Source organism: Streptomyces sp. NPDC005408, assembly GCF_040606445.1.
In the GTDB taxonomy this organism is placed as follows: Bacteria; Actinomycetota; Actinomycetes; order Streptomycetales; family Streptomycetaceae; genus Streptomyces.
Map to the genome: position 1 here is coordinate 1 of NZ_JBEXEX010000016.1, position 56,184 is coordinate 56,184.

The following is a 56,184-nucleotide window of genomic DNA, read 5'->3' on the forward strand; positions in this document are numbered from 1 at the left end:
CGCCGAGACCCGCGAGGTGCTGATCGCATCCCTCGCCATGCTCCGCACCAAGCACGCCGACCTGCCCTCCCGCAAACACGGCAACCCCCCGCAGTAACCCTGCGAAGACTGGAGTCTGAACGCCCATGAGTACTTCCGCCGAGATTCCCTCGTCCTCGTCTCTGCTGCGTGTCGAGAAGGGTCACGCCGACCCCGAGGAGCTTGCCGCGATCACCGCGGTGCTGCTCGCGCGCGCGGCCGCCCAGCCCGAGGCCCCGGCCCACCGCGGCCGCACCACGGCCGGCTGGCGCCGCCTGGAGCGTCAGCGCGGCTTCCAGCCCTCCCACAGCTGGCAGGGCTGACCCCCGGCCCTCTGAGCCCCAACCAGGGCCCCACGCACCCCATCCGGTGTGCGGGGCCCTTCGTTGTGCGCGGTGCACACGACGAAGCTGTGCACACGACGAGCACACGACGAAGCCCTCGCGCTCCCGTAGGAGTGCGAGGGCTTCGGCACAGGGACAGGCGGCCGCGGTAACCGGCTTACCGCAGGCGGGCCATCAGGGCGTGCTCGACCAGGGTGATGAGCGCGCTCTTCGCGTCCGCGCGGTGGCGCGCGTCCGTCGTGATGATCGGGGTGTCGGGGCCGATCTGCAGGGCCTCCCGCACCTCTTCCGGGTTGTACGGCTGGTGTCCGTCGAAGCCGTTGAGGGCGATGACGAACGGCAGGCCGCTGTTCTCGAAGTAGTCGACCGCGGGGAAGCAGTCCGCGAGACGACGTGTGTCGACCAGGACGACGGCGCCGATGGCGCCGCGGACCAGGTCGTCCCACATGAACCAGAAACGGTCCTGTCCGGGCGTACCGAACAGGTACAGGATCAGGTCCTGGTCCAGGGTGATACGGCCGAAGTCCATGGCCACCGTCGTGGTGGTCTTGTCGCCGGTGTGGGTGAGGTCGTCGATGCCCGCGGACGCAGAGGTCATGACGGCTTCGGTACGCAGCGGGTTGATCTCCGAGACGGCGCCGACGAACGTGGTCTTGCCCACGCCGAAGCCGCCCGCCACCACGATTTTCGCGCTGGTGGTTGAGCGGGCTGCACCGCCGCTAGAGCTTGCGAAGTCCACTGAGCACCCTTTCGAGCAGTGTCACGGCTGGCTGGCCGCCGGCGGCCTCGTCGCCGCCGGGCTGGTGAATGGCGACAAGTCCGGCCTCCGCCAAGTCGGCGACGAGGATCCGGGCAACGCCGAGGGGGATGGTGAGAAGTGCCGAGATCTCCGCGACCGACTTGATCTCGATGCACAGCCGGCAGATCCGCTGGTGCTCGGGCAACTGCCCTTGCAGCCTGGACGGATCGGCCGTGGTGCTGACCAGTGCCTCGATGGCGAGCTGGTAGCGCGGCCGGGTCCGGCCGCCTGTCATGGCGTACGGGCGCACCAACGGGTTGTGAGCCGCGGGTGCGGCCTCCGGTGCCCGCCGAGGCTGCACGGGCTGAATGCGCGGCTGCTGCGGCTGGTTGTACGAGGGGTCGTACGGCGACTGCGGCGGCTGGTAGGGCTGCTGGGCGCCCTGTCTGCTCGGCGTAGAAGGAAAGTTGAAACGGTTCTGAGAGTGATCACCCGGCGTTTGGTGAGCACCGTCATAGGGGCGTCCGCCCGGGGGTGTTGCCACGTTTCCTCCTCCGACTGCCGGTCGCCGGTCCATGTCCCTGTGGAGCCGCGCCACCGCACCCTATGGTGCAGTGGCGTGAAACGCACTGTCTGTCTGTTAGTTGAGAAGACTTCCCTGGAGCTCCGCACGGAGGTCCGGGGTCAACACGCTGCCCGCACGGTCCACCAGCAGAGCCATCTCGTAGCCTACGAGACCGATGTCGGCCTCCGGGTGTGCGAGAACGGCCAGTGAGGAACCGTCGGAGACGGACATGAGGAACAGGAAGCCCCGATCCATCTCCACCACCGTCTGGTTGACCGCGCCGCCTTCGAAGATCCTGGACGCTCCCGCGGTCAGCGAGGTCAGACCGGAGGCAACCGCCGCCAGCTGATCGGCGCGGTCCCTCGGGAAACCCTCGGACATCGCCAGCAGGAGTCCGTCGGCGGAGACCACCACCGTGTGGGACACCCCAGGGGTGTTGTCCACGAAGTTGGTGATCAACCAGTTCAGATTCTGCGCCGCCTGGCTCATCGGGCTCACACTAACGCTCCTGGTTGTAGGTACTGCCCGGGCCGAAGCCCGGTCCGTTCGTGTCCGTTCCCGCGCTGCGTCCCTGCTGGACACCGCGCCGCAGGTTGCTCAACCTGCCACGCACGTCCTCCGGGAGGCGGGAGACCTGGGGGCCGCCCTGCGGAGTCTGCTCCGCGGTGCCCTCGACGAGGTTGGCCTTGGGCACCCGCCGCGGAAGGCCGGAGGAGGTGACCCCGCCCGCCTTCGGATCGCGGAGCTTCTCTGCCCGTTGCCAGCGCTCGTCGTTGGTCGAGCGCCAGTCCTCGGAGCCGGTGCCGTTGCTGCTGCCGGCTGCCTCGGACTGACCGCTCTGCGGAGCTTGTCGGTCCTGCTCGGCGGGCTGCAGCCACTGCTGCTGCTGGGGCTGCTGCTGGGACGGCGGCTGCTGGGTGCTGCCGCGCCGCGGCAGACCGGCGTTGGTCGTCGCATGGCTGCTGCTCGGAGAGGGCCCGGGACGGTCGAAGCCTACGCGCTCGGGGGCGTTCGCGGGAGCGCCGGGGGCAGATTCCGATTCCGTCCGGTACTCCGGCTCGTACGCACCTTGGTACGTACCTTGATCCGACCACTCTGCCTGGTGGGACTGGGTGTCGTACTGGCCGTCGTACTGCGGCTCGGGAGCCTGCGAAGCCTGGTAATTGGCTTCCGCATATGCGCCTGAGGGCTCTCCCTGGTGCTCCTGGTACTCCTGGTGCTGGGGGTAGCCACCGGGCGCCTGGTAGCCGTCGTACGCCTGCTGATCCTGGGCGTAACCCTGCTCCTGGTACTCCTGGCCGTACTCGGAGGCGTACTGCTGCTGCTCCTGCGCGTAGTCGGCCTCGTCGCGGTAGAGCGGGCGCTCACCGCCCTGAGCCTGCGCCTCCAGCGCCGCACGGCGCTCCTCGCGCATCAGCGAGCGGCCCACCGGGTCGAGCGAGGCCTCGGACTGCTCCTCGTACCGCGAGTCGTCGAAACCGAGCTCCGCTGCCGTGCGCATCGGCGCACTCTGCAGCGGGGGGTGCTCGTACTGCTGCTGCTGCTCCGGAATGATCTGGGAGACCGTGAAGTCGTCCTCGGGGAGCGCCTCGCCACCGCCACCGTGGGTGATGGCGTCGGGGAGCATGACCAGCGAGGTGGTGCCCGCCTGCTCGCCGGAGGGGCGCAGCTGGACGCGGACGCCGTGCCGGTCGGCGAGGCGGCCGACCACGAACAGGCCCATGCGCTGCGAGACGGCGGCGTCCACCGTCGGCGGGTTGGCCAGCTTGTGGTTGATGTCGGCGAAGTCCTCGGCGGTCAGGCCGATGCCCTTGTCGTGGATCTCGATCATGACACGACCGTCGGGGAGACGGGTTGCCGTCACCCGGACCTTGGTCTGCGGAGAGGAGAACGTCGTGGCGTTCTCCAGCAGCTCGGCCAGCAGGTGCACAAGGTCGGTCACGGCCTGGCCGTGGATGTCCGTCTCCGGGACGCCGGTGAGCTCGATGCGCTCGTACGACTCCACCTCGGAGGAGGCGGCACGCAGCACGTCGACCAGCGGCACCGGCTGGTTCCAGCGGCGGCCCGGCTCCTCGCCGGCGAGGACCAGGAGGTTCTCGCCGTTCCGGCGCATACGGGTCGCGAGGTGGTCCAGCCGGAAGAGGTTCTCCAGCTGGTCCGGGTCGGCCTCGTTGTTCTCCAGGTCGGTGATCAGGGTCAGCTGGCCCTCGATCAGCGACTGGTTGCGGCGCGAGAGGTTGGTGAAGATCGCGTTGACGTTGCCACGGAGCATGGCCTGCTCGGCGGCGAGCCGCACGGCCTCGCGGTGGACCTGGTCGAAGGCGCGGGCGACCTCGCCGATCTCGTCCTGGCTGTCGATCGGGATCGGCTGCACCCGGGTGTCGACGCGGCCCGGCTCCGTACGCGAGAGCTGGTCGACCAGCATCGGCAGGCGCTGCTCGGCGATGCCGAAGGCGGCGGTGCGCAGCTGGCGCATCGAGCGGCTCATCTGGCGGGCCATGAGACCGGCCAGGATGAAGGCGGTGAGCAGGGCGATCACGACGATGGCGCCGTTGGTGATGGCGGTGGCCTTGGCGTCGTCGGAGATCTGGGCGGCCTCGGTCACTGCCTTGTCGACGAGGTCGTTCTCGATCTCCGTGTAGCCGTCGAACTTGGCGGTGGCCGCGCCCATCCAGGTCAGGGGCGTGGTGTCGAGCTTCTTCAGCTCCTTGGGGGTGAGACCCTGACCGATCTTGGCCGACATACCGGCAAGGACCGAGCCCTTGTCGTCCACCGGCGGATTGAGGCCGGCGGCCTTCAGCTGCTTCGCGCCCGCGGTGGCCTTGGCCGTCATGATCTGCTGGAGCTTGTCGGTGTCTTCCTGCGTACCGCCGGAGACGTACTCGGCAAGCGCGATCTGCTCCAGGTAGTTGTACGAGTTGAACGCGATGGTCTGCTTGGCGCGGATCGTGTCGTCCTCGCTGGGACGGATCAGCAGGTGCAGACCGATGGAGCGCTGCAGCGACTCGGCGGCCTTGGCCAGCTGGATCGCGTAGACCGTACGGCCGTAGCTGGTGATGTTGCCGGTGCCGAGGCCGAGCTCGTTGGAGAACTCCATCAGCGAGTGCTGGACCTTGACGTAGCCCTCTTCGGTGCCGACCGCGAACTTGGGCTCGATGGCCTTGGCGTACGCGGTCTTGCGCAGGTCGGCGAGGGTGGGCTCCTCGGCCCGGAAGAGGCTCAGACGGCGCTCCAGGCCCTGCTTCTTGGGCAGGTCCTGGACGGCCAGGTCGAACTTCTTCTTCGCGTCGTCCGTGACCTCGTACGCCTGGGTGACCTTCGGATTCTGGCGGGCCTGCTCACTGGTGGCGACGAGCAGCGACGGCGCCGTGAGGTCACGCTCGTTGAGCAGTGCCTGGCCGTACTCCGAGGCGGCGCGCACGATCAGCGCCGTCTTCTCGGCGTCCTGCGCCTCGTTCCAGGTGTCGATCGAGCCCTTGACCTGGAAGCCGCCCATCACCAGGCCGACGAGCACGGGTATGAGCAGGATCGCGTTCAGACGGGTGGGCACCCGCCAGTTGCGTGGGGACAGCCGGCTGGAGCTTCCGGTGGCCGGGGACGGACCGGGCACATCCGCAGGCGACGCCGCTGTGCGCGGCGGCGGGGTGAAGTTGCCCCTCGCCTGCTGCTCTGCGGAGCTCGTCATGCTTCGCCTCACTCGACCAACAACCTCTCGGCGTCGGCACCTACGCTGTGCCGTGTTTCGTTCAGAGCTCTACTACTCGGGAGTTCGTCGAATTCCAGCATGCGGAGGGGCCCCCTCCAAACACCTGGAATCAGCCATTCCATGTGTGCAGGCTCGAGATAAAACGGGCATAAAGAGCGAGCCGCATCAAATCGCGGGGCAAATATGAGCGCAGTGACACCGGCCGGATGCACCGGGTGGCCGAGCCACGTTAATTCTCTGTCGAAACGTTATGAACACGGGGGCGGACCGTGTCAAAGGACACAGTCCGCCCCCGCACAACTACGACAACTGCCGTATGTCGGCGTCTACTTGAGGCGGGCCATCAGGGCGTGCTCCACCAGCGTGATCAGCGCAGACTTGGCATCTGCACGATGCCGGGCGTCCGTCGTGATGATCGGCGCGTCCGGTCCGATCTGCAGCGCTTCACGTACTTCCTCGGGGTTGTACGGCTGGTGTCCGTCGAAGCCGTTGAGGGCGATGACGAACGGCAGGCCGCTGTTCTCGAAGTAGTCGACCGCGGGGAAGCAGTCCGCGAGACGACGTGTGTCGACCAGGACGACGGCGCCGATGGCGCCGCGGACCAGGTCGTCCCACATGAACCAGAAGCGGTCCTGTCCGGGCGTACCGAACAGGTACAGGATCAGGTCCTGGTCCAGGGTGATACGGCCGAAGTCCATGGCCACCGTCGTGGTGGTCTTGTCGCCGGTGTGGGTGAGGTCGTCGATGCCCGCGGACGCAGAGGTCATGACGGCTTCGGTACGCAGCGGGTTGATCTCCGAGACGGCGCCGACGAACGTGGTCTTGCCCACGCCGAAGCCGCCCGCCACCACGATTTTCGCGCTGGTGGTTGAGCGGGCTGCACCGCCGCTAGAGCTTGCGAAGTCCACTGAGCACCCTTTCGAGCAGTGTCACATCCGGCGTGCCGCCGGCCTCTCCGTTGCCCGGCTGATGAATCGCCACCATGCCGGCCTCCGCCAGGTCGGCGACGAGGATCCGGGCAACCCCGAGCGGCATCGACAGCAGCGCGGACACCTCGGCGACCGACTTGACCTCACGGCACAGGTGGCAGATCCGCTGGTGCTCCGGGAGCAGCCCGGCCAGGTGCGCCGGGTCGGCCGTGGTGCTGACCAGTGCCTCTATCGCGAGCTGGTAGCGCGGCCGGGTCCGTCCGCCGGTCATGGCGTACGGACGGACCAGCGGCTGGTCGCCCTCTCCGTACGACGCGTCGACTGAGGCTCCGTACGGATCGTGAGAGGCGGGTGGCGGGGTCATGAATCCTCCGGGCGTGACAGCAAGTGGTCTGCGAGCCGTCTGAGTGGAGCCGGTGGGGGGCCTGTGGGCGGCCTGACGGTAACTGTGCGGTGGCGTCTATCTGAATCACCTCGTGGGGGAGGCGGATGTCAGTGCAACAGGCTCCCCTGGAGTTCGGCGCGCAGGTCCGGAGTGAGGACGCTGCCCGCCCGGTCAACCAGAAGAGCCATCTCGTAGCCGACAAGGCCGATGTCGCACTCGGGGTGTGCGAGTACGGCCAGTGAGGAACCGTCGGAGACAGACATGAGGAACAGGAAACCGCGCTCCATCTCGACGACCGTCTGGCTGACCGGGCCGCCTTCGAAGATCCGGGACGCACCCGCCGTCAGCGAGGTCAGCCCTGATGCCACTGCCGCCAGCTGGTCGGCGCGGTCGCGGGGGAATCCTTCGGACATTGCCAGCAGAAGACCGTCGGCGGAGACCACGACTGTGTGGGACACCCCAGGGGTGTTGTCCACGAAGTTGGTGATCAACCAGTTCAGATTCTGCGCCGCCTGGCTCATCGGGCTCAACTAGTGCTCCTGCTGGTGAGTGGGGCCGAGGTTGAAGCTGCCGGTCGTCGAGTTCTGCTGACGGCCCTGCTGAATGCCACGACGGAGATTGGTCAGCCGGCCACGTACATCATCGGGTGCACGTGAAACCTGCGGTCCGGCCTGGTGGTTCTGCTCCTGGGCGGTGCCCGGCACGAGGTTGGCGCGCGGGACCCGACGGGGCAGACCGGAGGTGGTGACGCCGCCCGCCGCGGGCTTCCTGACCCGCTCGGCCTGGCGCACCAACTCGTCATTGGGCGAGGTGCGCCATGCGGCACCACTCGCGTTGGGCGCGTTGCCCGGGGTTGCCGGGGTCGGCGCGGGGGCGCGCTGCGGCATCGGCGGAACGGGACGCTCCGCCGGCTGCTGCGGGACGCCGGCCGACGGGCCCTGCGGCTGCTGACGGTCCGGCTGACCGCCCTGCGTGCCGTGGAACCAGTTCGTCTCCAGCGTGTCGTACAGCGGTGTACGGCCGTCGCCGGGACCGGCCGGCGGCAGCGCTTCGGGCTGCGGCTGCGGAGGCAGCGCGTTCGCCGGACGCGGGGCGCGGAATCCGGCGTTGTCCTGGCCGCCGCGCGGACGCGGGGCCTGCGTGGGAGCGGGCGGCTGCGGTGCATTGAAGTCCGGACGCGAGAACTGCGTGGTGGACGCCGGGTCCTGGGAACCGGCTCCCGAGCCGTTCACGTCCGGGCGGGCGTACTGACCCGTGGACGAGGAGTCCGGAGTGCCGAACACATCGGGCCGTACGAACTGCCCGGTGGAAGAGGCACTGCCGCGCGGCGGTGCGGCGTTGTAGTCGGGCGGTGCGAACTCCGCCGTCGAGCCGGGACCGCGGTCGCTGTCCTCGTGCCCGCGCGGAGTGTCCGCGGCGTGACGCTGCGGGGCGGCCGACTGCTCGTTGCCCCAACTGGTGGTCTGCGGACGCTGCGGGCGCTGCGGCTCGTCGCGGCGCGGGCTGCCACCGGGCAGCTCGGCGCGCGGGCCGCCGGGTGCGGGCAGCTGACGGGAGCGGTCGTCCGCGCCCGGAGCGCCCTGCGGGAAGCCGTTCTGGCGCTCGTTGCGGGCGGGAGCGTTCTGCGCGCCACGTCCCGCACCGGAACCGAAGGCCCCGGCGACACCGCGACCCTGACCGCCCTGCTGACCCTGGCCCGGAGCACCGTCACGAGCCGGAAGCGCGGCACGCGGGGCCGAGCTCGCACCGACCTGGCCGCGCGGCGCACCTGCACCGAGCCGCCCGCCCGCGGGCTGACCGCCGAGACCCGCACCGGAGCCGCCGCCGAGGCCGGGACGGCTGCCGCCGCCCGCACCGCCGGGACCGCTGCCGGGACGGCCACCGAGACCCGCGGGACCGCCCTGCGCCGGGGGAACGGCGCCCTGGCCGCCCGCGCCGGGCATGCCGGTCGGAGGCTTCTTGCCGCCGTGGGCGACATCGACGGGGAGCATGACCAGCGCGGTCGTACCGCCGGAGTCGGAGGGGCGCAGCTGGATACGGATGCCGTGCCGCAGGGACAGCCGGCCGACCACGAACAGACCCATGCGGCGCGAGACCGAGACATCCACGGTGGGCGGCGACGCCAGCCGCTCGTTGATCGCGGCGAGGTCCTCGGGGGAGAGGCCGATGCCGGTGTCGTGGATCTCGACCAGCACACGGCCGTCGGGCAGTGCGTGACCGGTGACGCGGACCTTGGTCTGCGGCGAGGAGAAGGAGGTCGCGTTCTCGAGCAGCTCGGCGAGGAGGTGCACAAGGTCGTTGACGACGCGTCCCGCGACCTCGGTCGTGGGCACGGAGGCCAGTTCGATGCGCTCGTACTGCTCCACCTCGGAGGCGGCGGCACGGAGCACGTCGACCAGCGGGACCGGCCGGGTCCACCGGCGGCCGGGCTCCTCGCCCGCGAGGACGAGGAGGTTTTCGCCGTTCCGGCGCATACGGGTCGCGAGGTGGTCCAGCTTGAAGAGGGAGGACAGCTGGTCCGGGTCGGCCTCGCGGGACTCCAGTTCGGAGATGAGCGAGAGCTGACGCTGGATAAGACCCTGGCTGCGGCGCGAGAGGTTGGTGAACATCGCGTTGACGTTGCCTCGCAGAAGGGCCTGCTCGGCGGCGAGACGGACGGCCTCGCGGTGAACGTCGTCGAACGCCGCGGCCACCTGGCCGATCTCGTCCCGGGAGTGCACACCGACCGATTCGACGGAGGTGTCGACGTCCTGCGGGTCCGACTCGGACAGCTGCTTGACCAGCTCGGGCAGGCGGTCCTGGGCGACCTTGGTCGCGGTGTCCTGGAGGCGGCGCAGCGAGCGGATCATGGAGCGGGCCACGACGAAGGCGCCCACGAGGGAGACGCCGAGGACGACGAGGATCAGCGCACCGTTGATGATCGCCTCGCGCTGCGAGGCCTCACGCAGCTCACGGGCCTTGCTCTCCATCTGGCCGAGCAGCGTGGCCTCGATGGTCTTCATGGCGTTGATGCGGACCGTGTAGTCGTCGGTCCAGTCCAGGTGCGAGCGAATCGGCTTTTGGGACTCCAGACCGTTCTTGGTGTCCAGCACGCGCTTGGCGTAGAGCTCGGACGCCTCGATGGTCGGGTTGCCGTCCTCCATCGGTTCGGTCAACTCGTCGGCGTTGCCGCCGGAGGACTCGTAGACCGCCTTGAACGCCTTGAGCTGGGTCTCACCGCTCTCGCGGGCGGCCTGGCCGTACTGCCGGTCGGACTCGGTCAGGCCGGGGACCGTGCCGTTGTCACCGACGGGAAGGGCAGCGGCGATAACCGCGCGCTGGATGGAGGCGTACTCCTTGGCGGACGAGAAGGCCGCCAGGGCGCGCGTCCGCTTGATCATCTCCGGGTTGTTCGTCGCCTGAGCCATGTCCTGGGACAGGCTCAGCAGGGAGTCGATCAGCCGGCTGTACTTGTCGATGGTGAGGGAGGTCGGCTGGCCCGGCTTGTACGCGTTGGCCCGGATGCCGTTGAGCTCGTGGACCTGGACGGCGATCTGGTTCGCGTTGGCCCGGATGCTCTCGAGCGCCTCGTCGGAATCCGTGTTGGGGATGTCACGGGTGGCCTCGAGGAAGGCGTTCCTGGCCCGGTCGGTCGCGGTGCGGGGACCGGTGACCTTGAAGTCGGTGACGGCAGACTGGTCGTTGCGAAGCGGCCCCGCAGACAGGTCGCGCTCCGTCTGGAGCTGCGTCGCCAGTTCGGTGGCCTGCTTGGTCATCTTGGTGAGCAGCTGCATGTGATCCAGCTGCTTCATGTCTGCCATGGACTCGTTGATGCGGAGTCCGCCCAGCGTGGTCGCCGCGACGACCGGCAGGGTCAGCAGTGAGACAAGGCGCGTGCTGATGCGCCAGTTGCGCAGCGCTATTCGCGACCCTGTGTCCCTCGGTCCCTTCGGCTTCAGCGGGGCCGTGGCCCTGTCGCCGCCGGGTGCCGCCACGCCGGGGCGCGCGGCACGTTCGCCGCTGTCGCCGGGCGCTGCCGGTCCCTGGTTCTGGGTGTGCTGGGGCGAGGAGCCGCGGTCGGTCCCGCCGCGCGGCTCCTGTTCCGCCGCAGCGCTGCCATCCCTCTTGAAACGTCCCTGCACTAGCGTCGCAACCTCTGGACCAGGCGTCCCTCCGCTCGCACGGCGGGACGGTGTCGGCGTCTTGGGGCACGGATCGCGCCCCATGGTGGTCTTTGAGTGACCGGCGCTGCTCCCCCTTCCCCGCCGCCACTCGGCGCTGCGTTGCGCCCCTTGCGCGCCGGCCTGAAACCGCGGCGGTTCGTGGAATTCCAGCACAGTGCCGGATCTCCAACAAGAGCCCCGTACCGGCCTGTGACCTGGGTGACACGGTGTGAGCGTTGTGTCACAAGGCGTAGAAACAGTTCGCGGATGAAACGGGCTATTCCGTACGAGTCGCTTAGGGGTGGGGGGTGTCCCAGTCGAGATGATCAGGAGCGGAATGATTGGTTCAGTGGCGCAATGTCCGTTTCATTGCCACTGACCCGCTGCCGGGAATGACCGAATTGACCGTCAACTCGTGAGGAAACTCACACGTAGATCGCCGTCTCTTCCGGGCTTTCCCGGGGAATTGGATGTTTAGCCTGTCGCTTTACAGGGATGGGAAATCCGTCAACCCGGCGTTAACCGCAGGGCCCGCACCAGGACAAGGTCTGAAGCAACCGATGAAGACGACGATGATGTTCCGCAACATAGCCAACCCCCGGCGCACCACGCTCGCGCACCTCGCGGACGCGGACGAACTGCAGACGCCGGTGCAGCCGGAGCATGCGCTCGATCTTCCCACGCAGACGGCCAACCCCCGCCGCACGGTCCTGATGGACGCCCCCGTCCAGTAATACGCGAGGCGGTGCCCTCAAAGGCCTTCCGAACGACAGGCCCTACCCGCGTTAGCCTGGAGCGTCAGACTCCAGCCAGCGTAAACAGAAGAGGGGCACCCGCATCCCGTGCGCATCGCCAGGTTCTCCATCGACGGCAATGTGGCCTTCGGCGCGGTCGAGGGCGAAGGCCCCGACGGCCTCGTCCTCGACATCATCAAGGGCATCCCGTTCGCGGACTTCGAGCTCTCCGGCACGAAGGTCCCGCTGACCCCCGGCTCCAAGGACAGGGTCAGGCTGCTGCCGCCCGTACTTCCGAGCAAGGTCGTGGCCTTCGGCCGCAACTACGCGGAACACGCGGCGGAGCTCGGCAACGAGGTCCCGGACGCGCCGTTCGCCTTCTTCAAGCCGTCCACCTCGGTGATCGGCCCCGGCGACCCCATCGCGTACCCCTCCTTCTCGCAGGAACTGCACCACGAGGCCGAACTGGCCGTGGTCATCGGCCGGATGTGCCGCGAAGTCCCGCGCGAGCGGGTCAAGGACGTCATCCTCGGCTACACCTGCGCCAACGACGTCACCGCGCGCGACGTCCAGAAGCGCGAGAAGCAGTGGGCCAGGGCCAAGGGCTTCGACAGCTCCTGCCCGCTCGGCCCCTGGGTGGAGACGGACCTCGACCCGAGCGACCTGGCCATCCAGTGCACGGTCAACGGCGAACAACGCCAGCTCGGCCGTACGAGCCAGATGATCCACTCCATCGAGGAGCTGATCGTCAATGTCTCCGAGGCGATGACACTGCTCCCCGGCGACGTCGTACTCACCGGCACACCGGCCGGGGTCGGCCCGCTCAACGTCGGCGACGAGGTCGCCGTCACCATTCAAGGCATCGGCACTCTCACCAACAAGGTGATCAAGCGTGGCTAACGCGAACGTCCGCGTACGTTTCTGTCCGTCCCCGACCGGCAACCCGCATGTGGGTCTGGTCCGCACCGCCCTGTTCAACTGGGCCTACGCCCGGCACACCGGCGGCACCATGGTCTTCCGTATCGAGGACACCGACGCGGCCCGCGACTCCGAGGAGTCGTACAACCAGCTGCTCGACTCGATGCGCTGGCTGGGCCTGGACTGGGACGAGGGCCCCGAGATGGGCGGCCCGCACGCCCCCTACCGCCAGTCGCAGCGGATGGACCTCTACAAGGACGTCGCCGAGAAGCTGATGGCCGGCGGCTATGCGTACGAGTGCTTCTGCACCGCCGTCGAGCTGGAGGCCCGCCGCGACGCCGCCCGCCTGGCTGGCAAGCCCTCGGGTTACGACGGCACCTGCCGCAACCTCTCCGCCGAGCGCATCGCGCGGTACAAGGACGAGGGCCGCCCGGCCATCGTCCGCTTCAAGATGCCCGACGAGCCGATCACCTTCACCGACCTGGTCCGCGGCGAGCTCACCTTCACCCCGGACAACGTCCCCGACTACGGCATCGTCCGCGCCAACGGCGCCCCGCTGTACACGCTGGTCAACCCGGTCGACGACGCGCTGATGGAGATCACGCACGTCCTGCGCGGCGAGGACCTGCTCTCCTCGACCCCGCGCCAGATCGCGCTCTACAAGGCGCTGATCGAGCTGGGCATCGCCAAGGAGATCCCGGCCTTCGGACACCTCCCGTACGTGATGGGCGAGGGCAACAAGAAGCTCTCCAAGCGCGACCCGCAGGCGTCCCTGAACGTCTACCGGGAGCGCGGCTTCCTCCCGGAGGGCCTCCTCAACTACCTCTCCCTGCTCGGCTGGTCCTTCTCGGCCGACCAGGACGTCTTCTCCATCGAGGAGATGGTCGCGAAGTTCGACGTCGCGGAAGTCAACGCCAACCCGGCCCGCTTCGACCTGAAGAAGGCCGAGGCGATCAACGCCGACCACATCCGCAGGCTCGATGTGAAGGCCTTCACCGAGGCGTGCGGCCCCTGGCTGCGGGCCCCGCACGCCAACTGGGCGCCGGAGCAGTTCGACCAGGCGGCCTGGGAGGCGATCGCCCCGCACGCCCAGACCCGGCTGACCGTCCTCTCGGACATCACCGCCAACGTCGACTTCCTCTTCCTGGACGCCCCGGTCGAGGACGAGGCGTCCTGGACGAAGGCGATGAAGGAGGGCTCCGACGCGCTGCTGCGCACGGCCCGCGAGAAGCTGGCCGACGCGGACTGGTCCAGCCCCGAGTCCCTGAAGAACGCGGTCCTGGCGGCGGGCGAGGAGCACGGCCTGAAGCTCGGCAAGGCCCAGGCCCCGGTCCGCGTCGCGGTCACGGGCCGCACGGTGGGCCTGCCGCTGTTCGAGTCGCTGGAAATCCTGGGCAAGGAGAAGACGCTGTCCCGCATTGACGCGGCGCTGGCGAAGCTGGCCGCATAGGCTCGGATCATGCCGATTCGCGCGGTCCTGTGGGACATCGACGCTGCATTCTTCGGGGGAGAACCCCCGAACCCCCAGCAGGGGGCGGCGCCGGAGGTACGGTCGGATCATGCCGATTCGCGCGGTCCTGTGGGACATCGACGACACGATCTTCGACTACGCACGCGCCGACCGCGCCGGTATGCAACGACACCTTGAAGCCGAGGGCCTGGTGGACGGATACGACTCCGTCGACCAGGCCCTCGGCCGTTGGCGCCAGATCACCGACCAGCACTGGGCGCGCTTCTCCGCCGGTGAGACCGACTGGGAGGGCCAGCGCCGTGACCGCGTGCGGTCCTTCACCGGCCGGCCCCTCGGCGATGGCGAGGCCGACGACTGGTTCGATCGCTACATAGTGCACTTCGAGGCCGCCTGGTCGCTCTTCCCCGATGCCGTCCCCGCCCTGGACCTGCTCGCGGACGACTACCGCCATGCCGTCCTGTCCAACTCCTCGCTCCGCAACCAGGACCGCAAGCTGCGAGTCTTGGGTGTACGCGACCGGTTCGAGGCCGTCGTGTGCGCGGCCGAGCTGGGCGTCTCCAAGCCCGCGGCCGAGGCGTTCCACGCCGCCTGCGACGCCCTCGCGCTGCCGCCCGGGGAGGTCGCGTACGTGGGTGATCAGCCGGACATCGACGCACAGGGGGCCGTGGCCGCCGGTCTCACCGGGATCTGGCTGGACCGCACCGGCCTCGGCGGGCGTCCCGAGCTCACCCGAATCACCGGTCTCGCCCAGCTCTCTGGCCTGCTGCGGCGCGATACCCGTTTTGGAGCGCCGGACACCTTCAGGTAATGTTCTTCCTGCGCCGCCCGAGAGGGCCGAGAGGTCCGGCCGGGAAGCGCAAACCAAACAAACCCCCTTCCGGGGGTTGAGTTTTGGTGGGCTATGGTGTAATTGGCAGCACGACGGTTTCTGGTTCCGTTAGTCTAGGTTCGAGTCCTGGTAGCCCAGCTCGCAGAGAACATCTTCTGCAACGCCCCCGTTGTGTAGCGGCCTAGCACGCTGCCCTCTCAAGGCAGTAGCGCCGGTTCGAATCCGGTCGGGGGTACAGATCCATCCTGCTGATCATCAGGGTCGCACCCGATGACCGCGCAGTGACATCACCCGGCTCCTCGCCGGGTGGGATCGCTAGGGCCCCCGTTGTGTAGCGGCCTAGCACGCCGCCCTCTCAAGGCGGTAGCGCCGGTTCGAATCCGGTCGGGGGTACTGGTCTAAACCACCATGGCCTATGGTGTAATTGGCAACACTACGGTTTCTGGTACCGTCATTCTAGGTTCGAGTCCTGGTAGGCCAGCTCGCGGAGCTTATCCGCAAGGCCCCCGTTGTGTAGCGGCCTAGCACGCCGCCCTCTCAAGGCGGTAGCGCCGGTTCGAATCCGGTCGGGGGTACGCATCGAAGAGGCCCTCCGCATTTCGCGGAGGGCCTCTTCGCGTTTGGTGTACCGGAGTTACGCATCGCGCGCACCCAGCTCGGCCTCTCCCGGCTGGAGTTCAGCGCACTCGGCTGGGAAGTCGCTGTCTCAACTGACCAAATCCCAGGCGGTTTTGTGCCGTCCGCGGACGAATCAGGCCCGGAGCCTCCGCCCCGACCGGGGCGGAGGGCCGAGCGCCGTCGTCAGCCGGAGCGGCGCAGCGCCTCGCTCAGTCGGGCCGCCGCGTCGATGACCGCCTGGGCATGCATACGCCCCGGGTGGCGCGTCAGGCGCTCGATCGGGCCCGAGACCGAGACCGCGGCCACGACCCGGTTCGACGGGCCCCGCACCGGCGCCGAGACGGAGGCCACGCCGGGCTCGCGCTCGCCGATCGACTGGGCCCAGCCCCGGCGCCGTACGCCGGACAGGGCCGTGGCCGTGAAACGGGCACCCTGGAGGCCCCGGTGCAGGCGCTCCGGCTCCTCCCAGGCCATCAGGATCTGGGCCGACGAGCCCGCCTTCATGGTGAGCGTGGAGCCGACCGGCACCGTGTCCCGCAGTCCGGACAGCCGTTCCGCCGCGGCCACGCAGATCCGCATGTCTCCCTGCCGGCGGTAGAGCTGCGCGCTCTCGCCCGTCACGTCGCGCAGGTGGGTGAGTACCGGTCCCGCCGTGGCCAGCAGCCGGTCCTCGCCCGCCGCGGCGGCGAGCTCGGCCAGCCGCGGGCCGAGGATGAACCGGCCCTGCATGTCCCTCGCCACCATCCGGTGGTGTTCCAGTGCCACGGCAAGGCGATGTGCCGTGGGTCGTGCGAGCCCTGTCGCCGCGACCAGCCCGGCGAGGGTGGCCGGACCGGACTCCAGAGCGCTCAATACCAGAGCTGCCTTGTCGAGAACGCCGACGCCGCTAGAGTTGTCCATGCAACGATATTCACGTCTCACACTGTGAAACGCAAGTTCAATTTTCCCGGGAACTTGCGAGGCTGTATGTGCAGCCCGCGGACCAACGGGTTCTGCACAAGATCTCTAGTTGTGTCGGCAGCACAGCCGGCCGGAGGGAAAGCGATGGGTAGGACACTCGCGGAGAAGGTCTGGGACGACCACGTCGTCCGGCGCGCCGAGGGCGAGCCCGACCTCCTCTTCATCGATCTGCATCTGCTACACGAGGTCACCAGCCCCCAGGCTTTCGACGGTCTGCGTCAGAACGCCCGGCCGGTGCGGCGCCTCGACCTCACCATCGCGACCGAGGACCACAACACCCCGACGATCGACATCGACAAGCCCATCGCGGACCCGGTCTCCCGCGCCCAGTTGGAGACGCTGCGCAAGAACTGCGCGGAGTTCGGCGTACGGCTGCACCCGCTGGGCGATGTCGAGCAGGGCGTCGTCCACGTCGTGGGCCCGCAGCTCGGTCTGACCCAGCCCGGCACCACCGTGGTCTGTGGCGACTCGCACACCTCCACGCACGGCGCGTTCGGCGCGCTGGCGTTCGGCATCGGCACCTCCCAGGTGGAGCATGTCCTGGCGACCCAGACGCTGCCGCTGGCCCGCCCCAAGACCATGGCCATCACGGTCGAGGGCGAACTGCCCGACGGCGTCACCGCCAAGGACCTGATCCTGGCCATCATCGCCCGGATCGGCACCGGCGGCGGCCAGGGCTACATCCTGGAGTACCGCGGCTCTGCCATCGAGAAGCTCTCGATGGAGGCCCGGATGACCATCTGCAACATGTCGATCGAGGCGGGCGCCCGCGCCGGAATGATCGCCCCGGACGAGACCACCTTCGACTATCTGCGGGGCCGTGACCACGCCCCCAAGGGCGAGGACTGGGACGCCGCCGTCGCGTACTGGAAGACGCTGCGCACCGACGACGACGCCGTTTTCGACGCCGAGGTGTTCATCGACGCCACGGAACTGTCGCCGTTCGTCACCTGGGGCACCAACCCGGGCCAGGGCGCGCCCCTGTCGGCGAACGTCCCCGACCCGGCTTCGTACGAGGACGCTTCGGAGCGCCACGCCGCCGAAAGGGCCCTGGAATACATGGGGTTGAGCGCCGGCCAGCCGCTGCGCGACATCGAGGTCGACACCGTCTTCGTAGGCTCCTGCACCAACGGCCGTATCGAAGACCTGCGCTCGGCCGCCTCGATCCTGGAGGGCCGTAAAGTCGCCGACGGCGTACGGATGCTGGTGGTCCCCGGCTCCGTGCGGGTCGCGCTGCAGGCCGTCGAAGAGGGTCTGAACACCGTCTTCACCGAGGCGGGCGCCGAATGGCGGCACGCGGGCTGCTCGATGTGCCTGGGCATGAACCCCGACCAACTGGCCCCCGGCGAGCGCTCCGCGTCCACCTCCAACCGCAACTTCGAGGGCAGGCAGGGCAAGGGTGGACGCACCCATCTGGTCTCGCCGCAGGTCGCCGCCGCCACAGCGGTACTGGGCCATCTGGCCTCGCCCGCCGACCTGTCCGAAGCCCCCGCGACCGCCGGAGTCTGAGCACCATGGAAGCTTTCACCGCACACACCGGCCGGGCCGTCCCGCTGCGCCGCAGCAACGTCGACACCGACCAGATCATCCCGGCCCACTGGCTGAAGAAGGTCACCCGCGACGGCTTCGAGGACGGACTCTTCGAGGCCTGGCGCAAGGACGCCTCCTTCGTCCTCAACCGGCCCGAGCGGCAGGGCGCCACGGTCCTGGTGGCGGGCCCCGACTTCGGCACCGGCTCCTCCCGCGAGCACGCCGTATGGGCCCTGCAGAACTACGGCTTCAAGACCGTCATCTCCTCCCGGTTCGCCGACATCTTCCGCGGCAACTCGCTCAAGAACGGTCTGCTGACCGTGGTTCTGGACCAGAAGGTCGTGGACGCGCTCTGGGAGCTGACCGAGGCCGACCCGACGGCCGAAGTCACCGTGGACTTGGAGAAGCGGCAGGTTCTGGCCGAAGGAATCACGGCCGACTTCGAGCTTGACGAGAACGCCCGATGGAGGCTGCTGAACGGTCTGGACGACATCAGCCTCACCCTTCAGAACGAAGCCGACATCGCGGCTTACGAGGGCTCCCGACCGGCCTTCAAGCCCCGCACAATTGAGGCCTGAGCAGCGCTTTTCCCGTACTGCGCCCCCCACCGTCCGGTGGGGGGCGCAGTCGCTTGTTGAGACGCCGTTGGGCGACAACTCGCCCCAGATGGCACAATCGGTGCATGGAACGCGACAGCCAACTCGAGCTCTACGAGGCAGTCGCAGCCCGGCTGAAGGAAGCGCACACAAGAGTGCGCGCACTGCAAGTCCCGGAGGGCGTAAGGATGGCGCTGTCCCGGAAGCTGCTGGTCGTCACGGCAGCGGCGAAGCACGATCTCCCGGATGCGGCAAGGCGTCTGGACCGCTTGATGAAGGACCTCGACGAGGGCCGATTCCCTGAAGGCGACTGACACCCGAAGTTCCGCGAAGGTCGACTTCGTTGCGGCACTAGGGTGATTAGCCCGTTTCGTGTTTGATTTGCGGTATATATCTGCCTAACGTGCGAAAAAGCCTGGACGCATTCGTTCCGGCCAATGTCTCCGAAGGGGAAGACGTGAACAAGGCGCAGCTCGTAGAAGCGATTGCCGACAAGGTCGGCGGCCGTCAGCAGGCCGCGGAGGCTGTCGACGCGGTACTTGACGCGATCGTCCGCGCAGTTGTCGGCGGAGACCGGGTTTCGGTCACCGGCTTCGGCTCGTTCGAGAAGGTCGACCGTCCTGCTCGTTACGCCCGCAACCCGCAGACGGGTGAGCGCGTGCGGGTCAAGAAGACCTCGGTGCCGCGCTTCCGCGCGGGTCAGGGCTTCAAGGACCTGGTGAGCGGCTCGAAGAAGCTCCCCAGGGGTGGCGAGGTCTCCGTCAAGAAGGCGCCCAAGGGCAGCCTCTCGGGCGGGACTGTCGCGCGTACGACCGTCAAGAAGGCCGCCGCCAAGAAGACGGTGGCGAAGAAGGCCGCGGCCAAGAAGACCGTGGCGAAGAAGGCCGCAGTCAAGAAGACCGCGGCGAAGAAGACGGTCGCGAAGAAGGCGACCGCGAAGAAGACCGTGGCCAAGAAGGCTACGGCCAAGAAGGCCACGGCCAAGAAGGCGACCACGAAGAAGGCCGCCGCCAAGAAGACCGCGCCGGCCAAGAAGGCGACGGCGAAGAAGGCGCCCGCCAGGAAGGCGACGGCGCGCAAGACCGCCGCCAAGAAGACCGCCGCCAGGAAGTAAGCGGCAACAGGTCACAGGGCCACTCACGCGCCGGGCCGGGCTCCCCTCGGGGAGCCCGGCCCGCGGCGTGTTCAGAGGGTTGCCAGTGTCACCAGCGTGATGCGCAGGGCCTCGCCGTCGCCCTCCGTCTCGATACGGACCCGCTGGCCCGGCCGCAGCAGCCGCAGACCGCCCGCGTCGAAGGCCGCGGCGTCGAACTCCACCGGGGTGCCGTCGTCGAGCAGCACACTCCCGCTGCGGGTATCAAAGTCGTAGGTGTACGAGGTCGCCTGCATACGCGCCAGCCTAGGCCCTGTGGCGGCTCAGGCGGTGTCTAGGTCCTGTCCGGCCGATCTTGCCGGGTTCGCGTGCCCTGGCACGCTCGCCGCGTTGTCGTCAGTCGCCGACGCTCCGCGTCGGCTCCTTCCTCCGCCCTTGCGATCGCACGCACCAGACCCCGCTCCCTGATCCGGCCTGATCCAAACGACACCCCCTAGCCGTCGAGAGCATGGGTGCCGGCCGCCCAGCGCTCCGCGGTCCGCGGGCCCACTCCAAGCGCCAGCGCGACGGCCAGATCGTCCCCGGTGTCCACGTCCTGCCGTACCGAATCCACGCCGTCCAGCAGTATTTCCGCGGCCCCCGACGCCAAATGTCGGCGGCGGGAGCGGCCGCCGAAAGCGGGGCGCAATTCCGTGCCCGGCGCCGCGGACAGGAAAGTCGTGCCGATTCCGGCCGCATCAGCCAGAAATGCCCGGGGAAATGCCGAAGCGCGTGCCAGTACCCGGGCCAATTCCGCGGGGCGCAATGCGGGCAGATCGGCGTTGAGTGCGGCGACGGCCCGGTCGGGCCGCAGCGCCCGCACCGCGTCCGCGCCGTGCGCCAGCGCCGCGTTGAGACCGGCCGCCGGGGTGTCCGGCACTATCCGCGCCCCGAGCGCGGCCAGCTCCGCGCCGGCCGCCGGATCGTCCGTGACGACCGCCACATCCCGTACAACTGTGCACGCCAGCGCCGCGGCCACGGTGTCCTGCGCAAAGGCGAGCGCGAGATGCGGCCGCAGAATGTCGTCCGCGGCTTCGGCGAGCCTGCTCTTGGCCAGTAGGAGGGGCTTCAGCGGGACCACCAGGGACCAGCCGTACGTCGAGTCGGTGTTCGTGGCGAGCTCTCCGTCCATGCGCATCGGGCCCCATTGTGGCGCGAGCCCGCGAAGGGGCGGAGGCCCGGGCCCGAAGCCGAGGCGTACGGTGTTCTCGACAGACCAGGGGCCTGGGGCGACACTTGACCCCCAGCAGCCGGGCACTGGCCCGGCAATAGAGGAAGGTGTCCGAGTGTCCCGCCGTAGAATCGGCTTCTGGTACCGCCTGGCGGCGGTCATCGCTAAACCGCCGCTTTTGGTTCTGTTCAACCGGGACTGGCGGGGAATGGAACACATTCCGGCGGACGGCGGATTCATCACCGCTATCAACCACAACTCGTATCTCGACATGTTCTCCTACGGGCACTTCCAGTACAACAGCGGACGTGTGCCCCGGTTCCTCGCCAAGGCCGCGCTCTTCAAGGCGCCCGTTGTCGGGACCCTGCTGCGAGGTACGGGCCAGATTCCGGTCTACCGCGAGTCCTCCAACGCCTTCGGCGCCTTCCGCGCAGCCGTCGAAGCCGTCGAGAGCGGTGAATGCGTCGCCTTCTACCCCGAGGGCACACTCACTCGTGACCCGGGCATGTGGCCGATGACCGCGAAGACCGGAGTCGCGCGTGCGGCACTGCTCACCAAGGCGCCGGTCATTCCGATCGCCCAGTGGGGCGCCAACTTGGCGATGCCGCCGTACGCCAAGGAGGAGAAGATCCGTCTCTTCCCGCGCAAGACGCTCATCGTGCAGGCGGGTCCGCCGGTCGACCTCGACCGCTTCTACGGCAAGGACCCGACGCCCGAGGTGCTGAAGGCCGCGACCGAAGCCATCATGGCCGCGATCACCGTCCAGCTGGAGGAGCTGCGCGGCGAGAAGTCGCCCGAGAAGCCGTACGATCTGCGCGAAGTACTCGCGCAGCAGCGCCGCAAGGCCGCCGAGGAGGGCACCAAGTGACGCGCGCCGCCACGAAGGCAGCAGTATTCGGAACCGGCTCCTGGGGCACGGCCTTCGCGATGGTTCTCGCCGACGCCGGCTGCGATGTGACCCTGTGGGGCCGTCGCGCCGAACTCGCCGAATCGGTCAACACCACCCGTACCAACCCGGACTATCTGCCGGGAATTGAGCTTCCCGAGGCGGTACGGGCCACCACCGACCCCGCCGAGGCAGCGGACGGTGCCGAGTTCACCGTCCTCGCCGTCCCGTCCCAGACCCTGCGCGGCAACCTCGCCGCATGGGTGCCGCTGCTCGCGCCGGACACCGTGCTCGTCTCCCTGATGAAGGGCATCGAACTCGGCACCGCCAAGCGCATGAGCGAGGTCATCGAAGAGGTCGCCAAGGTCTCAGCCGAACGCGTCGCCGTCGTCACGGGCCCCAACCTCGCCAAGGAGATCGCCCAGCGCCGGCCCGCCGCCGCGGTGGTCGCCAGCCGCGACGAAAGCGTCGCCCAGCGGCTCCAGTCCGCGTGCCACACCCCGTACTTCCGCCCGTACACCAACACCGACGTGGTCGGCTGCGAACTGGGCGGCGCCGTCAAGAACGTCATCGGCCTCGCCGTCGGCATCGCGGACGGGATGGGCCTCGGCGACAACGCCAAGGGCTCCCTGATCACCCGCGGCCTCGCCGAGACCACCCGCCTCGGCCTCGCGATGGGCGCGGACCCGCTGACCTTCTCCGGGCTCGCCGGACTCGGCGACCTGGTGGCCACGTGCTGCTCGCCGCTCTCGCGCAACCACACCTTCGGCACCAACCTCGGCCGCGGGATGACGCTCCAGGAGACCATCGCGGTCACCAAGCAGACCGCGGAGGGCGTCAAGTCCTGTGAATCGGTGCTCGATCTGGCCCGCAGGCACGGCGTCGACATGCCGATCACGGAGACGGTCGTCGGCATCGTCCACGAGGGCAAGCCGCCGGTCGTCGCGCTCAAGGAACTGATGTCACGCAGCGCCAAGCCCGAGCGGCACTGACTTGTCCGAAACCAACGGGTAGTCTCATCGCGATATGAGCAGCGAGAACCTCCCCCAGAGCCCTGAGCAGCAGCTCCGCAAGCCGCGCGTAGCCGTCGTCTTCGGCGGTCGCAGCTCCGAACACGGGATTTCCGTGGTCACCGCCGGCGCCGTGCTGCGCGCCATCGACCGTACGAAGTACGACGTGCTGCCCATCGGCATCACGACGGACGGCCGATGGGCGCTGACCGCCGACGAGCCGGAGCGGATGGCGATCACCGACCGCCGTACGCCCAGCGTCGAGCAGCTCGCCGACTCCACCGAGGGTGGCGTGGTCCTCTCCGTGGACCCCGCCAACCGCGAGGTCGTCTACAGCGAGCCCGGCGCCGTGCCCAAGGCACTCGGCGAGGTCGACGTCGTCTTCCCCATGCTGCACGGCCCGTACGGCGAGGACGGCACCCTCCAGGGCCTCCTGGAGCTCTCCGGAGTCCCGTACGTCGGCTCGGGCGTTCTTGCCTCCGCTGTCGGCCAGGACAAGGAGTACATGAAGCGCGTCTTCATCTCCTTCGGCCTGCCCGTCGGCCCGTACACGGTGATCCGCCCCCGCGAGTGGGAGCTCGACCCGTCCGCGGCCCGCAAGAAGATCATCGACTTCGCGGGCGAGCACGACTGGCCGCTCTTCATCAAGCCCGCGCGTGCCGGATCCTCCATCGGTATCACCAAGGTCGACGACCTCTCCGGCCTCGACGAGGCGATCGAGGAAGCGCAGCGCCACGACCCGAAGATCCTGGTCGAGTCGCTGCTGCGCGGCCGCGAGATCGAGTGCGGCGTGCTGGAGTTCGAGGACGGCCCGCGCGCCAGCGTCCCGGCCGAGATCCCGCCCGTCACGGCTCATGAGTTCTACGACTTCGAGGCCAAGTACATCGACTCGGCGGCCGGTCTGGTGCCCGCGCCGCTGACGAAGGAGCAGACCGCCGAGGTGCGTCGGCTCGCGGTCGAAGCCTTCGACGCCGCGTCCTGCGAGGGCCTGGTCCGCGCGGACTTCTTCCTCACCGAGGACGGCGAGTTCGTCATCAACGAGATCAACACGATGCCGGGCTTCACGCCGATCTCGATGTACCCGCGGATGTGGCAGGAGAGCGGCGTCGGCTACTCCGAGCTCGTCGACCGGCTGATCCAGGCGGCACTGCGCCGCTCGACCGGCCTGCGCTAGAGCCAGGCGCTAGGGGACCTCGAGTCTGGCCGGCACCGTCTTCTTGACGGCGTCGGCCAGTTCGGCGAGCGGCGTGATGTCGTGGGCGTACCGCTTGTCCATCGTGACCTCGACATAGGTCTTGCGGTACGTGGTGGTGAAGCGCGGCCCGTCGGGCTCCTGCTCGAGGAGCCAGTTGACGCCGTCCGCCTCCACGCCCTTGGACCGGGAGTCGTTCATCTTCTCGGGCCGGGGGACACCACAGCGCAGTACGATCGCGGCATCGCCCCAGCCGGCGGTCAGATCGGAAGCCGGTTCAGGGTCGTTGCGGTCCTCTCCGGCCACGGACTTCGGCAGCTCCTTGTGCAGTGCGTCGCACAGGGCGGCTTCCTCCGACGGCGGGCTGGGAACCGCGACCGACGCCGCTGCGTCCGTGGAGGAGCAGCCCGCGGCAGCCAGCAGCATCAGGGCGGCAGCGGACAGAAAGAAGGGCCGGCGGCGGGAAGAAGTCACCGGCCAAGCGTAGACGGGGGCTACAGGTGCACGACCGGGCAGGTCAGGGTGCGGGTGATGCCGTCCACTTGCTGGACCTTGGCGACCACCATGCGACCGAGATCGTCGACCGTCTCGGCCTGGGCGCGCACAATCACGTCATAGGGACCGGTTACGTCCTCGGCCTGGATCACTCCCGGAATCTTGCCGATGGTCTCGGCGACGGTCGACGCCTTGCCCACCTCGGTCTGAATGAGGATGTACGCCTGTACCACGGAACCTCCAGGGCGGCCACGAGGATCATGTGGGGGGAAGGGACGCCACGGTATCGCGTCGCCGAGGGCCGCGGGGAGACCCGCGCGCCGGGTGACGCCCGCAGCGTGGCGTACGGAAAGCAGAAGTTGACGTATCTCTTGACGGTACCCAGGGCGCAGACGGCTCGCGACCGCAAGCGAGCAGCACTGCCGGATCTCCCGGCAGGACGACGGAGAGGTGAGACTCGGTGAAGGGCACTGTGGGCGAGTTGGGGGAGTTCGGGCTCATCAGGGAGCTCACTTCACGGCTCACCTCCACCCCCGCGGTCCGGCTCGGACCCGGTGACGACGCCGCGGTCGTGGCCGCACCCGACCGCAGGGTCGTGGCGAGCACGGACGTCCTGCTGGAGGGACGGCACTTCCGCCGCGACTGGTCGACGGCGTACGACGTGGGCCGCAAGGCCGCCGCGCAGAACTTGGCCGATATCGCAGCGATGGGCGCGGTGCCGACCGCGCTGCTGCTCGGCCTGGTCGTCCCGGCCGAACTCCCGGTCACCTGGGCCACCGAGCTGATGGACGGCATCCGCGACGAGTGCCAGGTCGCCGGGGCGGCCGTGGTCGGCGGCGATGTCGTGCGCGGAGACCTCATCACCCTCGCCATCACCGCGCTCGGCGATCTGCGCAACCACGAACCGGTCACCCGGGCCGGCGCCCAGCCCGGCGATGTCGTCGCGTACACCGGCTGGTTGGGCTGGTCGGCCGCCGGGCACGCGGTGCTCTCGCGCGGCTTCCGCTCGCCGCGCGCCTTCGTCGAGGCACACCGGCGGCCCGAACCGCCGTACCACGCGGGCCCCGCGGCGGCTGGGCTCGGCGCCACCGCCATGACCGACGTCAGCGACGGACTCGTCGCCGACCTCGGGCACATCGCGGAGGCCAGCAAGGTCCGTATCGACCTGCGCTCGGGCTCCATCGACATCCCCTCGCAGATGAACGACATCGGTCAGGCCGTCGGCGTCGACCCGCTGCAGTGGGTGCTGACCGGTGGAGAGGACCACGCGATCGTCGCGACCTTCCCGCCGGACGCCAAGCTGCCGGCCCGCTGGAAGGTGATCGGCGAGGTGCTCAACCCGTCGGCTCTGCCGCAGGTGACGGTCGACGGTGCCCCGTGGACCAAGAAGAGCGGCTGGGACCACTTCGGGGACATCGAGGACGGCAAGTAGATTCTTGGGCATGGACATATCCCTGCCTCCTCGTGTGCTCACCGTCGCCGGGTCCGACTCCGGCGGCGGTGCGGGCATTCAGGCCGACCTGAAGACGATGCTGGCGCTCGGCGTGCACGGCATGAGCGTGCTCACCGCGGTCACCGCGCAGAACTCACTGGGCGTGCAGGGCGCGTGGGAACTGCCCGTCGATGCGGTACGGGCCCAGTACCGCAGCGTCGTCGACGACATCGGCGTACAGGCCGTGAAGACCGGCATGCTGGCGTCCGCGCCCCTGGTCGAGACGGTCGCCGAACTGCTGGCCGGGACGGACGCGCCGGTGGTCGTGGACCCGGTGGGGGTCTCCAAGCACGGGGATCCGCTGCTGGCCGCCTCCGCGCTCGACTCCGTACGCACCAAGCTGCTGCCGGTCGCGACCGTCGCCACGCCGAATCTGGACGAGGTGACCCAGCTGACCGGCCTGGTGGTCGACGACGAGCGCGGGATGCGGCGGGCCGCGGACGCCGTGCTCGGCTTCGGGCCGCGGTGGGCGCTCATCAAGGGCGGGCATCTCGCGGGCGACGCGGTGGACCTGCTGACGGACGGCGCGGAGGAGCACTGGCTGCGCGCGCCCCGGCACGACAACCGGCACACGCACGGGACGGGCTGCACGCTGGCGTCGGCGGTGGCCTCGGGGCTGGCGAAGGGGCTGGCAGTGCCGGAGGCCGTACGGGCCGCGAAGGAGTACGTCACGGGGGCGATCGCCGCGGGGTTCGCGCTGGGGGGCGGGATCGGCCCGGTGGATCACGGCTGGCGCTTGCGCTGATTCCTGTCCGGGTACGGCTGATTCCCGTCCGGGTACGGCGAAAAGCCGGCCCACCGAGGTGGACCGGCTTTCAAGGCAACCGCAGGGGCTGCGCTACGACGAAACGTCGCGGTTAGCGCGAGACCTTGCCGGCCTTGATGCACGAGGTGCAGACGTTGAGCCGCTTCGGCGTCCGACCGACCACGGCACGCACACGCTGGATGTTCGGGTTCCAGCGACGGGACGTACGGCGGTGCGAGTGCGAAATGTTGTTGCCGAAGCCCGGCCCCTTGCCGCAGACGTCGCAGTTGGCAGCCACGGGTCACTCCAAAGACTTCAGATGCACTTACAGTGAATTCCGGCGCGCCGGATCAGTGATCTGATTGGTGGCTTTGCCGGGGGAATTGGCCCGACTCTCATCGGGCAACCGGAGCAGCATACAACGACTGCGTCCGAGATACGAAACTACCATGGCTTCTCCCGCCCCCACCCCGGACCCTGCTCCCACCAGGGGTCTACCCTGCGGTGCAACCCGCTGCCCACGGCCCTTCCGGCCGATCGAGGAGGATCACCAGGTGCCGCAGACCCTCGACGCCGCAGCGGTACGCGCCTGGTGCTCACTGGCGCTGGAAGCGCTGGGCCGGGAGCGCGAGGAGATCGACGCGATCAATGTCTATCCGGTCGCTGACGGGGACACCGGCACGAATCTGTATCTGACCGTGGAGTCCGCGGCGGCCGCTGTGGAGGCCGTCTTCGCCGCGCACGAGACCGGCACCTCCGCGCCCGCGCCCGCCGATGTGGTCCGGGCGATGGCCCACGGGGCGCTGATCGGCGCGCGGGGCAACTCCGGGACGATCCTGGCGCAGCTGCTGCGGGGCATGTCCGAGCGGCTCGGTGCCGGAGATCATCTGGCCGATGCGCTGCGCCGGGCCTCCGGGCTTGCGCGCGAGGCAGTCGCTCATCCCGTCGAGGGCACGATCCTGACGGTGGCGGGGGCGGCGGCGGACGCGGCGGAGGCCTCACCGGACGATGCCGTGCGTGCCGCGTACGAGGGGGCGCGGGCCGCGCTGGACGCGACGCCCGGGCAGCTTGCGGTCCTGGACCGCGCCGGGGTCGTCGACGCGGGCGGCCGCGGGCTGCTTGCGGTGCTGGGGGCGCTGGTGGAGGCGGTGACGGGGGAGGCGCCGGGGCCGCCGGGGCCGACGCATGTGCACGCGGCTGTGGCGGTGGCCGCGGGTTCCGTCGCCGGTGGCGAGCCGTGCGCCGACGGGGGTCCCGCCTTCGAGGTGATCTACCTCTTGGAAGCCGATGACGCGGCCGTCGCCCGGCTGCGGACCCGGCTGGACGGGCTGGGCGACTCGCTCGTCGTCGTCGGCGGCGACGGGCTGTGGAACGTCCACGTGCACGTCGACGACGCGGGCGCGGCGGTGGAGGCGGGCGTCGAGGCCGGGCGGCCGTACCGGATTCGGATCACTCACTTCGACAGTGCTGCGGCGGTGTCGCGCGAGCAGGTGCAGCGGGCGGTCGTCGTGGTCGTGCCCGGGGAGGGCCTGGCGGGCCTGTGCGCGGAGGCCGGCGCGACGACGGTGCTCGCACGCCCGGGGGAACCGCCGGCCAGCGGTGAACTGGTCGACGCGATCCGGCGCGCGCATGCGCGGGAAGTGGTCCTGCTGCCGAACTCCGCGGATCTGCGGCACACGGCCGCGGCGGCCGCGGAACAGGCCCGTACGGAGGGCGTACGGGTCGCCCTCATCCCCACGCGCGCGGCGGTGCAGGGCATCGCGGCGCTCGCCGTCCACGAACCGGACCGCCGCTTCGACGAGGACGTCGTCGCGATGACAGCGGCGGCGGGCGCGACCCGCTACGCCGAACTGGCCGTCGCGGAACGGCAGTCGTGGACGACGGCGGGCGTGTGCCAGGCCGGTGACGTACTGGGCCTGATCGACGGCGACGTGGCGGTGATCGGCGCGGACCTGCCGGGGACGGCGGAGGCGGTCCTGGACAGAATGCTGGCGGCGGGCGGCGAGTTGGTGACGCTGATCCTGGGCGAGGACGTCCCTGAGGGCGACGCGGTGGCGGACCGCCTGGAAAGGCACGTACGGGAGGGCCACTTGGCGGTCGACACGGTGGTGTACCGGGGCGGCCGGGGGGCGTCGCCGCTGCTGATCGGGGTGGAGTAGGTGCGGTGCGGTGCGGGTCTTGGGGTTGCCCGGTGCGGGGGTGCCCGGCCGGCGGGGCGCGGGGTTGCCCGGCGGATCGCGATGCCGGCGCCTGGCTCGCGGCACCGGCGTGACCAGCGGTTATCCACAGGTGCGCGACGTCTGTCAGTGCGGTGGTGTGCAATGGATCGCGTGTCCGCGCTCGACGAACCCCTGAAGAAGACGCTCGGAGCCGCCACCGCGAAGGTGATGGCCGAGCATCTGGACCTGCACACCCTCGGTGATCTGCTGCACCACTACCCGCGCAGGTACGCGGAGCGTGGCGAGCTCACGCACCTGTCCGACCTGCCGCTGGACGAGCACGTCACGGTGGTCGCCCAGGTGGCGAGCGCGCGCGTGCTGACGTTCAGCGGCTCGAAGGGCAGGGGCCAGCGCCTGGAGGTCGTCATCACGGACGGCAGCGGTCAGCTCCAACTGGTCTTCTTCGGCAAGGGTGTTCACAAGCCCCACAAGGATCTGCTGCCGGGCACCCGCGCGATGTTCGCGGGCAAGGTGTCCGTCTTCAACCGCAAGCTGCAGCTCGCCCACCCCGCGTACGAACTGCTCCACGGAGAGAGCGACGAGGCCGTCGACTCCTGGGCCGGAGCCCTCATCCCGATCTATCCGGCCACCACGAAACTGGAGTCCTGGAAGATCGCCAAGGCGGTCGACGCGGCACTGCCCAGGGCCCGGGAGGCCGTCGATCCGCTGCCGGAGGCGCTGCGCGAAGGCCGCGACCTCGTCCCGCTTCCCGAGGCCCTGCTGAAGATCCACCGGCCACACACCAAGGCGGACATCGCCGACGCACGCGACCGGCTGAAGTGGGACGAGGCCTTCGTCCTCCAGGTCGCCCTCGCCCGCCGCCGGTATGCCGACACCCAACTGCCCGCGGTGGCCCGCAAACCGCGGCCCGGCGGGCTGCTCGACGCCTTCGACGCCAAGCTGCCCTTCACCCTGACCGAGGGCCAGCAGAAGGTCACCAAGGAGATCTTCGACGACCTGGCGACCGAGCACCCCATGCACCGGCTCCTCCAGGGCGAAGTGGGCTCCGGTAAGACGATGGTGGCCCTGCGGGCCATGCTCACCGTCGTCGACGCGGGCGGCCAGGCGGCCATGCTCGCGCCCACCGAAGTCCTCGCCCAGCAGCACCACCGCTCGATCACCGAGATGATGGGCGAGCTCGCGGAGGGCGGGATGCTCGGCGGAGCCGAGCACGCAACCAAGGTCGTGCTGCTGACCGGCTCCATGGGCGCGGCCGCGCGCAGACAGGCGCTGCTCGATCTGGTGACCGGTGAGGCCGGGATCGTGATCGGTACGCACGCGCTGATCGAGGACAAGGTGCAGTTCCACGATCTGGGCCTGGTCGTCGTCGACGAGCAGCACCGTTTCGGTGTGGAGCAGCGTGATGCCCTGCGCTCCAAGGGCAAGCAGCCGCCCCATCTGCTGGTCATGACGGCCACCCCCATTCCTCGTACGGTCGCGATGACGGTCTTCGGCGATCTGGAGACCTCGGTCCTGGACCAGCTGCCCGCGGGGCGCTCGCCGATCGCCAGCCATGTGGTCCCCGCCCAGGACAAGCCGCACTTCCTGGCGCGCGCCTGGGAGCGCGTGCGCGAGGAAGTGGAGAACGGCCATCAGGCGTATGTGGTGTGCCCCCGCATCGGAGACGGCGAGGACGAGCCGAAGAAGAAATCCGCCGAGGACGAGGCGGAGAAGCGCCCTCCGCTCGCCGTGGTCGAGATTGCCGGCCAGCTCGCGGCGGGCCCTCTCAAGGGCCTGCGGGTGGAGATCCTGCACGGGCGGATGCAACCCGACGACAAGGACGACGTCATGCGCGGCTTCGCCGCCGGCGATGTCGACGTCCTCGTCGCCACCACCGTCATCGAGGTCGGAGTCAATGTCCCCAACGCCACCGCGATGGTGATCATGGACGCGGACCGGTTCGGGGTGTCGCAGCTGCATCAGCTGCGCGGCCGCGTCGGCCGTGGCTCGGCCCCCGGGCTGTGCCTTCTGGTCACCGAGATGCCCGAGGCCGCCCCCGCCCGGGCCCGGCTGGGCGCGGTCGCCGCCACACTCGACGGCTTCGAGCTCTCCCGTATCGACCTCGAACAGCGCCGCGAGGGCGATGTGCTCGGCCAGGCCCAGTCCGGTGTGCGCTCCTCGCTGCGGATGCTCACGGTCATCGACGACGAGGAGATCATCGCGGCCGCCCGCGGGGAGGCCGTGGCGATCGTCGCCGCCGATCCGGATCTTGAGCAGCTGCCCGAGCTGCGTACGGCGCTGGACGCGTTGCTCGACACGGAGCGCGAGCAGTACCTCGACAAGGGCTGACGGAGACTTCACCGTCACGCATCGGTCCGCGCCATCTGAGGCACGGCATCGGCTTCGGCCGCGGCGGAGTCGGCGGCCTCGACCGGCTGCGGGCCCTGGTGCCGGGGTGCGAGCAGCGCCGAGACGGTACCGACCGCTGCCAGGCCCGCTCCGACCCAGAGGGCCGGTTTGAAGGCGTCGACGAAGGCGTCGGGTGACCCTAAGACGGCCGGGCCCGTGAAGACGGCCGCGAGGACGGCGACACCGAAGACACCGCCGAGTCCACGGATCGCGCTGTTCGTACCCGATGCGACTCCGGCCTCCTGCTGCGGTACGGAGCCCATGACCGCGTTGGCCACGGTCGGGAAGCACATCGACGTCCCGACGCCGGCCACAGTGAGGGCGGCGCTCGGACTGGCGGGAGGTGGTGGCGCTCTACGACCTGCTGGTCCAGATCTGGCCCTCGCCGGTGGTGGCTCTCAACCGGGCGGTGGCGGTGGGCTTTGCGGGCGGCCCGGCCGCCGGGCTCGCTGCGGTCGACGCGCTGGCCGCCGAGCCGCAGCTGGCGGGCTACGGCTATCTGGCAGCCGCCCGCGCCGACTTCCTGCGCAGGCTCGGCCGCACCGCGGAGGCACGATCGGCGTACGAGGAGGCGCTCCTGCTCACGGAGAATGCTGTGGAGAGCGACTTCCTGGAGGCCCGCCTGGGGCAGCTGGGCACCGGAGAATGATGCTGAGCCGACAGCACCTGAAACGGCCTATCGTTTAAGCACATCCGCTCGGCTCCTTTCAGCGGAACCGCTCAGCACATCCGCCCCCGTCTCGAAGGATCGGACTCAGATGACCCGCGTGATCGCCGGTGCGGCCGGCGGACGCCGTATCGCCGTCCCGCCCGGCACCGGCACCCGCCCCACGTCCGACCGCGCTCGCGAGGGGCTCTTCTCCAGCTGGGAGTCGCTCCTCGGCACGCTCAGCGGCATCCGCGTCGCCGATCTGTACGCGGGCTCCGGCGCCGTCGGCCTGGAGGCGCTGTCCCGCGGTGCGTCCCATGCCCTCCTCGTCGAGGCCGACAACCGCGCCGCCCGCATCGTCCGGGAGAACGTCCGCGCGCTCGGACTGCCCGGCGCCGAGGTGCGCACCGGCAAAGCGGAACAGATCGTGACAGGTCCGGCCCCCGCGGACCCGTACGACGTCGTCTTTCTCGACCCTCCGTACGCCGTCACCGATGACGATCTTCGGGAGATTCTGCTCACACTCCGGCGCCAGGGCTGGCTCGCGGACGATGCGCTCGCCACCGTGGAGCGCAGCACCAGAGGCGGCGAATTCGTCTGGCCGCAGGGCTTCGAACCTCTGCGGGCCCGTCGCTACGGCGAGGGCACGCTTTGGTACGGTCGCGCCGCCTCTACATGCGAAGACGCACGATGACCGGTTCGGAGAGCGAGGGACTTCAGTTGCGCCGCGCAGTCTGTCCGGGGTCATTCGACCCCATCACCAATGGGCACCTCGACATCATTGCCCGCGCCTCCAAGCTGTACGACGTCGTACATGTCGCGGTGATGATCAATCAGTCCAAGCAGGGGCTGTTCACGGTCGAAGAGCGGATGGAGATGATCCGCCAGGTCACCAGCGAGTACGGGAACGTCGTCGTGGAGTCCCACCACGGGCTCCTGGTCGACTTCTGCAAGCAGCGCGACATCCCCGCCATCGTCAAGGGGCTGCGGGCGGTCAGCGACTTCGACTACGAGCTGCAGATGGCCCAGATGAACAACGGCCTCTCGGGTGTCGAGACCCTCTTCGTCCCGACGAACCCCACCTACAGCTTCCTCTCCTCCAGCCTCGTCAAGGAGGTCGCCGCCTGGGGCGGTGACGTCTCCCACCTGCTGCCTCCTGTCGTTCACGAGGCCCTGACCCGGCGCCTCGCCCAGAAGTGACGAACTGACAGTCCGTCACCCGGTGTCGGGCGGGCGCCGACTGCCCGTACAGTCGTCCCGTCCGGCTCATATCAGGCAGAGAGTGGCGAACCACGGTGGACGTCCAGAAGAAGCTCGACGAGATCGTCGAGGCGGTCGGCAGCGCACGGTCCATGCCCATGTCTGCTTCCTGCGTGGTGAACCGCGCCGACCTGCTCGCCATGCTCGAAGAGGTCCGCCAGGCCCTGCCGGGCTCCCTGGCCCAGGCCCAGGAGCTGATCGGCGGCCGTGAGCAGCTGGTCGAGCAGGCCCGCCAGGAGGCCGGGCGGATCATCGAGACCGCCCACGCCGAGCGCGGTTCGCTGATCTCGGACACCCAGGTCGCCCGCCAGTCCCAGGAGGAGGCCGACCGCATCCTCGCGGAGGCCCGCCGGGACGCCGAGGAGATCCGGGCGGAGGCCGACGACTACGTCGACTCCAAGCTGGCCAACTTCGAGGTCGTCCTCACCAAGACCATCGGCTCGGTCGACCGCGGCCGCGAGAAGCTGCTCGGCCGCGGCCCCGGTCTGGACGAGCAGGGGTACGCCGACGAGGACGCCCCCGAGTACAGCGCGGACCCGCAGACCCTGATCCAGCGTGCCGACGAGTACGTGGACACCAAGCTGGGCGCCTTCGAGGCCGTGCTCTCCAAAACCCTCGACGCCGTCGGCCGCGGCCGCCAGAAGCTCCACGGTCGCACCACGAGCGACGCCCTCGGTGAGCACATGGCCGCCCAGGACGCGGCGGGCACCCAGCAGCACGCCAGCGACGCCGACTATCTGGCTGGTCTCGCGGAGCTGTCCGAGCCGCAGCAGCAGGTCCAACCGCAGCACCAGTACCAGCCGGTGGCCGAGCAGCAGCCCCAGATCCCGGCCCAGCAGGATCCGTACGCCTACCAGCCGCAGGAGGCGTACGCCGGCTATCAGCAGGATCCGTACGCCGCGTACCAGCAGCAGGGCTACGACCAGCAGTACGCGCAGCAGGATCCGTACGCCTACCAGCAGCAGGTCCAGCCCCAGCACCAGCCTCAGCAGGTCCAGCAGCAGGGCGCCGCCCTGGACGAGACCAGCCTGTTCGACACGAGCATGATCGACCTGGAGCAGCTGCGCCGGTACGAGCAGGGGCGCTGAGCCGCCGCCGGGAAGCACGGATTGGGTCTACGGCGGCCCGTCCAGTATCCTGGCTCTTCGGTCGCGCGTAGCTCCGCGATCACAGCTGCCCGCTTCGCACCCAGATGCGGGACGGCCCCTCCCCACGAACCGAAAGCAGGAAAAGCCCTGAGCACGCGCCTCGACCACCGCAACCCCCTCGTGTTCGACACACACGAGCTGGGGCGGCGTCCTGGTGCTCTCCAGCGGCTGACCCGCTCGGTTGATGCCCCCAAGGACTTCGGTATCGAAGGGGTCATCGGTGTGCCGGAAGGCGCGCCCGTAGAGCTTGAACTCCGCCTGGAGTCGGTCATGGAAGGGGTGCTTGTCACAGGCACCGCCCGTGCATCGGCCGAGGGGGAGTGCGTAAGGTGTCTGGAGCCGCTGAGCCAAGAGGTCGCGGTGGACTTCCAGGAGATGTTTTCGTACCCCGACGCCGATGACCGGAGCCGCAGTCGCGCTGCGGAGCCGGTCGACGACGCCGAGGACGAGGACAGGCTCTTTCTCGAGGACGGCCTGTTCGACCTCGAGCCCTTGCTGCGTGATGCGGTAGTGCTCGCACTGCCGATGCAGCCGGTGTGCCGGGAGACCTGTGCCGGTCTGTGCCCCGAGTGCGGGATCAGGCTGGACGAGAACCCGGACCACCACCATGACGCCGTCGACATTCGTTGGGCGGCACTGCAGGGACTCGCCGAGACCATTCAGGACGGCGAGAAGGACAACATGGGCGGCGCCGAAGCGGGCGTCGACGAGAAGCAGGAGAAGTAGCCGTGGCTGTTCCGAAGCGGAAGATGTCGCGCAGCAACACGCGCCACCGCCGGTCGCAGTGGAAGGCTGCGGTCCCCACCCTGGTTTCGTGTGAGCGTTGCCAGGAGCCGAAGCAGCAGCACATCGCGTGCCCGAGCTGCGGCACCTACAACAAGCGCCAGGTCCTCGAGGTCTGAGCGGCTGGTGAGAGGCACGATGTCTGAACTGTCCAATGCCAAGAAGCAGGCGGACAACGTCAACGCAGCCTCGTCCCACACGCTTCTGGAAGGGCGGCTCGGGTATCACCTCGAGTCCGCCCTTCTGGTGCGTGCGCTGACCCACCGTTCGTACGCGTACGAGAACGGCGGTCTGCCCACCAACGAGCGGCTCGAATTCCTCGGGGATTCGGTGCTCGGCCTGGTGGTCACCGACACGCTGTACCGTACCCACCCCGACCTGCCCGAAGGCCAGCTGGCCAAGTTGCGGGCCGCGGTGGTCAATTCGCGTGCGCTGGCGGAGGTCGGCCGCGGCCTCGAACTCGGCCTCTTCATCCGGCTCGGCCGGGGCGAAGAGGGCACGGGTGGCCGGGACAAGGCATCCATCCTCGCCGACACCCTTGAAGCGGTGATCGGTGCGGTCTATCTCGACCAGGGCCTCGAAGCGGCCTCGGAGCTGGTGCACCGGCTCTTCGACCCGCTCATCGAGAAGTCCTCGAACCTGGGCGCGGGCCTGGACTGGAAGACCAGTCTCCAGGAACTCACCGCCGCCGAGGGGCTCGGAGTTCCGGAGTATCTCGTCACCGAGACCGGCCCGGACCACGAGAAGACCTTCACTGCTGCCGCCCGCGTCGGTGGTGTCTCGTACGGCACCGGCACCGGCCGCAGCAAGAAGGAAGCGGAGCAGCAGGCGGCGGAGTCCGCGTGGCGGGAGATCCGTGCCGCCGCGGACGAGCGCGCGGCTGCTGCGAAGGCCGAAGCGGAGGCTGGGGCGAAGGCCCAGGCCCAGGCCGAGGCGGATGCTGCCGCTGCTGGTGACGAAGGGGCCGCCGACATCCCTTCAACCTCGGAACCCGCGGATCAGGCCTCGGCCTGAGTCCACGATTCCACTTTCCCCGTGAGGCCCCTCGCTCGTCAGGAGCGCAGGGGCCTCGCGGTTTTCCGCCTCCGGCACGGAGGTACGCTGCGGGCGTCACCCTGAGATTGCCCAGAAGGAGCCCCGTGCCCGAGCTGCCCGAGGTCGAAGTCGTACGTCGCGGACTCCAGCGCTGGGTCAGCGGGCGGACGATCGCCGACGTGCAGGTTCTGCACCCCCGCGCGGTCCGCCGTCATCCGGCCGGCGCCGGCGACTTCGCGGCCCGCCTCAAGGGCCACAGCGTCGGGATCGCCCGCCGCCGCGGCAAGTACCTCTGGCTGCCGCTCGCGGACACGGACACCTCGATCCTCGGCCACCTCGGCATGAGCGGGCAGCTGCTCGTACAGCCCGAGGACGCCGCCGACGAGAAGCATCTGCGCATCCGGATCCGCTTCGACGACGGGCTCGGCACCGAGCTGCGCTTCGTCGACCAGCGCACCTTCGGCGGTCTGTCGCTGCACGACAACACCCCCGAAGGACTCCCGGAGGCGATCGCGCACATCGCCCGCGATCCGCTGGACCCGGCCTTCGATGACGCGGCCTTCAACATCGCGCTGCGGCTGCGCCGTACGACGGTCAAGCGCGCCCTGCTCGACCAGTCGCTGATCAGCGGGGTCGGGAACATCTACGCGGACGAGGCGCTCTGGCGCGCCCGGCTCCACTACGAGCGCCCCACCGCGACCCTCACGCGTCCCCGCTCGGCCGAACTCCTCGGTCATGTACGGGACGTGATGAACGCGGCCCTGGCCGTCGGCGGCACCAGCTTCGACAGCCTGTATGTGAACGTGAACGGCGAATCGGGCTATTTCGACCGGTCGTTGGACGCGTACGGCCGCGAGGGCGAGCCCTGCCGCCGCTGCGGCACTCCCATACGCCGACGACCGTGGATGAACCGTTCCAGCTACTACTGCCCGCGCTGTCAGCGGGCGCCGAGACTCGCGCGCACCTCGTCGTAGCGCTCGCGCGCGGCGAGCACCTCGGGCATCCGGCCCTCGACCAGGCCGATCAGTCCGAGCAGCCGCTCGGCGACGGCCCGCCCCAGCGGGGTGAGTTCATAGTCCACGCGCGGGGGATTGGTGGGCTGTGCTTCCCGGTGCACCAGGCCGTCGCGCTCCAGGGCGTGCAGCGTCTGGGAGAGCATCTTCTCGCTGACGCCGTCGACCCGCCGGCGCACTTCGTTGAAGCGGAGGGTCCCCTCGTACAGGGCGCCGATCGTCAGGCTGCCCCAGCGGCCCGTCACATGCTCCAGCGTGCCGCGCGAGGGGCACTGCTTGGAGAAAACGTCGAAGGGGCGGCCGTCGTCATCCATGACGGCCACCCTACTCCGGCGCGCTAACTATTCGAAAGTGTTCTACGTCGGGGCTGGACCGGGGTCTCAGTAGCCGAAGAAGTGCCGCGGCCCGAGGCTTCCCGCCCGTGCGGAGCGTGGTCTGCTCAACGACCCTGGACGTATGAACAGTCGGACCCCTGAGCGTCCCGCGGAGACCCCGGCGGACAACGCGGCCCAGATCGATTACTCCGGCGCTGTCTATGGCTCGCTGCTTGCCGCCTCCGTGGTGGCCGGCACCGGAGCGCTCGGCTCGTTCACCCGGGTCCAACTCGTTCTGCTGCTGCTGTGCACCAGTGTCGTGTTCTGGGCCGCGCACGTCTTCTCCGGCCTTTTCGGGGCCCGAATGGTGCACCATTTGAGCTGGAGGGAGGTCCGCCGCGCGTGCGCAGAAGAGCGCCCGATCATCGAGGCGGCTGTCCCACCGGCCTGTGCCGTGGCCATCAGTCCACTCTTCGGACTGGGCATCGAGGGGACAGCATGGCTGGCACTCTGGGTCGCTCTGGCCGGACAGGTCGGCTGGGGAACCGTGGCCGCCAGCCGCGCCGGCGCCCCGCGCCGTCTGATGCTGCTCGCCGGTGCGATCAACCTTCTCCTCGGGTTGATCATCGTGGCTCTCAAGGTCGCGCTCAAGCACTGAGTGCCCGCCTGAGCGATCAGCGCGGGTCCACTGCGGCACCCTCGGTCACCCGGGCCGCCGTGGTCGGGTCGTCAGGAACCAAGACCCTGCGGACGACGGCCCGGAGACGGCCCAGAAGAGTTCTTAGGGCTCTGACCTGCGGCTATCTCAGAAGCCGAAGTCCTGGGTCCACCAGGGGCCGCCGTCGCCCATGACCACGCCGACGCCCAGCGTCTTGTAGTCGCAGTTGAGTATGTTCGCGCGGTGACCGTCGCTGTTCATCCATGAGTTCATCACCGCGGCCGCGTCGGCCTGCCCGCGAGCTATGTTCTCGCCGCCCAGACCCTTCACGCCCGCCTGGTCGGCGCGGTCCCAGGGAGTGTCCCCGTCAGGGTCGGTGTGGTCGAAGAAATCGCGCGAGGCCATGTCGGCGCTGAAGTCCCCGGCGAGATCCGCCAGGGAGGTATCGGTGCGCACCGGGCTGCAGCCCACCTTCGCGCGCTCCTTGTTGACCAGGGTGAGCACCTCGGCCTCGGCAGCCGCCGCGCCCGAAAGGACGGGCTTGGCCCGCTCGGACGCGCGGTCGGCGGCAGGCGTCTCGGTACGGGTCGGGGGCGTCGTCTTCTTCGGCGCCGGAGCCTTCGTCTGCTTCGACGGCGTCGCGGACGGCTTGGTCGGCTTGGTCGGCTTGGGCGAGGGGGTCTTCGACGGCGCCTGCGGGCGCGGCGCGGTCCGGCTCGGGGAGGCCGAAGTGCCGCTCGTCGGCTCGGCGCTCGCGTCGCCCTGGGTCTGCAACTGGGCGGAGCCCTCGGTGCGTACCTGCCCGCTCGACTCACTGCCGCCGCTGACGTTGAACTTGTCGCCGCCCGGCAGCAGGCCGGACGCGACGGCGACAGCGCCTACGGCCATGGCTGCGGAGGCGCCGAGCAGCCCGGTGCGTACGGGCATGCCCGAACGCTTGCGTCGATGGCGTCCCATCTGCTGTGCCTTCCTCATGCTCGACGAAGCTCGACGGTCAAACGTCAAACTGACTCACCCAATTGGGTGAGGCTTATTCCGACGGGACTGTACGCCATGACGCGTGGGGGTGAAGTGCTCCGTGAGCAATTGGCCAGTTACCTTGCACGCATGAATGATGTTGCACGGCTCACCGCCTGGGTACGCGGCCGAGTACAGGGAGTGGGCTTCCGCTGGTTCACCAGGGCGAATGCATTGGAGATCGGCGGCATCACGGGATTCGCCGTGAATCTCGACGACGGCAGAGTGCAGGTTGTGGCAGAAGGTCCACGTGAGAATTGCCACCGTCTGCTGGAGTGGCTGCGCTCGGACGACACACCCGGGCGGGTCGAGGGTGTCACTGAGATCTGGGACACCCCGCGCGGCGGCTACGACGGCTTCGCAATTCGCTGAGGTCATCGCGCAATTCCCGGCGGAAGACGGTCGGGCGGGCATGCCCCGGGCACCTGCCGCCGGCAGAAATTGCCTGGTGGTTGCCAAGAAGGGGTTGTCGTGCCAGGCTGCGCCAGTAAGGATGATCTCTACGCCCCCTGGGCCCCGCTGCAGAGGCTTCGCCGCACGTTCCGCGGCCGTACGCCCCCGGGTTTGCCCGTCGATACGGGGCGTGATCGTGTTGACCGTCAAACTTTTTGGTGAGACTCTGGAAGCCCCGCGCACCTTAGCTGTTTGGCAGTAAGCACCGCAGCCATATCAAGCACTAACAAGCACTGCCGAGCACCGCGGGTGCGAATCCCTCACGACCCACACCGCTTCGGTCGGTCACTCAGTGTGGAGGACCATCCATCATGGCAAAGGCGCTTCTCGGTTACGTCGGCGGTTCCGACCCGCGACTCCTCGCCGAGATGCGACGGCTTCAGCAGCGCGTCCAGGACCTCGAATCCGAGCTTGTACGGATCCAGTCCGAGAATGACGCGCTCAATGCTGCCGTCGCTCAGCACCCTGGAGAGTCGTTGCTTGAAGGCATCGACATCGACGTACCCCAGGCGGAGCCTGCGCTCACCTGAGCACGGCGATCGCTGGAGAAGAATCATCGCGCAAGATATGCAAGGGACGCCTCGGCGTCCCTTCTTTCTTTTGCGCCCCCTGTCCCGCCCCTTACAGTCCCGCCCTTACCGTCTGATGTGCCCTGCACCTTCATAGGTGAAACCGAGAGCGAAGGGTAGAGTCCGGCTGCGTGCACCTCAAGGCCATGACCCTGCGCGGGTTCAAATCCTTCGCGTCCGCCACGACGCTGCGCTTCGAGCCGGGCATCACCTGTGTCGTGGGCCCCAACGGTTCGGGCAAGTCCAATGTGGTGGACGCGCTTTCCTGGGTCATGGGGGAGCAGGGGGCCAAGTCGCTGCGCGGCGGCAAGATGGAGGACGTCATCTTTGCCGGGACGACCGGGCGGCCCCCGCTCGGCCGCGCCGAGGTCTCTCTCACCATCGACAACTCCGACGGCGCGCTCCCCATCGACTACGCCGAAGTCACCATCACGCGGATCATGTTCCGCAACGGTGGCAGTGAGTACCAGCTCAACGGCGACACCTGCCGGCTCCTCGACATCCAGGAGCTGCTCTCCGACTCCGGCATCGGCCGCGAGATGCATGTCATCGTCGGCCAGGGCCAGCTCGACTCCGTACTGCACGCCGACCCGATGGGACGCAGGGCATTCATCGAGGAGGCCGCCGGCGTACTCAAGCACCGCAAGCGCAAGGAGAAGGCGCTGCGGAAGCTGGACGCGATGCAGGCCAACCTCGCCCGCGTACAGGATCTGACCGACGAACTGCGCCGCCAGCTCAAGCCGCTGGGGCGGCAGGCCGCCGTTGCCCGGCGGGCCGCCGTCATCCAGGCCGATCTGCGCGACGCCCGGCTGCGGCTGCTCGCCGACGATCTCATGCGGCTCCGGGAAGCGCTGCGCAGCGAGATCGCCGACGAGGCCGCGCTGAAGGAACGTAAAGACGCGGCCGAGGCGGAGCTCAAGGCCGCTCTCACGCGCGAGGCGGAGCTGGAGGACGAGGTACGGCGGCTCGCGCCGCGCCTGCAGCAGGCGCAGCAGAGCTGGTACGAGCTCTCCCAGCTGGCCGAGCGGGTGCGCGGCACGATCTCGCTGGCCGATGCGCGGGTCAAGAGCGCGAGCGCGGCGCCCGCGGACGAGCGGCGGGGCCGCGACCCCGAGGACATGGAGCGCGAGGCCGCCAGGATCCGTGAGCAGGAGGCGGAGCTGGAAGCCGCTCTTGAGGCGGCCGAGCGGGCGCTGGAGGACACCGTCGCCCACCGTGCCGAGCTGGAGCGGGAGCTGACGGTCGAGGAGCGGCGGCTCAAGGACGTCGCCCGGGCGATCGCCGACCGGCGCGAGGGTCTTGCCAGGCTCAACGGGCAGGTCAACGCCGCCCGTTCGCGGGCCGCATCGGCCCAGGCCGAGATCGACCGGCTGGCCGCCGCACGCGACGAGGCCCAGGAGCGGGCCGTCGCCGCCCAGGAGGAGTACGAGCAGCTCAAGGCCGAGGTCGACGGGCTCGACGCCGATGACTCCGCGCTCGGCGAGCAGCACGACGCCGCCAAGCGGGAACTGGCCGAGGCCGAAGCGGCGCTCGGCGCGGCCCGCGAGGCCCTCACCGGAGCCGAACGCAAGCGCGCTGCCGTGGCCGCCCGCCGCGAAGCCCTCGCCCTGGGCCTGCGCCGCAAGGACGGCACGGGCGCGCTGCTCGCCGCGAAGGACCGGCTGAACGGACTGCTCGGGCCGGCGTCCGAGCTGCTCACGGTGGCCCCCGGCTACGAGGTCCCGGTCGCGGCGGCACTGGGCGCGGCCGCGGACGCGGTGGCCGTGTCGACCCCGGCGACGGCGGCCGAGGCGCTGCGGCTGCTGCGCAAGACCGACGCCGGACGCGCGGCGATACTGCTGAGCGGCGCGCCGGAATCCGTGGCGTCCGAGCGGCGTCCGGACGGCCCTCCGTACGCGGCGGATCTGGTGCGCGGGCCCGACGAGCTGATGCCCGCCGTGCGCAGGCTGCTCCAGGGCATGGTCGTCGTCGGCACGCTGGAGGACGCCGAGGATCTGGTCTACTCGCGGCCCGAACTCACCGCCGTGACCGCCGAGGGAGACGTCCTCGGGGCGCACTTCGCGCAGGGCGGCTCCGCCGGTGCGCCCAGCCTGCTGGAGGTGCAGGCCTCCGTGGACGAGGCCGCCGCCGAGCTGGAGGAGCTGGCCGTCCAGTGCGAGGAGCTCGCCGCGGCCCAGCAGCAGGCAGCGGCCCGCCGCAGTGAATGCGCCGAGCTGGTGGAGGAGTTGGGGGAGCGCCGCCGGGCCGCCGACCGCGAGAAGTCGGCCGTGTCGGGGCAGCTGGGGCGGCTCGCCGGGCAGGCGCGCGGCGCCGCGGGCGAGGCCGAGCGGACGACCGCGGCCGCCGCCCGGGCGCAGGAGGCGCTGGAGCGGGCGCGCGAGGAGGCCGAGGAGCTGGCCGAGCGGCTGCTCGTGGCCGAGGAGGCTCCGGTCGAAGAGGAGCCCGACACGCATGTACGGGACCGGCTCGCCGCCGACGGCGCCAACGCCCGCCAGACCGAGATGGAGGCCCGCCTCCAGGTCCGTACGCACGAGGAGCGCGTCAAGGGGCTCGCGGGACGCGCGGACTCCCTCGACCGAGGCGCGCGTGCCGAGCGCGAGGCACGGGCACGCGCCGAACAGCGGCGCGCTCGGCTGCGCCACGAGGCCGAGGTCGCCTCCGCGGTGGCGAGCGGCGCCCGCCAGCTGCTGGCGCATGTCGAGGTCTCACTGGTACGTGCCGAGGCAGAACGGGTCGCGGCCGAGGCGGCCAAGGCCGAGCGCGAACGGGACCTGAGCGCCGCCCGCAACCAGGGGCGCGACCTCAAGGGCGAACTCGACAAGCTGACCGACTCCGTCCACCGCGGTGAGGTGCTCGGGGCCGAGAAGCGGATGCGTATCGAGCAGCTGGAGACCAGGGCCCTGGAGGAGCTCGGCGTCGAACCGGCCGGGCTGATCGCGGAGTACGGGCCGGACCAGCTGGTGCCGCCGTCACCGCCCGCCGAGGGCGAGGAGCTGCCGGAGGACCCCGAGCATCCGCGGAACCTGCCGAAACCTTTCGTACGCGGTGAGCAGGAGAAGCGGCTCAAGTCTGCCGAACGGGCCTATCAGCAGCTCGGAAAGGTGAATCCGCTCGCGCTCGAGGAGTTCTCGGCACTGGAGGAGCGGCACAAGTTCCTCTCCGAGCAGCTTGAGGACCTGAAGAAGACCCGGGCAGACCTCCTTCAGGTGATCAAGGAGGTCGACGAGCGCGTCGAGCAGGTCTTCACCGACGCGTACCGGGACACCGCCCGCGAGTTCGAGGGTGTCTTCTCGCGCCTCTTCCCGGGCGGCGAGGGTCGGCTGATTCTGACCGATCCCGACAACATGCTCACCACGGGCGTGGACGTCGAGGCCAGGCCGCCCGGCAAGAAGGTGAAGAGGCTCTCGCTGCTCTCGGGCGGCGAGCGGTCGCTGACCGCCGTGGCGCTGCTGGTATCGATCTTCAAGGCCCGGCCGAGCCCGTTCTATGTCATGGACGAGGTCGAGGCGGCGCTGGACGACACCAACCTCCAGCGGCTGATCCGGATCATGCAGGAGCTCCAGGAGTCCTCGCAGCTGATCGTGATCACGCACCAGAAGCGGACCATGGAGGTCGCGGACGCGCTGTACGGCGTGTCCATGCAGGGTGACGGTGTCTCCAAGGTCATCAGCCAGCGCCTTCGCTGACCCCTCTTCAACACTTGAACTCAACACCAATCGCCTGCTGCTTGGATTCCTGCAGGGCCCCTCTTGACTTCGAAACTTGAAGGAATAGTCTCTGCAACGTTGCTTTTACCTTCAAGTGGTGGGCGTCGGCTTGTTGTGCGCCACTTGAAGGGCTCGCCCCCCACGCCCAACGGCGACGCTGCCGGACGGCCCCAGGAGTACACGTGACCAGCACCGCGCAGCCACCGCCGGCATCGGGGGCCCGTGAGGCCCACCCCGAACACCTCGGGCATGTCATCTTCATCACGGCCGCCGCCGCGATGGGCGGCTTCCTCTTCGGTTACGACAGCTCGGTCATCAACGGCGCCGTCGAAGCCATCCGGGACCGCTACGACATCGGCTCCGGAACGCTCGCCCAGGTCATCGCGATCGCCCTGATCGGCTGCGCCATCGGCGCCGCCACCGCCGGCCGGATCGCCGACCGCATCGGCCGCATCCGCTGTATGCAGATCGCCGCCGTGCTCTTCACCATCAGCGCGATCGGCTCCTCCCTCCCCTTCGCCCTCTGGGACCTCGCCTTCTGGCGCATCATCGGCGGCTTCGCCATCGGCATGGCATCGGTCATCGGCCCGGCCTATATCGCCGAGGTCTCTCCGGCCGCCTACCGCGGCCGGCTCGCCTCCTTCCAGCAGGCGGCGATCGTCATCGGCATCGCCATCTCCCAGCTGGTGAACTACGGCATCCTGCACCTCGCCGACGGTGAGCAGCGCGGCGAGATCGGCGGGATCGAGGCCTGGCAGTGGATGCTCGGCGTCATGGTGGTGCCCGCGGTGATCTACGGACTGCTGTCCTTCGCGATTCCCGAGTCGCCGCGCTTCCTGATCTCCGTCGGCAAGGTCGACAGCGCGAAGGAGGTCCTGAGCGAGGTCGAGGGCCGGGGCATCGACCTGGACGCCCGCGTCGCCGAGATCGACCATGCGATGCGCAGCGAGCACAAGTCGACCTTCAACGACCTGCTGGGCAGCCGTTTCGGCTTCCTGCCCATCGTCTGGGTCGGCATCGGGCTCTCGGTCTTCCAGCAGCTCGTCGGCATCAATGTCGCGTTCTACTACTCCTCGACGCTGTGGCAGTCCGTCGGCATCGACCCGACCGACTCGTTCCTCTACTCCTTCACCACGTCGATCATCAACATCATCGGCACCGTGATCGCGATGCTCCTGGTCGACAGGATCGGCCGCCGCCCGCTCGCGCTCGTCGGCTCGGCCGGTATGGCGATTGCGCTCGCCGTCGAAGCCTGGGCCTTCTCCGCCGATCTCGTCGACGGCAAGCTGCCCACCACCCAGGGCGTCGTCGCCCTGGTCGCCGCACATGTCTTCGTGCTCTTCTTCGCCCTCTCCTGGGGCGTTGTGGTCTGGGTCTTCCTGGGCGAGATGTTCCCCAACCGGATCCGCGCCGCGGCGCTGGGCGTCGCCGCCTCCGCGCAGTGGATCGCCAACTGGGCCATCACCGCGAGCTTCCCGAGCCTCTCGGACTGGAACCTCTCGGGCACGTACATGATCTACACATTCTTCGCCGTGCTCTCGATCCCCTTCGTGCTCTTGTTCGTGAAGGAGACCAAGGGCAAGGCGTTGGAGGAGATGGGCTAATCCCCGCTGCCCCTCTCCTCACCACGGAACTGCCCCGGCTCACCCAGTGAGCCGGGGCAGTACGTGTTCGCACAGCAGCTGAAGGCTGCGCCAGCCCTCGTCCACCGGCATGCCGCCGCACAGCGGGTGCAGTACGAGACTCTCGGCGCCCAGCGCCACGCACTCGTCCGGCGTGACGATCCGGTACACGCCCTCGGCGCGGAGCTCGTCGACCGTGGTGGCCGTGGACTTCACCGCCGAGCGGATGTCCTTCGACTGCCACGAGGCGTACATCTGAGCCTCGTGCAGGAAGTGTTTGCCGTACTCGGCCCAGGTGCGGTCCGGGTCCTCGGAGACGTGCAGGAGCGGTGTCTTCTCGGCGGGCATCATGGTCCAGCCCTCGGTGCCGTATTCGGCGAGCCTCTCCTGGTAGTACGCCTCCAGTTCCGGCAGATGCGCGCTCGGGAAGAACGGCAGCCCGAGGCGGGCGGCGCGCCGTGCCGCGGCCTGCGAGGAGCCGCCGACGAGCAGCAGGGGGTGCGGCTGGGTGTACGGGCGCGGGGTGACCCGTACCGTGCGGCCCTGGTACGTGAAGGGCTCGCCGGTCCACGCCTTGAGGAGGGTCTCCAGGAGCAGGTCCTGGAGCTTGCCGCGCCTGCCCCAGTCGACGCCGTGGGCCTCGTACTCCTCGGGCCGGTAGCCGATGCCCGCGACCGTGACCAGCCGACCTTTGCCGATCAGATCGAGTACGGCGATGTCCTCCGCCAGCCGCAGCGGATCGTAGAGCGGGCCGATGATCGCGGAGACGGTCACCGCGACACGGCGGGTGGAGCCGAGGACCGCTCCGGCGAAGACGAAGGGGGAGGGCAGCCAGTTGTTGCCGGCGCCGTGGTGCTCCTCGGTCTGGATGGTGTCGATGCCGCGGTCGTCGGCGTACGCGGCCATCTCCAGGGCGGCGCGATAGCGGGCCGCGAGGGTCTCTGGCGTCGCGTCGGGATCGACGAGATTGAAGCGGGCGACCGTGAAGGCCATGGGAAACGTCCCCCTTCGCTGCGTATGAGCACGGCGAAGAGGGACGGTAGCTGACGTTGCGTCAGATGGATAGAGAGGCGGTCTCGGGTTCTGGGCGGACCCGGCCGCCGTCGTATGTACGCCGAAGGGCCCACCGGGTCGCTCGCGCCGCCCAGGACCGGGGCGGAGACCGCCGTCACCGCGCCCGTCAGCACCATCGGCAGCAGCCCTGCAGCGGGAACGAACGGCCATCCGTGAGGTCACGCATACTGGACGGGTTATGGACATCGTCATCCTTGCTGTAGTCATCGCCCTGGTCGCGGTCGGCGCGATCAGCGGGCTCGTGGTCAGCAGCCGCAAGAAGAAGCAGCTGCCGCCCTCGGCACCGTCGAGCACGCCGACCATCACTGCCCCGCCCGCCGAGCCTCAGGTCGGTGAGGACGCCGCCCCGACGGTCGAGGAGCCGCGCCGCACGATCGAGGAGGTCGACCTCCCCGACACCACAGGAGCCACGGCTCCCGTCGTCGTCGAGGAGCCCCTCGCCCCCGAGATCGAGATTCCCGAGCCGACCGCAGGCCGCCTCATCCGGCTGCGCGCCCGTCTCGCCCGCTCCCAGAACTCCCTCGGCAAGGGGCTGCTCACGCTCCTGTCGCGTGAGCACCTCGACGAGGAGACCTGGGAGGAGATCGAGGACACCCTGCTCACCGCGGACGTCGGCGTCGCGCCGACCCAGGAGCTGGTCGAGCGGCTGCGCGAGCGGGTGAAGGTGCTCGGCACGCGTACGCCCGACGAGCTGCGCGGGCTGCTCCGCGAGGAGCTGCTGCATCTCCTCGGGACCGACTTCGACCGCGCGGTGAAGACCGAGAGCGGTCTGGACACCCCGGGCGTCGTCATGGTCGTCGGTGTCAACGGCACCGGAAAGACCACCACGACCGGCAAGCTGGCGCGGGTGCTCGTCGCGGACGGCCGTTCCGTGGTGCTCGGCGCGGCGGACACGTTCCGCGCGGCGGCCGCGGACCAGCTCCAGACCTGGGGCGAGCGGGTCGGCGCGCGCACGGTGCGCGGCCCCGAGGGCGGCGACCCGGCGTCGGTCGCGTTCGACGCGGTCAAGGAAGGCATTGCCGAGGGCGCGGACGTCGTACTGATCGACACGGCGGGCCGGCTGCACACCAAAACGGGCCTGATGGACGAGCTCGGCAAGGTCAAGCGCGTCGTCGAGAAGCACGGCCCGCTGGACGAGATCCTGCTGGTCCTGGACGCCACGACGGGTCAGAACGGCCTGGTGCAGGCGCGCGTGTTCGCGGAGGTCGTGGACATCACCGGCATCGTGCTGACCAAGCTGGACGGCACGGCCAAGGGCGGCATCGTGGTCGCGGTCCAGCGCGAACTGGGCGTACCGGTGAAGCTGGTGGGCCTGGGTGAGGGTCCGGACGACTTGGCGCCGTTCGAGCCGGACGCTTTCGTGGACGCGCTGATCGGCGACTAGGCCCTGTCCGGCCGATCTGCCGGGCTCGCGTGCCCTGGCGCGCACTCCCCCGTAGCCCTTCGGGCACGGGAGGTGCCCCCACGCACCGCAGTGACATCAGCCGCTCCGCGGCGGGCCGCTCACTGATCCGGCCTGATCGACCGGACAGGACCTAGCTGTTAGCCCGGGCTCCGCCCCGGATCCCGGTACGCCCTCGGCGGCGACGGGGTCCGGGGCGGAGCCCTTGGTTCAGGAACGGTGGCAGACGTACGCCAGCGTGCCCAGCAGCAACCGCGCCTCCGGTGGCGCCGCCGCCGTGTCCAGGGACGGTGGGCGCAGCCAGCTCACCGGGCCCAGGCCCGCGTGGTCCGACGGCGGGGCCGTGATGTGCGCGCCCGGGCCCAGGCAGTGCAGGTCCAGGTCCGCGTCGTCCCAGCCCATCCGGTAGAGCAGCTGCGGGAGTTCATCGGCGGCGCCCGGCGCCACGAAGAACTGGCAGCGCCCGTCCGGGGTTGCCGTCACCGGGCCGAGCGGCAGGCCCATCCGCTCCAGGCGCACCAGCGCCCGGCGGCCCGCCGGCGCGGCGACGTCCAGGATGTCGAAGCTGCGGCCGACCGGCAGCAGCAGCGCCGCGCCCGGTACCTCCGCCCACGCCTTGGTGACCTCGTCCACCGTCGCGCCCGCGGGGACCTCGGGGGCGAAGCCGAGCGGATGGGCCCCCGGGGACGCGCAGTCCGCCGCGCCGCACGAACACTCGCCGGAAGCCGCTCGCGCGCCCGGCGTCACGTCCCAGCCCCACAGTCCCGTGTACTCCGCCACCACGGTGCACTCCGTGGTGCGGGCACGGCGCCGTGAACCGGGCCTGATCTCCCTGATCCCCCGGCTGCCGCCGATCGTGAAGCCCATGCCCCCTCCAACGGGTCGGAATCGCCGGTGGTTACGACCCGAAGTCTCCTCGTGACACTGCGTCGCAACCAGTGAAGGTCCGGCGGCGCACAGTGGCGGGAGGGGTGGTGCGGACCGGGTCGCGCGCCTGTGCGTGCACCGCTCCGCTCACTCCTGATCGTCGCCTGTCAAGTGAATCGCGCCTGACAGCAGGGGAGTTCATTCGAAGGGGTGGCGAATGGTGGCGTTTCTGGAATCGCCCTCGCTAGAGGGGTGATCGTAGGATTACTTTCAGTACACGAGCCCTGGAGTTCTGCGCACCCGCGGGTATGCCGGAGGCAACTCGGTTTCCTGTTCGATAGGGCGCAACCTCGATACAGAGAGCCTCAACTCACGGCATTCTGGTAAGGGTTCGGGCGACAAGGCTTTCAGCGGATGGGAGCAATCGAGTGGGTGGCACCGGCGCAGGCGGTACGGATACCGGCAAGCGCCCGAACGAGCAGTTGAGCTCGTGGTTCGTGCGCAGCGGTTGGTCGAAGGGCGAGCTGGCGCGCCAAGTGAACCGCCGGGCGCGCCAGATGGGCGCACACCACATCAGCACCGACACCTCACGGGTACGGCGCTGGCTCGACGGCGAACAGCCGCGCGAGCCGATCCCGCGCATCCTCTCCGAGCTGTTCTCCGAGCGCTTCGGCAGTGTCGTCGCGATCGAGGATCTCGGTCTGCGCACGGCGCACCAGTCACCGTCGGTGTCCGGGGTCGACCTCCCCTGGGCGGGCCCGCAGACCGTCGCGCTCCTCAGCGAGTTCTCGCGCAGCGATCTGATGCTGGCGCGGCGCGGCTTCCTCGGCACCTCGCTCGCCCTGGCAGCGGGCCCCGCCCTCGTCGAGCCGATGCAGCGCTGGCTGGTGCCCTCCCCGGGAAGCGAGCCGGGAGCGCCCGAGCCGCCGTCCGCCCTGCGCAGGTCCTCGCGGCTCTCCAAGCCCGAGCTCGATCTGCTGGAGTCGACCACCGCGATGTTCCGCCAGTGGGACGCCCAGTGCGGCGGCGGACTGCGCCGCAAGGCCGTCGTCGGTCAACTGCACGAGGTCACCGACCTGTTGCAGGAGCCGCAGCCCGAGGCCACCGCCCAGCGGCTGTTCAAGTGTGCCGCCGAGCTCGCCGAGCTGGCCGGCTGGATGAGTTACGACGTCGGCCTCCAGCCCACTGCGCAGAAGTACTTCGTGCTCGCGCTGCACGCCGCCAAGGAGGCGGCCGACAAGCCCCTCGGCTCGTACATCCTGTCCTCCATGAGCCGCCAGATGATCCACCTCGGGCGGCCCGACGACGCTCTGGAGCTCGTGCATCTCGCGCAGTACGGCAGCCGGGACTGCGCGACTCCGCGCACCCAGGCGATGCTGTATGCGATGGAGGCCCGCGCCTACGCCAATATGGGCCAGCCCAGCAAGTGCAAGCGGGCCGTCCGGATGGCCGAGGACACCTTCGCCGACGCCGGTCTCGACGGCGAGCCCGAGCCCGACTGGATGCGCTTCTTCTCCGAGGCCGAGCTCAATGGCGAAAACGCACACTCGTACCGCGATCTGGCCTATGTGGCGGGCCGCAGCCCCACGTACGCCTCGCTCGCCGAGCCGGTCATGGAGCGCGCCGTGGAGCTCTTCGGCAAGGACGAGGAGCACCAGCGTTCGTACGCACTCAATCTGATCGGCATGGCCACCGTCCATCTGCTCAAGAGGGAGCCCGAGGAGTCGACGGCCCTGGCGGGGCAGGCGCTGAAGGTCGCCAAGCGGGTCCGCTCCGAGCGGGTCAACACCCGGCTGCGCAAGACCGTGGACACGGCGGCCCGGGACTTCGGTGACGTCGCCGAGGTCGCCCACTTCACCGACCAGCTCACATCCCAGCTGCCCGAGACCGCAGAAGCGGTCTGAGAGGGCGGTTGCCACCAGGCCCCGGCCGCGACGCTCCCCCGAAATGCCCGACTCGGCTCCCCCGCCGCCAGGTCAGCCGGGTGACGTCGCGGCCGGTTCTGCGGGGTGGCTCATGAGGCTGTTTTCCGGTGACCCGTGACGTGGGCAGAGGGTACTCCCGTTACGTACTCGTGACCCCGTAGTTCATGGCGGTGTAACACGCCGGACCTCTTCGTCACTGCGGCGAAACATCGTGCGGCATCGACGGAAACCGCATTGGGCCAATCTCAGGGCGCATAACCGGCCCGCCCTTCCGCTCAGGTTTCGCCCGCACGCGGCCGCACCGACGACGAGGAGACGCCGATGCCCCCAGGCATCTCGACCCTTGCAGCAGACACTCCGACGCTGTCTGCAGCCAACACCGGCTTCATGCTCATCTGCTCCGCTCTGGTGATGATCATGACTCCGGGCCTGGCCTTCTTCTACGGAGGCATGGTCCGGGTCAAGTCCACCCTGAACATGCTGATGATGAGCTTCATCAGCCTCGGGATCGTCACGATCCTGTGGGTGCTGTACGGATTCAGCGCCGCGTTCGGCACCGACAAGGGCGGCTTCATCGGCTGGACCTCCGACTTTGTCGGACTGAGCGGCCTCGGCCTCACCCAGCTGTGGGACGGCTACACCATCCCGGTGTACGTCTTCGCCGTCTTCCAGCTGATGTTCGCGATCATCACGCCCGCGCTGATAAGCGGTGCGCTCGCCGACCGCGTCAAGTTCACCGCCTGGGCGCTGTTCATCGCGCTGTGGGTCACCGTCGTGTACTTCCCGGTCGCGCACTGGGTGTGGGGCGCGGGCGGCTGGCTCTTCGAGCTCGGTGTCATCGACTTCGCAGGTGGTACCGCCGTCCACATCAACGCCGGTGCCGCGGCCCTCGGCGTGATCCTGGTCATCGGCAAGCGGGTCGGCTTCAAGAAGGACCCGATGCGGCCGCACAGCCTGCCGCTGGTGATGCTCGGCGCCGGTCTGCTGTGGTTCGGCTGGTTCGGCTTCAACGCCGGTTCCTGGCTGGGCAACGACGACGGCGTCGGCGCGGTGATGTTCGTCAACACCCAGGTCGCCACGGCCGCCGCGATGCTCGCCTGGCTCGCGTACGAGAAGATCCGCCACGGTGCGTTCACCACGCTCGGTGCCGCCTCCGGCGCGGTCGCCGGCCTGGTCGCCATCACCCCGTCGGGCGGCGCCGTCAGCCCGCTCGGTGCGATCGCCGTCGGCGCCATCGCCGGTGTGCTGTGCGCCGTGGCTGTCGGCCTGAAGTTCAAGTTCGGCTACGACGACTCCCTCGACGTCGTCGGCGTCCACCTCGTCGGCGGTGTCGCCGGCTCCCTCCTCATCGGCTTCTTCGCCACCGGCGGCGTCCAGTCCGACGCCAAGGGCCTCTTCTACGGCGGCGGCCTCGACCAGCTCGGCAAGCAGGCCATCGGTGTCGGCGCCGTGCTGGCCTACTCTCTGGTGGCATCGGCGATCCTCGCCTTCCTCCTCGACAAGACCATCGGTATGCGGGTGGACGAGGACGTCGAGGTCTCCGGAATCGACCAGGACGAGCACGCCGAGACGGCGTACGACTTCAGCGGTGCGGGCGGCGGCGCCGGCTCCCGCAAGGCCGTGCCTGCGCCGGCCGACACCGTGGCAGCTGCTGAGAACAAGAAGGTGGACGCATGAAGCTCATCACCGCAGTCGTGAAGCCACACCGGCTGGACGAGATCAAGGAGGCCCTGCAGGCCTTCGGCGTCCAGGGCCTCACGGTCACGGAGGCCAGCGGATACGGCCGCCAGCGCGGTCACACCGAGGTCTACCGGGGCGCGGAGTACACCGTCGACCTGGTGCCCAAGATCCGTATCGAAGTACTGGTCGAGGACGACGACGCCGAACAGCTCATCGATGTCGTCGTCAAGGCGGCCCGTACCGGCAAGATCGGCGACGGCAAGGTCTGGAGCGTCGCGGTCGACACGGCGGTACGGGTGCGGACCGGCGAGCGCGGCCCCGACGCCCTCTGAGTCGCGGACCGCTGACAGAACAGGAGCTGCTGGGTGACGAGCCTCGAAGTGACCACCGAAGCGGAAGACTCGGGACCCAGCGGCTATGCGGCGGCCCGGCTGCGCCTTCTCAACGAGAAGGAGCAGTCCGGGCCGCCGCGCCGTGCTGCTCTGGCCAAGCTGACCGACGAGTGGCTGTCCGCGCTGTTCACCACCGCCTGCCTGGAGGCGAAGGTGCGGGGCGCGGCGCTCGTCGCCGTCGGCGGCTACGGACGCGGCGAGCTCTCCCCGCGCAGCGACCTCGATCTGCTCCTGCTGCACGACGGAAGCGCCGACGCGCGCTCTCTCGCCGGGCTGGCGGACCGGATCTGGTACCCGGTGTGGGACTTGGGGCTCGCACTCGACCACTCCGTACGCACTCCGGGCGAGGCCCGCAAGACCGCGGGCGAGGACCTCAAGGTGCAGCTGGGTCTCCTTGACGCGCGCCCCGTCGGGGGCGATCTGGGTCTGGTCGCCGGGCTGCGCACCGCCGTACTGGCCGACTGGCGCAACCAGGCCCCCAAGCGGCTGCCCGAGCTGGACGAGCTCTGCCGTGAACGGGCCGAGCGCCAGGGCGAGTTGCAGTTCCTCCTGGAGCCCGACCTGAAAGAGGCGCGCGGCGGGCTGCGGGACGCCACCGCGCTGCGCGCCGTCGCCGCCTCCTGGCTCGCCGACGCGCCGCGCGAAGGGCTCGCCGAGGCGCGCCGGACGCTGCTTGACGCCCGCGACGCGCTGCATCTGACGACCGGGCGGGCCACCGACCGCCTCGCACTGCAGGAGCAGGACCAGGTCGCCGCCGAGCTGGGCCTGCTGGACGCCGACGCGCTGCTGCGCCAGGTGTACGAGGCGGCGCGCACGGTCTCGTACGCCACCGATGTCACCTGGCGCGAGGTGAACCGGGTGCTCAGGTCGCGTTCCATGCGCCCCCGGCTGCGGGCCATGCTCGGTGGCGGCCGTCGCCCGGAGCCCGAGCGCACCCCGCTCGCCGAAGGCGTCGTCGAGCAGGACGGCGAGGTGGTGCTCGCCCGCGCCGCCAAGCCCGAGCGCGACCCCGTGCTGCCGCTGCGGGCCGCCGCGGCGGCCGCCCAGTCCGGCCTGCCGATCTCGCTGCACGCCGTGCGGCGCCTTGCGACCACCACCCGGCCGCTGCCCGTGCCCTGGCCCGCCGAGGCCCGCGAAGAGCTCATCACCCTGCTCGGCGCGGGGGAGTCGACGGTCGGGGTGTGGGAGGCGCTGGAGGCCGAGGGCCTGATCACCCGGCTGCTGCCCGACTGGGAGCGCGTACGGTGCCGGCCGCAGCGCAATGCCGTACACACCTGGACCGTCGACCGGCATCTCGTCGAGGCGGCGGTCAAGGCATCGTCGCTGACCCGCCGCGTCGGCCGCCCCGACCTGCTGCTGATCGCCGCCCTGCTGCACGACATCGGCAAGGGCTGGCCCGGCGACCACTCGGTGGCCGGGGAGACCATCGCACGGGACGTGGCCGCCCGCATCGGATTCGACCGCGGCGACGTGGCCGTCATCGCCACCCTCGTACGCCACCACCTGCTGCTGATCGAAACGGCCACCCGGCGCGATCTGGACGACCCCGCGACGGTCGCCTCCGTCGCCGAGGTCGTGGGTTCGGCTAGCACCCTGGAGCTGCTGCACGCCCTCACCGAGGCCGACGCGCTCGCCACCGGGCCCGCCGCCTGGTCCTCCTGGCGCGGCTCGCTCGTGGCCGACCTGGTCAAACGGGTCGCCGCGGTCCTCGCCGGCAACGTCCCGGCCGAGCCGGAGCCCGCCGCTCCCAGCGCCGAACAGGAACGACTCGCCATCGAGGCGCTGCGCATCGGCGAACCCGTACTGGCGCTGCACGCCCAGACCGAGCAGCCCGCGGGGGAGGAACCCGAACCCGTCGGCGTCGAGCTGCTGATCGCGCTGCCCGACCAGCCGGGCGTACTGCCCGCCGCGGCCGGAGTCCTCGCCCTGCACCGGCTGACCGTCCGCGCCGCCGACCTGAGCTCGATCGACCTGCCGAGCGAACTCGGCGGCACTTCCGGCGTACTCCTGCTGAGCTGGCGGGTCGCGGCGGAGTACGGCTCACTGCCGCAGGCCGCCCGGCTGCGCGCCGATCTCGTACGAGCCCTGGACGGCTCGCTCGACATCCCGGCCAGGCTCGCCGAGCGGGAGGCCGCCTATCCGCGCCGCCGCGGGGTGCAGGCACCGCCGCCGCGGGTCACGGTCGCCGCTGCCGGTTCGAGCCTGGCCACCGTCATCGAGGTCCGTGCCCAGGACGCGCCGGGGCTGCTGCACCGGATCGGCCGGGCACTGGAGGGTGAGGCGGTACGGGTGCGCAGCGCCCATGTCTCCACGCTCGGCTCGAACGCCGTCGACGCCTTCTATGTGACCGGTCCCGATGGGGCGCCACTGCCTGCCGAGGAGGCGGCCAGGACGGCCCGTGCGCTGGAGGCGGTACTGCGCGCCTGACTGTGAGACCCCCCACGGGGCAGACCCCACCGCGCGCGGCCGGATACCCTGGGGGACACTGTCCGCCCGCTCCCGACATCTGAGGATCCGCGACCACCGTGTTCGACACCCTCTCCGACCGCCTTGCCGCGACATTCAAGAACCTCCGGGGCAAGGGCCGCCTGTCCGAGGCGGACATCGACGCCACGGCGCGCGAGATCCGTATCGCGCTGCTCGAGGCGGACGTGGCGCTGCCCGTCGTCCGCGCCTTCATCAAGCAGATCAAGGAACGCGCGACCGGTGCCGAGGTCTCCCAGGCACTGAACCCGGCCCAGCAGGTCATCAAGATCGTCAACGAGGAGCTCATCGGCATCCTCGGTGGCGAGACGCGCCGGCTGCGCTTCGCCAAGCAGCCGCCGACCGTGATCATGCTCGCGGGTCTCCAGGGTGCCGGTAAGACCACGCTCGCCGGAAAGCTGGGCCTCTGGCTCAAGGGCCAGGGCCACTCGCCGCTGCTTGTCGCCGCCGACCTGCAGCGTCCCAACGCGGTCAACCAGCTCGCCGTCGTCGCCGAGCGCGCGGGCGTCGCGGTCTACGCGCCGGAGCCGGGCAACGGCGCCGGCGACCCGGTCAAGGTCGCCAAGGACTCCGTCGAGCACGCGAAGGCCAAGCAGTACGACGTCGTCATCGTCGACACCGCCGGCCGCCTCGGCATCGACCAGGAGCTGATGCAGCAGGCCGCGGACATCCGCGACGCCGTCAGCCCCGACGAGGTCCTCTTCGTCGTCGACGCGATGATCGGTCAGGACGCGGTCAACACCGCGGAGGCCTTCCGCGACGGCGTCGGCTTCGACGGCGTGGTGCTCTCCAAGCTCGACGGCGACGCCCGCGGTGGTGCCGCGCTCTCCATCGCGCATGTCACCGGCCGCCAGATCATGTTCGCCTCCAACGGCGAGAAGCTGGACGACTTCGACGCGTTCCACCCGGACCGCATGGCGTCCCGCATCCTCGGCATGGGCGACATGCTCAGCCTGA

Annotated in this window: 54 protein-coding genes and 5 tRNA genes (1 of these 59 only partly in view); 40 read left to right on the forward strand and 19 right to left on the reverse strand. The window is 69.7% G+C overall.

Going from position 1 to position 56,184, the window contains the following annotated elements; all coding sequences use genetic code 11:
- Positions 1-125 precede the first annotated feature (125 nt).
- On the forward strand, positions 126-341 hold the full coding sequence (locus tag ABZS64_RS17180; RefSeq protein ID WP_355829653.1) for an acyl-CoA carboxylase subunit epsilon: 216 nt from the start codon (positions 126-128) through the stop codon (positions 339-341).
- A 178-nt stretch (positions 342-519) separates the two neighbouring features.
- Here the strand turns inward: ABZS64_RS17180 and ABZS64_RS17185 are convergent, their stop codons facing one another.
- The 8 genes from ABZS64_RS17185 to ABZS64_RS17220 all read right to left on the reverse strand — a co-directional run bounded on the left by ABZS64_RS17185 (position 520) and on the right by ABZS64_RS17220 (position 10,807).
- The gene (locus ABZS64_RS17185) at positions 520-1,101 is read right to left on the reverse strand and encodes an ATP/GTP-binding protein (RefSeq protein ID WP_050791473.1); all 582 of its coding nucleotides are present in this window, start codon (positions 1,099-1,101) and stop codon (positions 520-522) included.
- Entirely contained in the window at positions 1,082-1,645 is a 564-nt protein-coding gene (locus ABZS64_RS17190) for a DUF742 domain-containing protein (protein WP_355829656.1), read from the reverse strand. Before ABZS64_RS17190 ends, ABZS64_RS17185 begins: the two co-directional genes overlap by 20 nt.
- Before the next feature lie 96 nt (positions 1,646-1,741).
- Positions 1,742-2,155, reverse strand: a complete 414-nt coding sequence (locus tag ABZS64_RS17195; RefSeq protein ID WP_108154975.1) for a roadblock/LC7 domain-containing protein — start codon at positions 2,153-2,155, stop codon at positions 1,742-1,744.
- Between the two features lie 10 nt (positions 2,156-2,165).
- On the reverse strand, positions 2,166-5,351 hold the full coding sequence (locus ABZS64_RS17200) for a nitrate- and nitrite sensing domain-containing protein (RefSeq protein ID WP_355829659.1): 3,186 nt from the start codon (positions 5,349-5,351) through the stop codon (positions 2,166-2,168).
- Between the two features lie 347 nt (positions 5,352-5,698).
- The gene (locus tag ABZS64_RS17205) at positions 5,699-6,280 is read right to left on the reverse strand and encodes an ATP/GTP-binding protein (RefSeq protein WP_137993156.1); all 582 of its coding nucleotides are present in this window, start codon (positions 6,278-6,280) and stop codon (positions 5,699-5,701) included.
- Positions 6,261-6,665, reverse strand: coding sequence for a DUF742 domain-containing protein (locus tag ABZS64_RS17210; RefSeq protein WP_142213456.1), 405 nt, complete (start codon positions 6,663-6,665; stop codon positions 6,261-6,263). The genes ABZS64_RS17205 and ABZS64_RS17210 overlap by 20 nt, the downstream gene beginning before the upstream one ends.
- Before the next feature lie 128 nt (positions 6,666-6,793).
- Positions 6,794-7,207 carry a roadblock/LC7 domain-containing protein gene (locus tag ABZS64_RS17215; protein ID WP_142214992.1) on the reverse strand — a complete coding sequence of 138 codons (414 nt, stop codon included), beginning with the start codon at positions 7,205-7,207 and terminating at the stop codon, positions 6,794-6,796.
- Between the two features lie 9 nt (positions 7,208-7,216).
- Entirely contained in the window at positions 7,217-10,807 is a 3,591-nt protein-coding gene (locus ABZS64_RS17220; RefSeq protein WP_355829662.1) for a nitrate- and nitrite sensing domain-containing protein, read from the reverse strand.
- 581 nt (positions 10,808-11,388) lie between these two features.
- Between ABZS64_RS17220 and ABZS64_RS17225 the strand changes: the two genes are divergently transcribed.
- The 9 genes from ABZS64_RS17225 to ABZS64_RS17265 all read left to right on the forward strand — a co-directional run bounded on the left by ABZS64_RS17225 (position 11,389) and on the right by ABZS64_RS17265 (position 15,355).
- Positions 11,389-11,562, forward strand: coding sequence for a hypothetical protein (locus ABZS64_RS17225; RefSeq protein WP_355829665.1), 174 nt, complete (start codon positions 11,389-11,391; stop codon positions 11,560-11,562).
- 108 nt (positions 11,563-11,670) lie between these two features.
- On the forward strand, positions 11,671-12,462 hold the full coding sequence (locus ABZS64_RS17230) for a fumarylacetoacetate hydrolase family protein (RefSeq protein ID WP_355829667.1): 792 nt from the start codon (positions 11,671-11,673) through the stop codon (positions 12,460-12,462).
- Positions 12,455-13,930, forward strand: a complete 1,476-nt coding sequence (gene gltX, locus ABZS64_RS17235; protein WP_355829670.1) for a glutamate--tRNA ligase — start codon at positions 12,455-12,457, stop codon at positions 13,928-13,930. The genes ABZS64_RS17230 and gltX overlap by 8 nt, the downstream gene beginning before the upstream one ends.
- 109 nt (positions 13,931-14,039) lie before the next feature.
- Entirely contained in the window at positions 14,040-14,759 is a 720-nt protein-coding gene (locus ABZS64_RS17240) for an HAD family hydrolase (protein ID WP_355829673.1), read from the forward strand.
- Positions 14,760-14,846: 87 nt separating this feature from the next.
- Positions 14,847-14,918, forward strand: a tRNA-Gln gene (locus ABZS64_RS17245).
- 24 nt (positions 14,919-14,942) lie between these two features.
- Positions 14,943-15,015 (forward strand) — tRNA-Glu (locus tag ABZS64_RS17250).
- 85 nt (positions 15,016-15,100) lie between these two features.
- Positions 15,101-15,173 (forward strand) — tRNA-Glu (locus ABZS64_RS17255).
- 16 nt (positions 15,174-15,189) lie between these two features.
- Positions 15,190-15,261, forward strand: a tRNA-Gln gene (locus ABZS64_RS17260).
- A 21-nt stretch (positions 15,262-15,282) separates the two neighbouring features.
- Positions 15,283-15,355, forward strand: a tRNA-Glu gene (locus ABZS64_RS17265).
- 226 nt (positions 15,356-15,581) lie between these two features.
- Here the strand turns inward: ABZS64_RS17265 and ndgR are convergent.
- Complete coding sequence (gene ndgR / locus ABZS64_RS17270; protein WP_026278050.1) at positions 15,582-16,298, reverse strand: IclR family transcriptional regulator NdgR; 717 nt, start codon at positions 16,296-16,298, stop codon at positions 15,582-15,584.
- 144 nt (positions 16,299-16,442) lie between these two features.
- On the opposite strand from ndgR, the gene leuC reads away from it, so the two are divergent.
- The 4 genes from leuC to ABZS64_RS17290 all read left to right on the forward strand — a co-directional run bounded on the left by leuC (position 16,443) and on the right by ABZS64_RS17290 (position 19,598).
- Entirely contained in the window at positions 16,443-17,867 is a 1,425-nt protein-coding gene (leuC, locus tag ABZS64_RS17275) for a 3-isopropylmalate dehydratase large subunit (protein ID WP_355829675.1), read from the forward strand.
- Positions 17,868-17,872: 5 nt separating this feature from the next.
- A complete protein-coding gene (gene leuD / locus ABZS64_RS17280) occupies positions 17,873-18,466 on the forward strand; it encodes a 3-isopropylmalate dehydratase small subunit (RefSeq protein ID WP_355829676.1) in 594 nt (197 codons plus the stop codon).
- A gap of 104 nt (positions 18,467-18,570) precedes the next feature.
- Positions 18,571-18,798, forward strand: a complete 228-nt coding sequence (locus ABZS64_RS17285; protein ID WP_142213448.1) for a hypothetical protein — start codon at positions 18,571-18,573, stop codon at positions 18,796-18,798.
- Positions 18,799-18,941: 143 nt separating this feature from the next.
- Positions 18,942-19,598 (forward strand): HU family DNA-binding protein, encoded by a 657-nt coding sequence (locus tag ABZS64_RS17290; RefSeq protein ID WP_355829679.1) that lies wholly within the window; start codon positions 18,942-18,944, stop codon positions 19,596-19,598.
- Between the two features lie 71 nt (positions 19,599-19,669).
- Here ABZS64_RS17290 and ABZS64_RS17295 read toward each other — a convergent pair whose 3' ends face one another.
- Complete coding sequence (locus tag ABZS64_RS17295) at positions 19,670-19,873, reverse strand: hypothetical protein (protein ID WP_355829682.1); 204 nt, start codon at positions 19,871-19,873, stop codon at positions 19,670-19,672.
- A gap of 197 nt (positions 19,874-20,070) precedes the next feature.
- Complete coding sequence (cofC, locus tag ABZS64_RS17300) at positions 20,071-20,754, reverse strand: 2-phospho-L-lactate guanylyltransferase (RefSeq protein ID WP_355829685.1); 684 nt, start codon at positions 20,752-20,754, stop codon at positions 20,071-20,073.
- 148 nt (positions 20,755-20,902) lie between these two features.
- Between cofC and ABZS64_RS17305 the strand changes: the two genes are divergently transcribed.
- The 3 genes from ABZS64_RS17305 to ABZS64_RS17315 are packed head-to-tail and all read left to right on the forward strand — an operon-like array spanning position 20,903 to position 23,857.
- Positions 20,903-21,655 (forward strand): lysophospholipid acyltransferase family protein, encoded by a 753-nt coding sequence (locus tag ABZS64_RS17305; RefSeq protein WP_355829688.1) that lies wholly within the window; start codon positions 20,903-20,905, stop codon positions 21,653-21,655.
- On the forward strand, positions 21,652-22,665 hold the full coding sequence (locus ABZS64_RS17310) for an NAD(P)H-dependent glycerol-3-phosphate dehydrogenase (RefSeq protein WP_355829691.1): 1,014 nt from the start codon (positions 21,652-21,654) through the stop codon (positions 22,663-22,665). Before ABZS64_RS17305 ends, ABZS64_RS17310 begins: the two co-directional genes overlap by 4 nt.
- Before the next feature lie 34 nt (positions 22,666-22,699).
- Positions 22,700-23,857, forward strand: coding sequence for a D-alanine--D-alanine ligase family protein (locus ABZS64_RS17315; protein ID WP_355829693.1), 1,158 nt, complete (start codon positions 22,700-22,702; stop codon positions 23,855-23,857).
- Positions 23,858-23,866: 9 nt separating this feature from the next.
- Here ABZS64_RS17315 and ABZS64_RS17320 read toward each other — a convergent pair whose 3' ends face one another.
- Positions 23,867-24,349: a DUF3515 domain-containing protein gene (locus tag ABZS64_RS17320; RefSeq protein WP_355829695.1), complete on the reverse strand. Its 483-nt coding sequence runs from the start codon at positions 24,347-24,349 to the stop codon at positions 23,867-23,869.
- Positions 24,350-24,369: 20 nt separating this feature from the next.
- Positions 24,370-24,603: an Lrp/AsnC ligand binding domain-containing protein gene (locus ABZS64_RS17325; protein ID WP_108152814.1), complete on the reverse strand. Its 234-nt coding sequence runs from the start codon at positions 24,601-24,603 to the stop codon at positions 24,370-24,372.
- A 227-nt stretch (positions 24,604-24,830) separates the two neighbouring features.
- Between ABZS64_RS17325 and ABZS64_RS17330 the strand changes: the two genes are divergently transcribed.
- Both ABZS64_RS17330 and thiD read left to right on the forward strand, forming a co-directional pair.
- On the forward strand, positions 24,831-25,802 hold the full coding sequence (locus tag ABZS64_RS17330) for a thiamine-phosphate kinase (protein WP_266488756.1): 972 nt from the start codon (positions 24,831-24,833) through the stop codon (positions 25,800-25,802).
- Between the two features lie 10 nt (positions 25,803-25,812).
- On the forward strand, positions 25,813-26,607 hold the full coding sequence (gene thiD, locus ABZS64_RS17335; protein ID WP_355829699.1) for a bifunctional hydroxymethylpyrimidine kinase/phosphomethylpyrimidine kinase: 795 nt from the start codon (positions 25,813-25,815) through the stop codon (positions 26,605-26,607).
- A 112-nt stretch (positions 26,608-26,719) separates the two neighbouring features.
- Here the strand turns inward: thiD and rpmB are convergent, their stop codons facing one another.
- Positions 26,720-26,905: a 50S ribosomal protein L28 gene (rpmB, locus tag ABZS64_RS17340; RefSeq protein ID WP_003957616.1), complete on the reverse strand. Its 186-nt coding sequence runs from the start codon at positions 26,903-26,905 to the stop codon at positions 26,720-26,722.
- A 256-nt stretch (positions 26,906-27,161) separates the two neighbouring features.
- Here rpmB and ABZS64_RS17345 point away from each other — a divergent pair, with 256 nt between their 5' ends.
- Positions 27,162-28,766: a DAK2 domain-containing protein gene (locus tag ABZS64_RS17345; RefSeq protein ID WP_355829702.1), complete on the forward strand. Its 1,605-nt coding sequence runs from the start codon at positions 27,162-27,164 to the stop codon at positions 28,764-28,766.
- Positions 28,767-28,928: 162 nt separating this feature from the next.
- Positions 28,929-31,115 (forward strand): ATP-dependent DNA helicase RecG, encoded by a 2,187-nt coding sequence (gene recG / locus ABZS64_RS17350; protein WP_355829706.1) that lies wholly within the window; start codon positions 28,929-28,931, stop codon positions 31,113-31,115.
- Positions 31,116-31,129: 14 nt separating this feature from the next.
- On the opposite strand, the gene ABZS64_RS17355 is transcribed toward recG, so the two are convergent.
- Positions 31,130-31,453 (reverse strand): hypothetical protein, encoded by a 324-nt coding sequence (locus ABZS64_RS17355; protein WP_355829708.1) that lies wholly within the window; start codon positions 31,451-31,453, stop codon positions 31,130-31,132.
- Between the two features lie 68 nt (positions 31,454-31,521).
- Between ABZS64_RS17355 and ABZS64_RS17360 the strand changes: the two genes are divergently transcribed.
- The 8 genes from ABZS64_RS17360 (at position 31,522) to mutM (ending at position 37,024) form a co-directional block, all read left to right on the forward strand.
- The gene (locus tag ABZS64_RS17360) at positions 31,522-31,824 is read left to right on the forward strand and encodes a hypothetical protein (protein ID WP_355829710.1); all 303 of its coding nucleotides are present in this window, start codon (positions 31,522-31,524) and stop codon (positions 31,822-31,824) included.
- A 109-nt stretch (positions 31,825-31,933) separates the two neighbouring features.
- Positions 31,934-32,518 carry a 16S rRNA (guanine(966)-N(2))-methyltransferase RsmD gene (gene rsmD / locus ABZS64_RS17365; protein WP_355829713.1) on the forward strand — a complete coding sequence of 195 codons (585 nt, stop codon included), beginning with the start codon at positions 31,934-31,936 and terminating at the stop codon, positions 32,516-32,518.
- A gap of 26 nt (positions 32,519-32,544) precedes the next feature.
- Positions 32,545-33,024, forward strand: a complete 480-nt coding sequence (coaD, locus tag ABZS64_RS17370; RefSeq protein WP_355829990.1) for a pantetheine-phosphate adenylyltransferase — start codon at positions 32,545-32,547, stop codon at positions 33,022-33,024.
- Between the two features lie 95 nt (positions 33,025-33,119).
- Positions 33,120-34,172 (forward strand): cell division initiation protein, encoded by a 1,053-nt coding sequence (locus tag ABZS64_RS17375; protein WP_355829716.1) that lies wholly within the window; start codon positions 33,120-33,122, stop codon positions 34,170-34,172.
- 147 nt (positions 34,173-34,319) lie between these two features.
- A complete protein-coding gene (locus ABZS64_RS17380; protein ID WP_355829993.1) occupies positions 34,320-34,958 on the forward strand; it encodes a DUF177 domain-containing protein in 639 nt (212 codons plus the stop codon).
- Positions 34,959-34,960: 2 nt separating this feature from the next.
- Positions 34,961-35,134 carry a 50S ribosomal protein L32 gene (rpmF, locus tag ABZS64_RS17385; RefSeq protein WP_026165248.1) on the forward strand — a complete coding sequence of 58 codons (174 nt, stop codon included), beginning with the start codon at positions 34,961-34,963 and terminating at the stop codon, positions 35,132-35,134.
- Positions 35,135-35,153: 19 nt separating this feature from the next.
- The gene (gene rnc, locus ABZS64_RS17390; RefSeq protein WP_355829719.1) at positions 35,154-36,029 is read left to right on the forward strand and encodes a ribonuclease III; all 876 of its coding nucleotides are present in this window, start codon (positions 35,154-35,156) and stop codon (positions 36,027-36,029) included.
- A gap of 125 nt (positions 36,030-36,154) precedes the next feature.
- The gene (mutM, locus tag ABZS64_RS17395) at positions 36,155-37,024 is read left to right on the forward strand and encodes a bifunctional DNA-formamidopyrimidine glycosylase/DNA-(apurinic or apyrimidinic site) lyase (RefSeq protein WP_355829722.1); all 870 of its coding nucleotides are present in this window, start codon (positions 36,155-36,157) and stop codon (positions 37,022-37,024) included.
- On the opposite strand, the gene ABZS64_RS17400 is transcribed toward mutM, so the two are convergent.
- Positions 36,988-37,377 (reverse strand): helix-turn-helix domain-containing protein, encoded by a 390-nt coding sequence (locus tag ABZS64_RS17400; protein ID WP_355829726.1) that lies wholly within the window; start codon positions 37,375-37,377, stop codon positions 36,988-36,990. The two genes, mutM and ABZS64_RS17400, sit on opposite strands and share 37 nt — an antisense overlap.
- A gap of 142 nt (positions 37,378-37,519) precedes the next feature.
- On the opposite strand from ABZS64_RS17400, the gene ABZS64_RS17405 reads away from it, so the two are divergent.
- Positions 37,520-38,035 carry a hypothetical protein gene (locus ABZS64_RS17405; protein WP_355829729.1) on the forward strand — a complete coding sequence of 172 codons (516 nt, stop codon included), beginning with the start codon at positions 37,520-37,522 and terminating at the stop codon, positions 38,033-38,035.
- 147 nt (positions 38,036-38,182) lie between these two features.
- On the opposite strand, the gene ABZS64_RS17410 is transcribed toward ABZS64_RS17405, so the two are convergent.
- Positions 38,183-38,992 (reverse strand): CAP domain-containing protein, encoded by an 810-nt coding sequence (locus ABZS64_RS17410; protein WP_355829732.1) that lies wholly within the window; start codon positions 38,990-38,992, stop codon positions 38,183-38,185.
- Between the two features lie 150 nt (positions 38,993-39,142).
- Between ABZS64_RS17410 and ABZS64_RS17415 the strand changes: the two genes are divergently transcribed.
- The 4 genes from ABZS64_RS17415 to ABZS64_RS17430 all read left to right on the forward strand — a co-directional run bounded on the left by ABZS64_RS17415 (position 39,143) and on the right by ABZS64_RS17430 (position 45,385).
- Positions 39,143-39,424, forward strand: a complete 282-nt coding sequence (locus ABZS64_RS17415) for an acylphosphatase (protein ID WP_355829735.1) — start codon at positions 39,143-39,145, stop codon at positions 39,422-39,424.
- Positions 39,425-39,816: 392 nt separating this feature from the next.
- Positions 39,817-40,035, forward strand: coding sequence for a hypothetical protein (locus ABZS64_RS17420; protein WP_355829737.1), 219 nt, complete (start codon positions 39,817-39,819; stop codon positions 40,033-40,035).
- Between the two features lie 170 nt (positions 40,036-40,205).
- Positions 40,206-43,760, forward strand: coding sequence for a chromosome segregation protein SMC (gene smc, locus ABZS64_RS17425; protein ID WP_355829740.1), 3,555 nt, complete (start codon positions 40,206-40,208; stop codon positions 43,758-43,760).
- A gap of 203 nt (positions 43,761-43,963) precedes the next feature.
- Positions 43,964-45,385 carry a sugar porter family MFS transporter gene (locus ABZS64_RS17430; RefSeq protein WP_355829743.1) on the forward strand — a complete coding sequence of 474 codons (1,422 nt, stop codon included), beginning with the start codon at positions 43,964-43,966 and terminating at the stop codon, positions 45,383-45,385.
- A 39-nt stretch (positions 45,386-45,424) separates the two neighbouring features.
- Here the strand turns inward: ABZS64_RS17430 and ABZS64_RS17435 are convergent, their stop codons facing one another.
- Positions 45,425-46,396, reverse strand: a complete 972-nt coding sequence (locus ABZS64_RS17435) for an LLM class flavin-dependent oxidoreductase (protein WP_355829746.1) — start codon at positions 46,394-46,396, stop codon at positions 45,425-45,427.
- Between the two features lie 259 nt (positions 46,397-46,655).
- On the opposite strand from ABZS64_RS17435, the gene ftsY reads away from it, so the two are divergent.
- On the forward strand, positions 46,656-47,861 hold the full coding sequence (gene ftsY, locus ABZS64_RS17440; RefSeq protein WP_355829749.1) for a signal recognition particle-docking protein FtsY: 1,206 nt from the start codon (positions 46,656-46,658) through the stop codon (positions 47,859-47,861).
- A gap of 228 nt (positions 47,862-48,089) precedes the next feature.
- Here ftsY and ABZS64_RS17445 read toward each other — a convergent pair whose 3' ends face one another.
- On the reverse strand, positions 48,090-48,746 hold the full coding sequence (locus ABZS64_RS17445) for a bifunctional DNA primase/polymerase (RefSeq protein ID WP_355829751.1): 657 nt from the start codon (positions 48,744-48,746) through the stop codon (positions 48,090-48,092).
- A 428-nt stretch (positions 48,747-49,174) separates the two neighbouring features.
- Between ABZS64_RS17445 and ABZS64_RS17450 the strand changes: the two genes are divergently transcribed.
- The 5 genes from ABZS64_RS17450 to ffh all read left to right on the forward strand — a co-directional run.
- Positions 49,175-50,650, forward strand: coding sequence for a hypothetical protein (locus ABZS64_RS17450; protein ID WP_355829753.1), 1,476 nt, complete (start codon positions 49,175-49,177; stop codon positions 50,648-50,650).
- A gap of 342 nt (positions 50,651-50,992) precedes the next feature.
- On the forward strand, positions 50,993-52,348 hold the full coding sequence (locus ABZS64_RS17455) for an ammonium transporter (RefSeq protein WP_355829755.1): 1,356 nt from the start codon (positions 50,993-50,995) through the stop codon (positions 52,346-52,348).
- Positions 52,345-52,683 (forward strand): P-II family nitrogen regulator, encoded by a 339-nt coding sequence (locus ABZS64_RS17460; RefSeq protein ID WP_355829758.1) that lies wholly within the window; start codon positions 52,345-52,347, stop codon positions 52,681-52,683. The genes ABZS64_RS17455 and ABZS64_RS17460 overlap by 4 nt, the downstream gene beginning before the upstream one ends.
- A gap of 33 nt (positions 52,684-52,716) precedes the next feature.
- Positions 52,717-55,170, forward strand: a complete 2,454-nt coding sequence (locus tag ABZS64_RS17465; RefSeq protein WP_355829761.1) for a [protein-PII] uridylyltransferase — start codon at positions 52,717-52,719, stop codon at positions 55,168-55,170.
- 98 nt (positions 55,171-55,268) lie between these two features.
- Positions 55,269-56,184 carry the 5' portion of a signal recognition particle protein gene (gene ffh, locus ABZS64_RS17470; RefSeq protein WP_355829763.1) on the forward strand. The gene runs 635 nt beyond the window's last position, so 916 of the gene's 1,551 nt are visible here — the first part of the coding sequence; the start codon lies at positions 55,269-55,271; its stop codon lies beyond the right edge, outside the window.

Bases quoted from the DNA above. Each gene is read 5' to 3' on its own strand.
- ABZS64_RS17445 (WP_355829751.1), bottom strand. From the start codon at position 48,746: ATGGGCTTCACGATCGGCGGCAGCCGGGGGATCAGGGAGATCAGGCCC.
- ABZS64_RS17460 (WP_355829758.1), top strand. From the start codon at position 52,345: ATGAAGCTCATCACCGCAGTCGTGAAGCCACACCGGCTGGACGAGATC.
- ABZS64_RS17180 (WP_355829653.1), top strand. From the start codon at position 126: ATGAGTACTTCCGCCGAGATTCCCTCGTCCTCGTCTCTGCTGCGTGTC.
- ABZS64_RS17435 (WP_355829746.1), bottom strand. From the start codon at position 46,396: ATGGCCTTCACGGTCGCCCGCTTCAATCTCGTCGATCCCGACGCGACG.
- ndgR (WP_026278050.1), bottom strand. From the start codon at position 16,298: ATGGACAACTCTAGCGGCGTCGGCGTTCTCGACAAGGCAGCTCTGGTA.
- rnc (WP_355829719.1), top strand. From the start codon at position 35,154: ATGTCTGAACTGTCCAATGCCAAGAAGCAGGCGGACAACGTCAACGCA.
- ABZS64_RS17295 (WP_355829682.1), bottom strand. From the start codon at position 19,873: ATGCAGGCGACCTCGTACACCTACGACTTTGATACCCGCAGCGGGAGT.
- ABZS64_RS17415 (WP_355829735.1), top strand. From the start codon at position 39,143: ATGAATGATGTTGCACGGCTCACCGCCTGGGTACGCGGCCGAGTACAG.
- ftsY (WP_355829749.1), top strand. From the start codon at position 46,656: ATGGACATCGTCATCCTTGCTGTAGTCATCGCCCTGGTCGCGGTCGGC.
- ABZS64_RS17285 (WP_142213448.1), top strand. From the start codon at position 18,571: ATGGAACGCGACAGCCAACTCGAGCTCTACGAGGCAGTCGCAGCCCGG.
- cofC (WP_355829685.1), bottom strand. From the start codon at position 20,754: ATGCGCATGGACGGAGAGCTCGCCACGAACACCGACTCGACGTACGGC.
- rsmD (WP_355829713.1), top strand. From the start codon at position 31,934: ATGACCCGCGTGATCGCCGGTGCGGCCGGCGGACGCCGTATCGCCGTC.
- ABZS64_RS17215 (WP_142214992.1), bottom strand. From the start codon at position 7,207: ATGAGCCAGGCGGCGCAGAATCTGAACTGGTTGATCACCAACTTCGTG.
- ABZS64_RS17315 (WP_355829693.1), top strand. From the start codon at position 22,700: ATGAGCAGCGAGAACCTCCCCCAGAGCCCTGAGCAGCAGCTCCGCAAG.
- ABZS64_RS17400 (WP_355829726.1), bottom strand. From the start codon at position 37,377: ATGGATGACGACGGCCGCCCCTTCGACGTTTTCTCCAAGCAGTGCCCC.
- leuD (WP_355829676.1), top strand. From the start codon at position 17,873: ATGGAAGCTTTCACCGCACACACCGGCCGGGCCGTCCCGCTGCGCCGC.
- leuC (WP_355829675.1), top strand. From the start codon at position 16,443: ATGGGTAGGACACTCGCGGAGAAGGTCTGGGACGACCACGTCGTCCGG.
- ABZS64_RS17240 (WP_355829673.1), top strand. From the start codon at position 14,040: ATGCCGATTCGCGCGGTCCTGTGGGACATCGACGACACGATCTTCGAC.
- recG (WP_355829706.1), top strand. From the start codon at position 28,929: ATGGATCGCGTGTCCGCGCTCGACGAACCCCTGAAGAAGACGCTCGGA.
- ABZS64_RS17200 (WP_355829659.1), bottom strand. From the start codon at position 5,351: ATGACGAGCTCCGCAGAGCAGCAGGCGAGGGGCAACTTCACCCCGCCG.
- ABZS64_RS17405 (WP_355829729.1), top strand. From the start codon at position 37,520: ATGAACAGTCGGACCCCTGAGCGTCCCGCGGAGACCCCGGCGGACAAC.
- thiD (WP_355829699.1), top strand. From the start codon at position 25,813: ATGGACATATCCCTGCCTCCTCGTGTGCTCACCGTCGCCGGGTCCGAC.
- ABZS64_RS17455 (WP_355829755.1), top strand. From the start codon at position 50,993: ATGCCCCCAGGCATCTCGACCCTTGCAGCAGACACTCCGACGCTGTCT.
- ABZS64_RS17225 (WP_355829665.1), top strand. From the start codon at position 11,389: ATGAAGACGACGATGATGTTCCGCAACATAGCCAACCCCCGGCGCACC.
- ABZS64_RS17420 (WP_355829737.1), top strand. From the start codon at position 39,817: ATGGCAAAGGCGCTTCTCGGTTACGTCGGCGGTTCCGACCCGCGACTC.
- ABZS64_RS17195 (WP_108154975.1), bottom strand. From the start codon at position 2,155: ATGAGCCAGGCGGCGCAGAATCTGAACTGGTTGATCACCAACTTCGTG.
- ABZS64_RS17210 (WP_142213456.1), bottom strand. From the start codon at position 6,665: ATGACCCCGCCACCCGCCTCTCACGATCCGTACGGAGCCTCAGTCGAC.
- ABZS64_RS17410 (WP_355829732.1), bottom strand. From the start codon at position 38,992: ATGGGACGCCATCGACGCAAGCGTTCGGGCATGCCCGTACGCACCGGG.